At 40.8% G+C, this 56,733-nt stretch carries 54 protein-coding genes, 13 tRNA genes, 1 riboswitch and 1 other annotated feature; of the genes, 49 read left to right on the top strand and 18 right to left on the bottom strand.

The features are described 5' to 3' along the window. Positions 1-84 precede the first annotated feature (84 nt). From AA980_RS25555 to AA980_RS25470, 18 genes are all read left to right on the top strand, one after another. Positions 85-157: transfer RNA gene (locus AA980_RS25555), tRNA-Ala, on the top strand. Positions 158-180: 23 nt separating this feature from the next. Beyond that, positions 181-257: transfer RNA gene (locus AA980_RS25550), tRNA-Met, on the top strand. A gap of 25 nt (positions 258-282) precedes the next feature. After that, positions 283-359 (top strand) — tRNA-Ile (locus tag AA980_RS25545). A gap of 18 nt (positions 360-377) precedes the next feature. After that, positions 378-470, top strand: a tRNA-Ser gene (locus AA980_RS25540). Between the two features lie 24 nt (positions 471-494). Then, positions 495-568 (top strand) — tRNA-Met (locus AA980_RS25535). Positions 569-571: 3 nt separating this feature from the next. Continuing rightward, positions 572-648, top strand: a tRNA-Asp gene (locus AA980_RS25530). A gap of 6 nt (positions 649-654) precedes the next feature. Then, positions 655-730 (top strand) — tRNA-Phe (locus tag AA980_RS25525). A gap of 27 nt (positions 731-757) precedes the next feature. Further along, positions 758-833: transfer RNA gene (locus AA980_RS25520), tRNA-His, on the top strand. A 12-nt stretch (positions 834-845) separates the two neighbouring features. Continuing rightward, positions 846-919: transfer RNA gene (locus AA980_RS25515), tRNA-Gly, on the top strand. A gap of 6 nt (positions 920-925) precedes the next feature. After that, a tRNA-Ile gene (locus tag AA980_RS25510) sits at positions 926-999 on the top strand. Positions 1,000-1,025: 26 nt separating this feature from the next. Then, positions 1,026-1,100, top strand: a tRNA-Asn gene (locus tag AA980_RS25505). A gap of 5 nt (positions 1,101-1,105) precedes the next feature. After that, positions 1,106-1,196: transfer RNA gene (locus AA980_RS25500), tRNA-Ser, on the top strand. A gap of 10 nt (positions 1,197-1,206) precedes the next feature. Beyond that, positions 1,207-1,278, top strand: a tRNA-Glu gene (locus tag AA980_RS25495). A 451-nt stretch (positions 1,279-1,729) separates the two neighbouring features. Continuing rightward, entirely contained in the window at positions 1,730-3,679 is a 1,950-nt protein-coding gene (glgB, locus tag AA980_RS25490) for a 1,4-alpha-glucan branching protein GlgB (RefSeq protein ID WP_034725473.1), read from the top strand. Further along, positions 3,621-4,766 (top strand): glucose-1-phosphate adenylyltransferase, encoded by a 1,146-nt coding sequence (locus AA980_RS25485; protein WP_024031271.1) that lies wholly within the window; start codon positions 3,621-3,623, stop codon positions 4,764-4,766. Before glgB ends, AA980_RS25485 begins: the two co-directional genes overlap by 59 nt. 23 nt (positions 4,767-4,789) lie before the next feature. Then, positions 4,790-5,821, top strand: a complete 1,032-nt coding sequence (locus AA980_RS25480) for a GlgC family sugar phosphate nucleotidyltransferase (RefSeq protein ID WP_024031272.1) — start codon at positions 4,790-4,792, stop codon at positions 5,819-5,821. Continuing rightward, positions 5,818-7,269 carry a glycogen synthase GlgA gene (gene glgA / locus AA980_RS25475; protein WP_024031273.1) on the top strand — a complete coding sequence of 484 codons (1,452 nt, stop codon included), beginning with the start codon at positions 5,818-5,820 and terminating at the stop codon, positions 7,267-7,269. Before AA980_RS25480 ends, glgA begins: the two co-directional genes overlap by 4 nt. Next, positions 7,259-9,652, top strand: coding sequence for a glycogen/starch/alpha-glucan phosphorylase (locus AA980_RS25470; RefSeq protein ID WP_024031274.1), 2,394 nt, complete (start codon positions 7,259-7,261; stop codon positions 9,650-9,652). The genes glgA and AA980_RS25470 overlap by 11 nt, the downstream gene beginning before the upstream one ends. An 805-nt stretch (positions 9,653-10,457) precedes the next feature. On the opposite strand, the gene AA980_RS25465 is transcribed toward AA980_RS25470, so the two are convergent. Beyond that, the gene (locus tag AA980_RS25465) at positions 10,458-11,396 is read right to left on the bottom strand and encodes a 1,4-dihydroxy-2-naphthoate polyprenyltransferase (RefSeq protein ID WP_024027848.1); all 939 of its coding nucleotides are present in this window, start codon (positions 11,394-11,396) and stop codon (positions 10,458-10,460) included. 344 nt (positions 11,397-11,740) lie between these two features. On the opposite strand from AA980_RS25465, the gene AA980_RS25460 reads away from it, so the two are divergent. The 6 genes from AA980_RS25460 (at position 11,741) to menC (ending at position 19,186) form a co-directional block, all read left to right on the top strand. Then, a complete protein-coding gene (locus AA980_RS25460) occupies positions 11,741-13,141 on the top strand; it encodes an isochorismate synthase (protein ID WP_024027849.1) in 1,401 nt (466 codons plus the stop codon). A 1-nt stretch (position 13,142) separates the two neighbouring features. After that, positions 13,143-14,891 (top strand): 2-succinyl-5-enolpyruvyl-6-hydroxy-3-cyclohexene-1-carboxylic-acid synthase, encoded by a 1,749-nt coding sequence (menD, locus tag AA980_RS25455; protein WP_024027850.1) that lies wholly within the window; start codon positions 13,143-13,145, stop codon positions 14,889-14,891. After that, the gene (menH, locus tag AA980_RS25450) at positions 14,891-15,700 is read left to right on the top strand and encodes a 2-succinyl-6-hydroxy-2,4-cyclohexadiene-1-carboxylate synthase (protein WP_024027851.1); all 810 of its coding nucleotides are present in this window, start codon (positions 14,891-14,893) and stop codon (positions 15,698-15,700) included. Before menD ends, menH begins: the two co-directional genes overlap by 1 nt. Positions 15,701-15,714: 14 nt before the next feature. After that, entirely contained in the window at positions 15,715-16,533 is an 819-nt protein-coding gene (gene menB / locus AA980_RS25445) for a 1,4-dihydroxy-2-naphthoyl-CoA synthase (RefSeq protein WP_024027852.1), read from the top strand. Positions 16,534-16,601: 68 nt separating this feature from the next. Further along, entirely contained in the window at positions 16,602-18,083 is a 1,482-nt protein-coding gene (locus tag AA980_RS25440; RefSeq protein WP_024027853.1) for an o-succinylbenzoate--CoA ligase, read from the top strand. Next, a complete protein-coding gene (gene menC / locus AA980_RS25435; protein WP_024027854.1) occupies positions 18,080-19,186 on the top strand; it encodes an o-succinylbenzoate synthase in 1,107 nt (368 codons plus the stop codon). The genes AA980_RS25440 and menC overlap by 4 nt, the downstream gene beginning before the upstream one ends. Before the next feature lie 232 nt (positions 19,187-19,418). Here the strand turns inward: menC and AA980_RS26715 are convergent, their stop codons facing one another. Continuing rightward, positions 19,419-19,577 carry a DUF1540 domain-containing protein gene (locus AA980_RS26715; protein WP_024030132.1) on the bottom strand — a complete coding sequence of 53 codons (159 nt, stop codon included), beginning with the start codon at positions 19,575-19,577 and terminating at the stop codon, positions 19,419-19,421. 122 nt (positions 19,578-19,699) lie between these two features. Beyond that, positions 19,700-20,647, bottom strand: a complete 948-nt coding sequence (locus AA980_RS25430) for a metal ABC transporter solute-binding protein, Zn/Mn family (RefSeq protein WP_024030133.1) — start codon at positions 20,645-20,647, stop codon at positions 19,700-19,702. Positions 20,648-20,840: 193 nt separating this feature from the next. Here AA980_RS25430 and AA980_RS25425 point away from each other — a divergent pair, with 193 nt between their 5' ends. Further along, positions 20,841-21,413, top strand: a complete 573-nt coding sequence (locus tag AA980_RS25425; protein WP_024030134.1) for a beta-class carbonic anhydrase — start codon at positions 20,841-20,843, stop codon at positions 21,411-21,413. Here the strand turns inward: AA980_RS25425 and yidD are convergent. Beyond that, complete coding sequence (yidD, locus tag AA980_RS25420; RefSeq protein WP_034724778.1) at positions 21,388-21,633, bottom strand: membrane protein insertion efficiency factor YidD; 246 nt, start codon at positions 21,631-21,633, stop codon at positions 21,388-21,390. The genes AA980_RS25425 and yidD overlap by 26 nt on opposite strands. A gap of 141 nt (positions 21,634-21,774) precedes the next feature. On the opposite strand from yidD, the gene AA980_RS25415 reads away from it, so the two are divergent. Continuing rightward, positions 21,775-22,248 carry an S-ribosylhomocysteine lyase gene (locus AA980_RS25415; protein ID WP_024030136.1) on the top strand — a complete coding sequence of 158 codons (474 nt, stop codon included), beginning with the start codon at positions 21,775-21,777 and terminating at the stop codon, positions 22,246-22,248. Between the two features lie 40 nt (positions 22,249-22,288). Here the strand turns inward: AA980_RS25415 and ytzI are convergent, their stop codons facing one another. Together ytzI and AA980_RS25410 are read right to left on the bottom strand one after the other, a co-directional pair. After that, positions 22,289-22,462, bottom strand: coding sequence for a YtzI protein (gene ytzI / locus AA980_RS26710; RefSeq protein ID WP_024030137.1), 174 nt, complete (start codon positions 22,460-22,462; stop codon positions 22,289-22,291). Positions 22,463-22,573: 111 nt separating this feature from the next. Next, entirely contained in the window at positions 22,574-22,831 is a 258-nt protein-coding gene (locus AA980_RS25410; protein ID WP_024030138.1) for a DUF6154 family protein, read from the bottom strand. A gap of 213 nt (positions 22,832-23,044) precedes the next feature. Between AA980_RS25410 and AA980_RS25405 the strand changes: the two genes are divergently transcribed. Together AA980_RS25405 and ytkD are read left to right on the top strand one after the other, a co-directional pair. Further along, positions 23,045-23,368, top strand: coding sequence for a hypothetical protein (locus AA980_RS25405; RefSeq protein ID WP_024030139.1), 324 nt, complete (start codon positions 23,045-23,047; stop codon positions 23,366-23,368). 87 nt (positions 23,369-23,455) lie between these two features. Continuing rightward, positions 23,456-23,935 carry an RNA deprotection pyrophosphohydrolase gene (ytkD, locus tag AA980_RS25400; protein WP_024030140.1) on the top strand — a complete coding sequence of 160 codons (480 nt, stop codon included), beginning with the start codon at positions 23,456-23,458 and terminating at the stop codon, positions 23,933-23,935. A 21-nt stretch (positions 23,936-23,956) separates the two neighbouring features. Here ytkD and AA980_RS25395 read toward each other — a convergent pair whose 3' ends face one another. Genes AA980_RS25395 through AA980_RS25385 form a run of 3 tightly spaced genes read right to left on the bottom strand, consistent with a single transcriptional unit; the run spans position 23,957 to position 26,559 of the window. Then, on the bottom strand, positions 23,957-24,763 hold the full coding sequence (locus tag AA980_RS25395) for an ABC transporter permease (RefSeq protein ID WP_024030141.1): 807 nt from the start codon (positions 24,761-24,763) through the stop codon (positions 23,957-23,959). Then, positions 24,744-25,520, bottom strand: coding sequence for an ABC transporter ATP-binding protein (locus AA980_RS25390; RefSeq protein WP_024030142.1), 777 nt, complete (start codon positions 25,518-25,520; stop codon positions 24,744-24,746). The genes AA980_RS25395 and AA980_RS25390 overlap by 20 nt, the downstream gene beginning before the upstream one ends. Before the next feature lie 22 nt (positions 25,521-25,542). Next, on the bottom strand, positions 25,543-26,559 hold the full coding sequence (locus tag AA980_RS25385; RefSeq protein WP_024030143.1) for an ABC transporter substrate-binding protein: 1,017 nt from the start codon (positions 26,557-26,559) through the stop codon (positions 25,543-25,545). 113 nt (positions 26,560-26,672) lie between these two features. Here AA980_RS25385 and AA980_RS25380 point away from each other — a divergent pair, with 113 nt between their 5' ends. Together AA980_RS25380 and AA980_RS25375 are read left to right on the top strand one after the other, a co-directional pair. Continuing rightward, entirely contained in the window at positions 26,673-27,458 is a 786-nt protein-coding gene (locus AA980_RS25380) for an alpha/beta hydrolase family protein (protein ID WP_024030144.1), read from the top strand. Between the two features lie 38 nt (positions 27,459-27,496). Next, positions 27,497-27,739, top strand: a complete 243-nt coding sequence (locus AA980_RS25375) for a DUF2584 domain-containing protein (RefSeq protein ID WP_024030145.1) — start codon at positions 27,497-27,499, stop codon at positions 27,737-27,739. Positions 27,740-27,884: 145 nt separating this feature from the next. On the opposite strand, the gene pckA is transcribed toward AA980_RS25375, so the two are convergent. Then, positions 27,885-29,471: a phosphoenolpyruvate carboxykinase (ATP) gene (gene pckA / locus AA980_RS25370; protein ID WP_024030146.1), complete on the bottom strand. Its 1,587-nt coding sequence runs from the start codon at positions 29,469-29,471 to the stop codon at positions 27,885-27,887. Positions 29,472-29,732: 261 nt separating this feature from the next. Next, positions 29,733-29,869, top strand: a riboswitch (SAM riboswitch). A 203-nt stretch (positions 29,870-30,072) separates the two neighbouring features. On the opposite strand from pckA, the gene metK reads away from it, so the two are divergent. Together metK and asnB are read left to right on the top strand one after the other, a co-directional pair. Beyond that, on the top strand, positions 30,073-31,272 hold the full coding sequence (gene metK, locus AA980_RS25365) for a methionine adenosyltransferase (RefSeq protein WP_024030147.1): 1,200 nt from the start codon (positions 30,073-30,075) through the stop codon (positions 31,270-31,272). 413 nt (positions 31,273-31,685) lie between these two features. Beyond that, on the top strand, positions 31,686-33,590 hold the full coding sequence (asnB, locus tag AA980_RS25360; RefSeq protein ID WP_024030148.1) for an asparagine synthase (glutamine-hydrolyzing): 1,905 nt from the start codon (positions 31,686-31,688) through the stop codon (positions 33,588-33,590). A 263-nt stretch (positions 33,591-33,853) separates the two neighbouring features. On the opposite strand, the gene AA980_RS25355 is transcribed toward asnB, so the two are convergent. Beyond that, the gene (locus AA980_RS25355) at positions 33,854-34,366 is read right to left on the bottom strand and encodes a gamma carbonic anhydrase (protein WP_024030568.1); all 513 of its coding nucleotides are present in this window, start codon (positions 34,364-34,366) and stop codon (positions 33,854-33,856) included. A 177-nt stretch (positions 34,367-34,543) separates the two neighbouring features. Between AA980_RS25355 and AA980_RS25350 the strand changes: the two genes are divergently transcribed. Both AA980_RS25350 and AA980_RS25345 read left to right on the top strand, forming a co-directional pair. Next, the gene (locus AA980_RS25350) at positions 34,544-35,347 is read left to right on the top strand and encodes an alpha/beta hydrolase (protein WP_024030567.1); all 804 of its coding nucleotides are present in this window, start codon (positions 34,544-34,546) and stop codon (positions 35,345-35,347) included. Between the two features lie 200 nt (positions 35,348-35,547). Continuing rightward, complete coding sequence (locus AA980_RS25345; protein ID WP_024030566.1) at positions 35,548-36,630, top strand: tetraprenyl-beta-curcumene synthase family protein; 1,083 nt, start codon at positions 35,548-35,550, stop codon at positions 36,628-36,630. Between the two features lie 25 nt (positions 36,631-36,655). On the opposite strand, the gene AA980_RS25340 is transcribed toward AA980_RS25345, so the two are convergent. Next, on the bottom strand, positions 36,656-37,228 hold the full coding sequence (locus AA980_RS25340; RefSeq protein WP_024030565.1) for a tRNA (mnm(5)s(2)U34)-methyltransferase: 573 nt from the start codon (positions 37,226-37,228) through the stop codon (positions 36,656-36,658). After that, a complete protein-coding gene (locus AA980_RS25335) occupies positions 37,225-38,184 on the bottom strand; it encodes a TIGR01212 family radical SAM protein (protein WP_024030564.1) in 960 nt (319 codons plus the stop codon). The genes AA980_RS25340 and AA980_RS25335 overlap by 4 nt, the downstream gene beginning before the upstream one ends. A 190-nt stretch (positions 38,185-38,374) precedes the next feature. Here AA980_RS25335 and AA980_RS25330 point away from each other — a divergent pair, with 190 nt between their 5' ends. The 9 genes from AA980_RS25330 to AA980_RS25290 all read left to right on the top strand — a co-directional run bounded on the left by AA980_RS25330 (position 38,375) and on the right by AA980_RS25290 (position 47,435). Beyond that, on the top strand, positions 38,375-38,638 hold the full coding sequence (locus AA980_RS25330; protein WP_024030563.1) for a YtzC family protein: 264 nt from the start codon (positions 38,375-38,377) through the stop codon (positions 38,636-38,638). 16 nt (positions 38,639-38,654) lie between these two features. Beyond that, positions 38,655-38,819: a hypothetical protein gene (locus tag AA980_RS25325; protein WP_024030562.1), complete on the top strand. Its 165-nt coding sequence runs from the start codon at positions 38,655-38,657 to the stop codon at positions 38,817-38,819. Positions 38,820-39,157: 338 nt separating this feature from the next. Beyond that, positions 39,158-39,964: a hypothetical protein gene (locus tag AA980_RS25320; protein WP_024030561.1), complete on the top strand. Its 807-nt coding sequence runs from the start codon at positions 39,158-39,160 to the stop codon at positions 39,962-39,964. Positions 39,965-40,069: 105 nt separating this feature from the next. Further along, the gene (locus tag AA980_RS25315; protein WP_024030560.1) at positions 40,070-40,582 is read left to right on the top strand and encodes a NapC/NirT family cytochrome c; all 513 of its coding nucleotides are present in this window, start codon (positions 40,070-40,072) and stop codon (positions 40,580-40,582) included. 3 nt (positions 40,583-40,585) lie between these two features. Next, positions 40,586-42,037 (top strand): ammonia-forming cytochrome c nitrite reductase subunit c552, encoded by a 1,452-nt coding sequence (locus AA980_RS25310; protein ID WP_024030559.1) that lies wholly within the window; start codon positions 40,586-40,588, stop codon positions 42,035-42,037. Between the two features lie 436 nt (positions 42,038-42,473). Continuing rightward, complete coding sequence (locus tag AA980_RS25305) at positions 42,474-43,661, top strand: MDR family MFS transporter (RefSeq protein WP_024030558.1); 1,188 nt, start codon at positions 42,474-42,476, stop codon at positions 43,659-43,661. 208 nt (positions 43,662-43,869) lie between these two features. Continuing rightward, positions 43,870-44,094: a binding site (T-box leader), on the top strand. A 42-nt stretch (positions 44,095-44,136) separates the two neighbouring features. Beyond that, positions 44,137-46,554 (top strand): leucine--tRNA ligase, encoded by a 2,418-nt coding sequence (leuS, locus tag AA980_RS25300; RefSeq protein WP_024030557.1) that lies wholly within the window; start codon positions 44,137-44,139, stop codon positions 46,552-46,554. Between the two features lie 57 nt (positions 46,555-46,611). Further along, a complete protein-coding gene (locus AA980_RS25295; protein ID WP_024030556.1) occupies positions 46,612-46,917 on the top strand; it encodes a rhodanese-like domain-containing protein in 306 nt (101 codons plus the stop codon). Positions 46,918-47,249: 332 nt separating this feature from the next. Beyond that, a complete protein-coding gene (locus tag AA980_RS25290; RefSeq protein ID WP_024030555.1) occupies positions 47,250-47,435 on the top strand; it encodes a sporulation protein Cse60 in 186 nt (61 codons plus the stop codon). A 6-nt stretch (positions 47,436-47,441) separates the two neighbouring features. Here the strand turns inward: AA980_RS25290 and AA980_RS25285 are convergent, their stop codons facing one another. Then, positions 47,442-48,713: a BaiN/RdsA family NAD(P)/FAD-dependent oxidoreductase gene (locus AA980_RS25285; protein WP_024030554.1), complete on the bottom strand. Its 1,272-nt coding sequence runs from the start codon at positions 48,711-48,713 to the stop codon at positions 47,442-47,444. Positions 48,714-48,954: 241 nt separating this feature from the next. Here AA980_RS25285 and AA980_RS25280 point away from each other — a divergent pair, with 241 nt between their 5' ends. Further along, a complete protein-coding gene (locus AA980_RS25280) occupies positions 48,955-50,565 on the top strand; it encodes a putative polysaccharide biosynthesis protein (protein ID WP_024030553.1) in 1,611 nt (536 codons plus the stop codon). A 30-nt stretch (positions 50,566-50,595) separates the two neighbouring features. Continuing rightward, positions 50,596-51,315: a 16S rRNA pseudouridine(516) synthase gene (locus AA980_RS25275; protein ID WP_024030552.1), complete on the top strand. Its 720-nt coding sequence runs from the start codon at positions 50,596-50,598 to the stop codon at positions 51,313-51,315. A 217-nt stretch (positions 51,316-51,532) separates the two neighbouring features. On the opposite strand, the gene AA980_RS27105 is transcribed toward AA980_RS25275, so the two are convergent. The 3 genes from AA980_RS27105 to AA980_RS25260 form a co-directional block, all read right to left on the bottom strand. Further along, entirely contained in the window at positions 51,533-51,700 is a 168-nt protein-coding gene (locus tag AA980_RS27105) for a polysaccharide deacetylase family protein (protein ID WP_024030551.1), read from the bottom strand. A gap of 116 nt (positions 51,701-51,816) precedes the next feature. Next, on the bottom strand, positions 51,817-52,251 hold the full coding sequence (locus tag AA980_RS25270; protein ID WP_024030550.1) for a Dps family protein: 435 nt from the start codon (positions 52,249-52,251) through the stop codon (positions 51,817-51,819). A 407-nt stretch (positions 52,252-52,658) separates the two neighbouring features. Continuing rightward, positions 52,659-53,219, bottom strand: coding sequence for a Uma2 family endonuclease (locus AA980_RS25260; protein ID WP_024030548.1), 561 nt, complete (start codon positions 53,217-53,219; stop codon positions 52,659-52,661). 156 nt (positions 53,220-53,375) lie between these two features. Between AA980_RS25260 and speD the strand changes: the two genes are divergently transcribed. After that, positions 53,376-54,182 carry an adenosylmethionine decarboxylase gene (gene speD / locus AA980_RS25255; RefSeq protein WP_024030547.1) on the top strand — a complete coding sequence of 269 codons (807 nt, stop codon included), beginning with the start codon at positions 53,376-53,378 and terminating at the stop codon, positions 54,180-54,182. A 34-nt stretch (positions 54,183-54,216) separates the two neighbouring features. Here the strand turns inward: speD and AA980_RS25250 are convergent, their stop codons facing one another. Beyond that, complete coding sequence (locus tag AA980_RS25250; RefSeq protein WP_024030546.1) at positions 54,217-54,963, bottom strand: AAA family ATPase; 747 nt, start codon at positions 54,961-54,963, stop codon at positions 54,217-54,219. 154 nt (positions 54,964-55,117) lie between these two features. On the opposite strand from AA980_RS25250, the gene AA980_RS25245 reads away from it, so the two are divergent. From AA980_RS25245 to AA980_RS25235, 3 genes are all read left to right on the top strand, one after another. Continuing rightward, a complete protein-coding gene (locus AA980_RS25245) occupies positions 55,118-55,546 on the top strand; it encodes a DUF2935 domain-containing protein (RefSeq protein WP_024030545.1) in 429 nt (142 codons plus the stop codon). A 146-nt stretch (positions 55,547-55,692) separates the two neighbouring features. Beyond that, complete coding sequence (locus AA980_RS25240; protein WP_024030544.1) at positions 55,693-56,115, top strand: SRPBCC family protein; 423 nt, start codon at positions 55,693-55,695, stop codon at positions 56,113-56,115. Then, positions 56,116-56,454, top strand: a complete 339-nt coding sequence (locus tag AA980_RS25235; protein ID WP_024030543.1) for an ArsR/SmtB family transcription factor — start codon at positions 56,116-56,118, stop codon at positions 56,452-56,454. It abuts the gene before it with no gap. Positions 56,455-56,733: the final 279 nt, after the last annotated feature.

Genomic DNA, 56,733 nt, shown 5'->3' with positions numbered 1-56,733 from the left:
TCAGCTTGGTAGAGCACTTGGTTTGGGACCAAGGGGTCGCAGGTTCGAATCCTGTCTTCCCGACCATTCTTCTTACTTCTTTATGGGGCCTTAGCTCAGCTGGGAGAGCGCCTGCTTTGCACGCAGGAGGTCAGCGGTTCGATCCCGCTAGGCTCCACCTTGATTTAATTATATATATTTGGCGGTGTAGCTCAGCTGGCTAGAGCGTACGGTTCATACCCGTAAGGTCGGGGGTTCGATCCCCTCCGCCGCTACCAAATATCTTAAAGTTGTATTCTACTTGGACCTTTAGCTCAGCTGGTTAGAGCAGACGGCTCATAACCGTCCGGTCGTAGGTTCGAGTCCTACAAGGTCCACCATTAGCTTCATCTTATTACGGAGGAATACCCAAGTTTGGCTGAAGGGATCGGTCTTGAAAACCGACAGGCGGGTCATACCGCGCGGGGGTTCGAATCCCTCTTCCTCCTCCATATTATCTTTATTATTATTATTGTCGCGGGGTGGAGCAGTCTGGTAGCTCGTCGGGCTCATAACCCGAAGGTCGCAGGTTCAAATCCTGTCCCCGCAATTCGGTCTGGTAGTTCAGTTGGTTAGAATGCCTGCCTGTCACGCAGGAGGTCGCGGGTTCGAGTCCCGTCCAGACCGCCATATGTTGGCTCAGTAGCTCAGTCGGTAGAGCAAAGGACTGAAAATCCTTGTGTCGGCGGTTCGATTCCGTCCTGAGCCACCATTTTTATTTGAATAGATTGTTGTTATGGCGATTGTGGCGAAGTGGTTAACGCACCTGATTGTGGTTCAGGCATTCGTGGGTTCGATTCCCATCAGTCGCCCCATATTATTTTTTTGCGGGTGTAGTTTACTGGTAAAACCTCAGCCTTCCAAGCTGATGTAGTGGGTTCGATTCCCATCACCCGCTCCAAAATATGGGCCTATAGCTCAGCTGGTTAGAGCGCACGCCTGATAAGCGTGAGGTCGATGGTTCGAGTCCATTTAGGCCCATTATCATATAATCATATTTATATTATTCCGCAGTAGCTCAGTGGTAGAGCTATCGGCTGTTAACCGATCGGTCGTAGGTTCGAGTCCTACCTGCGGAGCCATTTATGGGGAAGTACTCAAGAGGCTGAAGAGGCGCCCCTGCTAAGGGTGTAGGTCGGGTAACCGGCGCGAGGGTTCAAATCCCTCCTTCTCCGCCATAAAATTTTTGGCCCCTTGGTCAAGCGGTTAAGACACCGCCCTTTCACGGCGGTAACACGGGTTCGAATCCCGTAGGGGTCATACAAAAAAACTGATGATAATTATCATCAGTTTTTTTGTGTTCTTTTTTAGATTGTCCAGATCAATCCTCACCAATTTTCCCTTATCTTTGGTTTGTTTTCACAAAAAACATTATATCTAGATAGCATTTTTCTTTAAACTATATTCTCGGATATATTGGTACCGCTTACATTCTCCTTCGATGAACTAATTTCAGACTATTCTTTTATTAAAAATCAAATAATTTTTTTGCTTCATTTTTAAAAAAATTTATAAAAAACTTTATAGAATTTTGTCGTTTACTGCAAAATAATATGTCGATCTGTGCTGAAATTTGATGAATAACCCCTCATTATAACAGCCTGTATCGGTTGTTGTCAGAAAAGATAAAAAAGTTTTTCGAGGCATATGCTTCATTTGCACTTATAATTGGTCTTTGAAATACATATTTTCATTGAGGATGAGGAGAGCCATGACAGTGAACACGATATTTCCGACTGATTATCAGCTGCACTTATTTCACGAGGGGAATTTTTTTCAAAGTCATCAGCTTTTTGGCGCTCATATCTTTAAGGATTCCGACAAGGTTTATACACGTTTTTGCGTATGGGCACCTAATGCCAGCCAGGTACGGCTTACGGGCGATTTTAATAACTGGAATGGTGATGGATATGAACTAAGAAAAGTTAATGATGAAGGCGTATGGATTCTAATTTTAAACCAGGAACTAGAAGGCAGGCTTTATAAGTATGAAATAATCTCACAAACAGGGGAAAGATTTTTAAAAGCAGATCCGTTTGCATTTTATTCGGAATTAAGGCCAAATACTGCTTCAGTTGTGTATTCGTTAAGCAGTTATGAGTGGGAAGACGACCATTGGATGAAGCGAAGAGAAAAACAGAACCTTTTATCAGAGCCTGTAGTCATTTATGAAATCCATCTAGGGTCCTGGCGAAAAAAACCAGACGGAAGCTTTCTGTCCTATAAAGAATTGGCCGCAGAAATTATTCCATATGTAGTGGAGCATGGCTTTACCCATATAGAATTATTGCCACTTGTCGAGCATCCGCTCGACGATTCGTGGGGATACCAAGGAACAGGTTACTTTTCTGCAACATCCAGATATGGTACACCTGATGACTTTAGATACTTTATTGATCAATGTCATCAGCATGGGATTGGTATCATTCTTGATTGGGTTCCCGGGCACTTTTGCAAGGATGCGCATGGCTTATACCGCTTTGATGGAACACATATTTATTCTTACAGCCATGCTGAAGATAGAGAAAATGTAGTATGGGGTACAGCGAACTTTGACCTTGGAAAGGGAGAGGTACAAAGCTTCCTCATCTCAAACGCACTTTTTTGGATAGATTATTTTCATATTGATGGGTTTCGGACGGATGCGGTTGCTAATATCATTTATTGGTCTAATTCCTTTGGAAATAAACGCGAAAATTCATTTGGAATTAACTTTTTGAAAAAGTTAAATAAGGAAGTCCATGAATATGATCCGCATTTTTTAATGATAGGAGAGGATTCCACCGATTTCCCTCAAGTAACAGGTCCCGTTCAGTACGGCGGGCTTGGGTTTGATTACAAATGGAATATGGGCTGGATGAATGACATGCTGGAATATGCAGAAACACCGCCATTTTCACGTTCAGAAGTTCATACAAAAGTCACTTTTTCACTTTTATATACCTATTTAGAAAACTTTATGCTGCCATTTTCGCACGATGAAGTGGTTCATGGGAAAAAGTCGCTCCTAGATAAAATGCCGGGGGATTATCGGGAGAAATTTGCCCAGCTAAGACTGTTACTAGGTTACATGTTTGCGCACCCAGGAAAGAAACTATTATTTATGGGCTTTGAATTTGGCCAGTTTTCCGAATGGAAGGATAAAGAACAACTTGATTGGAACTTAATGGAATATGGCATGCACGAGAATCTAAATGCATATGTAAAAGTATTGATTAAACTGTATAAGCGTTCAAAAGCACTATATGAATTGGATCATTTACAGGATGGATTTGAGTGGATTGACGCCAACAACAGCAATCAATCAATTTTCTCATTTATTCGTAAAGGGAAGAAAGAAGCAGATAGCCTCATCATTATTTGCAACTTTACAGCAATTAGCTATCCGGTTTATCGGATTGGGGTCCCTAAATTGGGTGAATATCGAGAAATATTTACTAGTGATCAAGAAGAATACGGTGGGACTGGATTGATAAATAAAAAAACAATTTTGGCAATGGAAGAGCCATTTCATGGGCAGCCATATTCAATTAATTTAACAATTCCCCCGTTTGGTTTTCAAATAATAAGACCAGTAAACAAACGAAAGGAGAGAAAAGGAAATGGCAAAGAAAAAGTGCGTAGCCATGCTGTTAGCAGGGGGGAAAGGAAGCAGGCTTAATTCGCTGACTAAGGAATTGGCGAAGCCGGCTGTACCCTTTGGCGGAAAATATAGAATTATCGATTTTACGTTGAGTAATTGTACCAATTCAGGTATCGATACGGTAGGGGTTCTTACTCAATACCAGCCGCTGCTGTTAAACTCTTATATTGGAATTGGGAGCGCCTGGGATCTTGATCGCAAAGATGGCGGTGTGACTGTTTTACCGCCGTATAGCGAGTCTTCGGAAGTAAAGTGGTATACCGGGACGGCAAGTGCAATCTATCAGAACATGAATTATTTAAAGCAATACCAGCCTGACTATGTATTAATCCTGTCAGGCGACCATATTTACAAAATGAATTACGAGAGCATGCTGGAATATCATATTGAAAAAAGGGCCGATGTCACGATTTCATTAATTGAGGTTCCCTGGGCGGAAGCGAGCCGATTTGGGATCATGAATACAAATGAGGATTTGAGAATAGTAGAGTTTGAGGAAAAGCCTAGCAGCCCGAAGAATAATCTAGCATCTATGGGTATTTATATTTTTAGCTGGAATATTCTGAAGGAATATTTAGAAATGGATGATCGTAATCCTGAGTCGAGTCATGATTTTGGGAAAGATGTGATTCCGATGCTGCTCGAGGAAAATAAGAAATTGTTCGCATATCCTTTTAAAGGATATTGGAAGGATGTCGGAACGGTTCAAAGCCTGTGGGAAGCGAATATGGATTTATTGAATGAAGAATGTGAGCTAGATTTGTTTGATCACGACTGGAGAATTTATTCTGTCAATCCGAATCAGCCGCCGCAATATATTTCTTCTGATGCGATTGTTAGAGAGTCGCTGATTAACGAGGGCTGTACGATTAACGGGGAAATTGAAAAATCTGTTTTATTTCAAGGTGTATCGGTTGGAAGCGGCTCGACGATTAAAGAATCCGTCATTATGCCTGATGCTGTTATTGGCAGCAATTGTTTGATTGAAAGGGCCATTGTTCCATTTGATGTTAAAATACCAGACGGGACCGTGATTCGTTCATTTGAAGATGAAATTATTCTTGTGACTGAAGAAATGTTAAGCGGGTTGTACTCTGCTTTTTAATTATATATTTGGGGGGACTTGGATTGAAAAGAAGGCTTTTGGGTGTAATTGATGCAACTACTTACCATGAAGATTTAGAGGATCTGCTCACACACCGTTCATTAGCGGCCCTGCCTTTTGCAGGACGGTACCGGATTATTGATTTTGTGCTATCGAATATGGTGAATTCAGGGATCCGCAGTGTGGCAATTTTTCCAAAGATGCAGTATCGTTCGTTAATGGATCATCTTGGTTCAGGGAAAAATTGGGATTTAAATCGAAAGCGTGATGGTTTATTCTTTTTTCCATCACCTATAGTTGATACCGATGGGAATAGAATTGGTTCATTTGAACATTTTGCAGCCAATTTAGACTTTTTCTACCGAAGTACTCAGGAGTATTCCATAATTTCTAATTGTTATACCATTTTTAATATGGACTTCCGACCAATACTTGACTGGCATAGTGATTCTGGTTGTGATATTACCGAAATCCGCCATCAAGATAGCGGTTCAATGGAAATGTACTTAATTAAAACCTCCCTGTTGATTAAATTGATCGAAACAAGACATGAAACAGGCTATTCATGTATGAAGGATGTCGTGAACAATCGCCACCCTCTTTATAACATTTGCCACTATGAATACGACGGTTATGCAGTGATGATAGATTCAATCGAAAACTATTATAATACCAGCATGAATTTGCTTAAAACTGATTACTGGAAGCAATTATTTATCAAAGAACAGCCAATCTTTACAAAGGTAAAGGATGAGCCGCCGACCAAATATATTAAAGGTTCATTTGTAAAAAATGCAATGATTGCCAATGGATGCCTGATTGGCGGGACGGTGGAAAATAGCATCGTTTCCCGTGGGGTGAAGATTGGCAAGGGAGCAGTTATAAAGAACTGCATAATTATGCAGAAGTGCCAAATTGAAGAAAATTGTTATTTAGATTCGGTAATTTTAGATAAAGATGTGAAAGTGGACGCTGGAACCCATATATCCGGAACAACTGCTTCACCTTATGTGATTCGTAAGGGGACAAAGCAAGGAGCGTTGATGAACACATGAAAGTATTATTTTCCGTTTCAGAATGCGGACCATTTGCAAAATCGGGGGGACTTGCTGATGTTGCCGGTTCGCTTCCCAAAGAATTGAGAAGTCTTGGAACAGATGTCAGGGTCATTCTCCCTAAATACGGAACCATTTCTGATGATTATAAGAATGAAATGAAGAAGCTCAAGGAATTCTCCGTTCCTGTCGGTTGGAGAAATCAATATTGCGGTATCGAGGAGCTTACGCATCAGGGAGTTACCTATTATTTTGTCGATAATGAATACTACTTTAAACGTGAACAGCTATACGGTTTTTTTGATGATGGAGAAAGATTTGCCTATTTTAATCGGGCGGTTTTAGAAACACTGGCAGAGCTGGACTTTTTCCCGGATGTGCTCCACTGCCACGACTGGCATACTGCTATGATTCCCTATCTATTAAGGACGGAGTATTACAAGAGAAAAGGCTATGGTTTAATGCGGACGGTATTTACGATTCATAACCTACAATTCCAAGGGGTTTTTCCAAAAGAGGTTCTTGGAGATTTGTTAGGGATGGATCATCACTCCTTTCACCCAGGCCATTTAGAGTTTTTCGGGAATATCAATTTTATGAAGGGAGCGCTTGTCGCCGCTGATAAAATTACGACGGTGAGCCCAACCTATAAAGATGAAATTCAAACGGAAGTTTACGGGGAAAAACTAGAGGGTTTATTACGAGAAAGAAATGATGATATTGTAGGAATATTAAATGGAATAGACGATGACTTCTATAATCCGGCAGAAGACCCATTGATTTATCAACCCTTTACAGCCGATAATCAGCGAAATAAGCAAATTAATAAACGAGAAATCCAAAAGCAGTTTGGGTTGCGGCAAAGCTCTAGAACTCCTTTATTAGTGATGATTTCCAGGCTCACAAAGCAAAAAGGGCTTGATTTAGTGAAATGCGTCCTTCGGGAAATATTGCAAGAGGATTTACAGGTGATCATTCTAGGTACCGGCGATTTTGAATATGAAGAGCATTTAAGGCAGGCTGCCCGCATTTACCCGGAGAAGTTAAAGGTTCATACTGGTTTTAATGAGGAACTTGCTCATAAGCTATATGCAGCGGCAGATATGTTCTTAATGCCATCCTTATTTGAGCCATGCGGTCTCAGCCAGTTGATTGCGATGAAATACGGGGCGATCCCAATTGTTCGTGAGACAGGAGGCTTAAATGATACGGTAAAGGCCTGGAACGAATTTACTGGCGAAGGAAACGGCTTTTCCTTCCGAAACTTCAATGCCCATGAAATGCTCGCGACCATTCAAAGAGCAATAGGTTTTTATCATGATACCGATACCTGGGAATCAATTGTAAAACAAGCAATGGACATGGATTATAGCTGGGTACAGTCCGCGTTTCGTTATAACCAGCTATATGCTGAGCTCATCTCAAGGAGTGAAACCCATGTTTTCTAGTACCGCCGAATTTAAGGGGAATTTTCTAAAAAGACTTGAGATGGTATCTGGGAGGAGTTTTTCGGAAAGTACGCCTAGAGACTACTATCAAACTCTTGGCCAGATGATTCGTGAATTTGTCAGCCATGATTGGATTACAACCAATGAAAAATATCTAGCGGCAAAGGGAAAGCAGGTTTACTACCTTTCAATTGAATATTTATTAGGGAAACTATTAAGACAAAATTTAATCAACCTTGGTGTCGAAGAAATTGTGCAGGCCGGTCTTCAGGAACTCGGGATTGATTTGGGGGAGCTTGAGGAATTAGAAGCAGATGCAGGCTTAGGAAACGGCGGCTTAGGAAGACTGGCCGCCTGTTTCTTAGATTCACTTGCTTCACTGAATTTACCGGGACATGGACATGGCATTCGATATAAGCATGGCTTATTTGAGCAGAAAATTGTCGATGGCTATCAAGTCGAACTGCCTGAACAATGGCTGCGGAGCGGCAATGTTTGGGAGATCCGCAAGGCGGATTGTGCGGTGAAAATTCCGTTTTGGGGCAAGGTGGAAGCAAAGCAGGAAAAGGGCCGGCTCGTCTTTTATCATCTGAACGCAGAGACGGTTACCGCTGTCCCACACGACATGCCAGTACTTGGATTTCAAGCAAAAACCGTTAATACGTTAAGACTTTGGAATGCGGAGCCATCCCAGTTTCCATTTCATGAAGATATCTTAAAATATAAGCGGGAAACAGAAGCGATTTCTGAGTTTTTATATCCGGATGATACCCATGATGAAGGAAAGATTTTAAGGCTAAAGCAGCAATATTTTTTAGTGTCGTCAAGTATTCAATCCATCTTAAAAAACTACCGTAAAAAGCACAGCAGCCTGAACTCACTCCATGAACATGTTTGTATTCACATCAATGATACCCACCCTGTCCTTGCGATTCCAGAGCTGATGAGGCTCCTTATCGATGAGGAGGGATTTGATTGGGAACAGGCCTGGCAGATTACCACACATACGATTTCGTATACGAATCATACAACCTTATCAGAGGCATTAGAAAAATGGCCGATTCGCATTTTCCGGCCGTTATTGCCGCGAATATATATGATTGTAGAAGAAATTAATGAGCGCTTCTGTCAACAGCTATGGGAACAGACTCCAGGCGATTGGGAGCGGATTGCAAGACTAGCAATTCTTGCTGATGATTATGTCAAAATGGCTCATTTGGCTATTGTTGGCAGCTTTAGTGTCAATGGAGTTGCAAAGCTGCATACAGATATTTTAAAGAAACGGGAGATGAAACCTTTTTATCAGCTCTATCCCGAGAAATTTAATAATAAAACAAATGGGATTGCTTACCGGCGCTGGCTGTTAAAAGCAAATCCAATCTTATCATCCCTTATTACGGAAACGATTGGACCTGACTGGACTTATTCAGCAACTGACTTGAAACAGCTCCTGAATTATCAAAATGACGCCGTGTTTTTGGAAAAGCTGTTAAAAGTAAAAAAGGAAAATAAGCAAACCCTGGCTAAGATCATATTTGATAAGACTGGTACAGCCGTGGACAATGGTGCGATTTTTGATGTACAGGTGAAACGGCTCCATGCTTATAAACGCCAGCTGCTAAATGTTTTGCACATTATGCACCTATATAACCGGATAAAGGAAGATTCAAGTTTTTCGCTCGTCCCAAGGGTGTTTATTTTTGGAGCTAAAGCTTCACCAGGATATTATTACGCCAAAAAAATAATCAAATTAATCAATACCGTAGCTGAAAAAATAAATAATGATCCAGTAGTGGCCGACAAACTAAAAGTAATTTTCCTTGAGAATTATCGTGTCTCACTTGCTGAAAAAATCTTTCCGGCAGCCGATGTGAGCGAGCAGATTTCCACGGCAAGTAAGGAAGCATCGGGAACAGGAAACATGAAATTTATGATCAACGGTGCCCTTACGGCAGGAACATTAGATGGCGCAAATATTGAGATTCGTGAATTGGTTGGGGATGATAATATTTTTACCTTTGGGTTAACCGCAGAGGAGGTTCTTCACTATTATCAACATGGAGGGTACCAATCCGTTGAATACTATCATCATGATTATCGGATCCTCCAGGCTGTTGACCAGCTAGTGAACGAATTTTTCCCAGGGGTGAATAATGAATTTGAACCAATTTTTGATTCGCTTTTGGAGGAGAATGATCAATATTTTGTCCTGAAGGATTTTGCCTCCTATGCCGAGATTCAGGGGAAAATTGGGGAAACATATAAGAATCAGCGCATATGGCAGCAAAAGTCGTTAGTGAATATTGCTAACGCCGGTTATTTCTCAAGTGACCGCACAATTCAGGAATATGCTGATGATATATGGAGAATAAAACCATTATAATAAAAGGCTCCTGCCGCGTGGCAGAAGCCTTTTATTTCAATCATCTCCTTTAATAACTTACCGCGTTAATTCGTTATAATATTATAAGTATACATTCTTTTCAACAGGTCTGTTGATTTCCACTCCAGGCGGCTTCGCTTTCCGCGGGCGTGCCGGTGAGCCTCCTCGGCGAAGACTCCTGCGGGGTCTCACCTGCCCCGTACTCCCGCAGGAGTCTTCGCCGCCTTCCGCTCCAATCAACAGTGTGGTATTAATAAAGACTTTCGATTCCAATAAATTATAAAAATAAGTGATGAAATCAATGCTTAAGCTAAAAGAATCTATCCAAAGTGAATAGAAGTTTGTGACTATTGATAAATTAGTTCCAGTCGACCACCTTCTTCGTCTTGTTAACAAATATATAGATTTTTCATTTTTTTAGATAAAGTTCATGCATTTGATAGTGAGGATAATGGCCACCCATCTGATCTCCTTTTCCTTTGTATACAATTCACTTACCCAGATTAGAAAAAGTGTGTTGCCATTCTTTAGTTTGATTTTACACCCCTGTTGATTGGAGCGGAGGGCACTCGACTCCTGCGGGATAAAGAGGTCACTGGAGACCCAGCAGGCGCCAAAGGCGCCGAGGAGGCTTCAGGACCTCCCCGCGGAAAGCGAGTGCCTGGAGCGGAAATCAACAGGCCCAATTGCAGGGACAATCAATAAAATTGATATTTAGATTCTGACAAAAATAAAAAATTGTCGAGAAAAATACCCTTTCTCGACAATCTGAAAAGGCTCCTGCCACGTGGCAGAAGCCTTTTCTTTATGATACAAAGTGTCCGATGAAAATTCCAATTGCGAGTAAAAATCCAAAAATCGTATTGGTTTGTGCTGTTGCTTTCATCGCTGGTGCCATTTGAATCGGTAAGCTGTTTTCAATAAAACCTTTTGTCGCTTTAATTGCTTTGGGTGCACTTAGGATCACGATGGCTGTCCAAACGGGTATCACACCGCTGATAATAAGGGCAAGAACCCATAAATAAGAGATAATGAACATCACGGCTAGTAAGTTAATTGCTTTCTTTTTTCCTAATAAAATGGCTACTGTTTTCCGGCCATTTTCTTTGTCACCATCGAGGTCACGGATATTATTGGACAACATAATCATGCCAACCAAAATCATACTCGGAACCGATACAAGAATACTTGTGCGCTCCACTGTCCCTGTTTGTATGAAAAATGAAATTAAGATAATCAGCATTCCCATAAAGAAGCCGGAAAAAATTTCCCCAAATGGTGTATAAGCTATCGGAAACGGTCCGCCGGTATAAAAATAGCCAACTGCCATACAAACAAGACCAACAATGGCTAGCCACCAGCTGCTGTTTGCACAAATATAAACCCCTAATAATAAGGCGATACCGTAAAAACCAAAAGCAAGTTTGATGACTGTCTTTGGCTTGATTCCATCACGGACAATGGTCCCGCCAATCCCGACTGAGTGTTCAGTGTCAAGGCCGCGTTTGAAATCGAAATATTCATTAAACATATTGGTTGCTGCTTGAATTAATAAACTGGCGATCAGCATCGCAAGAAAAAGCCCGATATGAATGTTGCCGTTCCGAAGGGCTAATGCGGTACCAAGTAATACTGGTACGAAGGCAGCGGTTAACGTGTGGGGCCGCGTCATTTGCCACCAAACTTGAACACCACGATTTGACTCAACAGCAGGTTTCGGATTTTGCTGTAAATTTGGCTGCATATTGTTCTCTCCCTTTTATAAAATTTCTATATAATATTTCATTTTAATAGGTTAAAGGTCATTGCCCAACCCTTAGTGTATGGAATTCCCGTAATAGTGTCAATTGATTTTTGCTATCAAAATTAGAAGATAATCCCTTTCTGTTTATAATTGAATGGTTCGTGAGAAATAATAATAGTGAAAATACTGTTAAATTCATTTCCCGCCACAATGTGAAGATTTGATATATAATAAGGATAGATAGTGACAACTATTATTGACTTCATTACAATGAAGGTAGTAACTTAAAATAAGTAATAAAATGAATGGATAACAGTCATTTCGGCTGTTTTGGAGGGATTTGTTTGGTTACCATTCAAGAAACAGAAATAAAGGAAAGAGGTCTTTTGGCTGTTAAGCGTGCGAAAGAATTAAGCAAGCCTATTTTGGTAAGTGAAGTTCATAAAATTGACACGGTTAATCCTTTGGCCTTTTTTAAGGCAGGAAAAGAACGCTTTTGCGGGGAACGTTTTTTTTGGAAAGACCCAACAGATGAAATTGTCCTTGTTGGACTTGGAATTTCTAAACAAATTCAGTCGGATCAGGTTACTGACCGCTTTTTTCATGTTGAAAAAGAGTGGGATAAATTTTTAAAGGATAGCCTCATTTATAATACATATACTGAAATCGCCGTTGGTCCTCTGATGTTCGGTGGATTTTCCTTTGATCCATTAAAAGAAAAAACAGAGCTCTGGTCCAAATTTGCTGATTCGTTGTTCCATATACCAAAATATTTATTGAGTATCATTAAAGGGCAGGCTTATATAACAACCAATACCATTTGTACCCCTCATGATGATCTATCCTTATTTAGTAAGATAATCGAAGAGAGAAATCTGATTCTGCATTCTTTAACCACAAATTATCGAGCAAAGCCGACGTCTCTTTTAAGGACAAATGAAATTATGCCGAAAAAATGGAAAGAGTCTGTTGATGGGGTTGTGAAAGAATTAACAAATGGCCCCTTAAAGAAGGTAGTCCTTGCCAGGGAGCTCCGGCTCATTTTTGACGGCCAAATTGAGGCGGAGAATGTACTAGATCGTTTATTCTCGCAGCAGCAAGAAAGCTTTATCTTTGCCTTTGAATCAAATGGCGATTGTTTTATTGGGGCTTCTCCAGAGAGACTTGTTAAAAAGCAGGGGAATGAAATTTTTTCTACTTGTCTTGCCGGTTCTATTTCCCGTGGGGAAACGGAACAGGAGGATAGGCTATTAGGGGAGAAATTATTAACAGACCAGAAGAACCTTATTGAACATCAGTACGTGGTAGAAATGATTAAGGAAGCATTAGAAGAATCGTGCCATGAAATGATCCTGCCTGATAAACCGCAGCTTATGAAAATTAGGGATATTCAGCATCTTTATACACCAGTCATCGGTAAGTGCCATAAAGATACTTCACTAATGTTATTGGTGGAAAGACTTCATCCGACACCAGCTCTCGGTGGGCTTCCAAAAGATGCAGCCGTGGAAAAAATCCGCCAGGTTGAAGTGCTTGATCGTGGTTTTTATGCAGCACCATTAGGATGGGCAGATTATCGTCGCAATGGTGAATTTGCTGTATCTATCCGTTCCGGGCTCTTGCAGGGTGAGGAGGCATCATTGTTTGCCGGCTGTGGTGTCGTTGCCGATTCGGAAGCAGAAAGCGAATATTTAGAGACAAGTTTGAAGTTTACACCAATGCTTCGAGCTCTTGGAGGAAAATAATATGGGTCATCAAGAATCATTAACAGCTTATATTGCTGCCTTTGTGGCAGAGCTTTATTCTTCAGGAATAACCGATGTTGTCGTCAGCCCTGGTTCGAGGTCTACTCCGATGGCAATGGTAATGGCCGAACATCCTGAATTAAAAGTCCATATTCATGTGGACGAACGTTCGGCTGCTTTTTTTGCCTTAGGAATTGCCAAGGCAACAAACAGGCCAGCTGCCATTCTTTGTACATCAGGTACAGCTGCAGCGAACTATTTTCCGGCGATTGTCGAGGCACATTCCTCCCGGGTACCGCTTGTGGTTTTGACGGCAGACCGGCCCCATGAACTAAGAGAAGTTGGCGCACCCCAGGCGATTAATCAAATCCATTTATATGGGCAGCATGTGAAATGGTTTGCCGAAATGGCTTTACCTGAGGAAAATAGGGAGATAATCCGCTATGCCCGGACCGTTTGTGCGCGGGCAGCAGCCATTGCAGCCCAGGCTCCCGCCGGACCTGTCCATTTGAATTTTCCATTCCGCGAACCGCTCATTCCGAAACTGGATGAGGAGCTATTCCAGCTGGAGGAACGGCCAAAAGGATATGTAAAGGTTCAAAGCGGGGAGTTAACGTTAGAGAATAACCATTTTCAAGACATTGCTGAAAAGCTAAAAGGGAAAGAAAGAGGCATTATCGTTTGTGGCAACACGAGCGATAATCGTTTTGCTATGGCCGTAACACGGCTTTCCGAGGCGTTAAACTTTCCGATTTTAGCGGATCCGTTATCACAACTTCGAAGCGGCAGCCACAATCAGGATAATATAATTGAAACCTATGATACTTTTTTAAGAAATGAAGACGCGAAAACCTTTCTAAAGCCGGAGGTTGTTTTACGTTTCGGGGCGATGCCTATTTCTAAAGCATTATCGAATTTCTTAAAAGAAAATCACGGGGCAGAGCAATTTGTTATTGATGGCGGCGGCGGCTGGCGTGACCCGGCAGCATTATCCACAGAAATGATTTTTTGCAATGAAGCAATCTTTTGCGAACAGCTGTTATGCTTTCTCGATACCAATTCTTCGTCTGGATTTTTGCAGGATTGGCAAAGCCTCAACGTTCTTACAAAAGAAAATATGTCTCTTGTTAAAGACTTAACTGAATTAAGTGAAGGTAAATTGTTCTATCAGTTGGTGGATATGCTGCCAGAGGGAGCAACCCTGTTTGTGGGAAATAGTATGCCAATCCGCGATTTGGATAGTTTTTTCCTCAATAATGATAAATCAATTAAGGTCATGGCAAACAGGGGGGCTAATGGGATAGATGGGACGGTTTCAACCGCCTTGGGAGCTGCTTTATATTCGAAATCCTTATATCTGGTTCTCGGTGACCTAACCTTCTTCCATGATTTAAATGGTCTCATTGCAGCTAAGCTGTACAATATCGATATTCATATCATTCTTGTTAACAATAATGGCGGCGGAATATTCTCTTTTCTGCCACAATCTGAACACCCTAAAAACTTTGAGCTTTTGTTTGGTACACCGCTAAATCTTGAATTTGAACACGCTGTTCGGATGTTTAACGGAAAGTTTACAAAAATTAAAGACTGGAACCACTTAGACATGGAAATGAAAAACACAATTGAAAATAGTGGAATCCATGTTTTCGAGGTTGTGACAAATAGAGATAGTAATCGAGACGAGCACCGCGAATTTTGGCGCACCGTTTCCCAGGAAATATCAAATTTTGTCAATGGTGCGCAGTAGTGGATGTGGTTATTGATGAGATCTGCTATCATGTCGAAGTTTGCGGAGGAGGTTTTCCGCTTTTACTGCTGCATGGATTTACCGGTGACGCATCCACATGGACATCGTTTTGCCATGACTGGGGTCAGCACTCGAAATTAATTGTCCCTGATATTATCGGACATGGAAAAACGGAGTCGCCCGAAGAGCTTGACCGTTATCAAATCGAATCCGCTGCAAATGACTTAAATAAGATCCTCGATGTGTTGGGTGTGAATCAAGTGGATTTGCTAGGTTACTCGATGGGAGGCAGGCTTGCCCTAACCTTTGCCATTCTGTTTCCCGACAGGGTGCGGAAATTAGTGTTAGAAAGTGCTTCTCCCGGCCTCTTGATAGAGGACGAGAGAGTATCTCGCCGTATGAATGATGCCGAATTAGCAAAATGTATTAGAGAAAAGGGCATTAAGCCGTTTGTAGATTATTGGGAAGAGATTCCCCTCTTTTCAACAATGAAGCGGCTTTCAAAGGACATTAATGAATCAATAAGAGCCCAGCGGTTAAATAACTCTCCTGAGGGACTTGCCAATAGTCTACTTGGTATGGGAACTGGCTCGCAGCCTTCTTGGTGGGGACCACCTTTAAAGCGCCTGGAATGTGAGGTATTATTGGTGACAGGCGCAGAAGATGAAAAGTTCTGCAGGATTGCTGAAGGAATGCTGAAGGATCTAAAGAACGGCACTTGGATTGCTGTTGAAAACAGCGGTCATGCAATTCATGTGGAAGAACGGGAAAAGTTTGGTACAATAGTAAGTGGATTTTTACATAAATAAAGGAGGTTTTTATTTTGACAGTTGAATGGGTTGCAGGACGCAAGTATGATGAAATTTTATATGAAACGTATAATGGAATCGCAAAAATCACAATTAACCGCCCACATGTACATAATGCTTTTACACCGAAAACGGTTATGGAATTGATTGATGCTTTTGCTTATGCACGCGATGATTCCAATGTTGGAGTTATTGTGTTAACTGGTGCTGGAGAAAAGGCATTTTGCTCTGGCGGCGACCAAAAGGTAAGAGGACATGGCGGTTATGTTGGCGAGGATCAGATTCCGCGTCTTAATGTTCTTGATCTCCAGCGCTTAATTCGTGTTATTCCAAAGCCGGTTATTGCCATGGTTAAGGGGTATGCGATTGGCGGCGGCCATGTTCTTCATATCGTTTGTGACTTAACGATTGCTGCAGATAATGCTGTTTTTGGACAAACTGGACCGAAAGTGGGCAGCTTCGATGCTGGTTACGGCTCAGGTTACCTGGCAAGAATTGTCGGCCATAAAAAGGCACGTGAAATTTGGTTCTTATGCCGCCAATACAATGCGCAGGAAGCACTTGATATGGGCTTAGTTAATACAGTTGTTCCTTTAGAGAAAGTAGAAGAGGAAACAATCCAATGGTGTGAAGAAATCCTTGAGAAAAGTCCAACAGCGCTTCGTTTCTTGAAAGCAGCGATGAATGCTGATACAGACGGCTTAGCAGGGCTGCAACAATTTGCAGGTGACGCGACATTACTTTATTATACAACGGATGAAGCCAAAGAAGGCCGTGATTCCTTTAAGGAAAAGCGCAAGCCAGATTTCGGTCAATTCCCGCGTTTTCCTTGATTTTAAGCTTTTACAACAGCTTGATGGTATCCATCAGGCTGTTTTTCTATAAAAGGGAAGGTGCCAAAATGCAAAACGAAACAATGCCGAATTTTTTAAAGAATAGAGCTTTTCTTACCCCTGAAAGAACAGCTGTTTACTTTAAGGAACAAACATTAACATTTAAGGAACTTTATGATCGCACTCATGAAACAGCAGGCCAGATCCAGGCCTTTGGTGTACAACAAGACCAGTTTGTTGGCGTATTATTGAAAAACCATCTTGATACCGTGGTAATTTTGTTTGCCCTCCAGCTATTAGGGGTCAAAGCGGTCATCTTGAACAATCGTTTATCCCCAGCAGAATTAGTTTGGCAATTGAATGATTCGAAAGTAGCATCCCTGATCCTTGAAGATTCTTTTGCTGAAATCGAACAAGAAATTAACCAACAAACCGCCAGCTTGAAAACCATAACGAAAGAGCGACTCTTTCAAATGGAAGCAGCAATGCCTGCTATTAAAGACGAGATTTGCCTTTCGCAAATCTGTACCATCATGTATACATCAGGCACGACCGGAAATCCAAAAGGTGTCATGCAAACATATGGCAACCACTGGTGGAGCTCGGTCGGCTCAGCGCTAAATTTAGGCTATACCAAAAGCGATTGCTGGCTTTGTTCCGTTCCGCTTTTCCACATTAGCGGGTTCTCGATTCTCATGCGCAGTGTTATCTATGGCATGCCATTTGTCCTCCATGAACGCTTTGATGTGGAACGGACGATTGCGGATATTTCCAGGAAAAAGGTTACAATCATGTCAGTGGTTGGAACAATGCTTTCACGGATAGTTGAAAAGCTTGAAGACAGGCGGCTTCCAGAGCATTTCCGCTGTATGCTATTAGGAGGTGGCCCCGCACCATTACCATTATTACAAGCATGTGTGAAGAAAGATATTCCTGTCTTTCAATCGTATGGAATGACGGAATCCTCCTCACAAATCGTAACACTATCTCCCGAATACAGCCTAACAAAGCTGGGGTCAGCTGGAAAACCTTTGTTCCCGGCACAGCTTAAAATTGTCGATGAAAACGGCTTACCGGCAAAAGCCAGTGAAGCTGGTGAAATCATCGTAAAAGGACCAAATGTTACACCAGGTTATTTAAATCGTCAGGAAGCAACGGAAGAAAAGTTCCATGCTGGCTGGTTTTCTACTGGAGATATTGGCTATGTAGATGAGGAAGGGTTCTTGTATGTCCTCGACCGCCGTTCTGATTTAATCATTTCCGGTGGAGAAAACATCTACCCAGCAGAAATCGAAGCAACGCTGTTAGCCCATCCTGCAGTTGCCGATGCAGGGGTGACGGGTATTGCTGATGCGAAGTGGGGGCAAGTGCCGATTGCCTTTATCGTAAAAAACAATACGGTTTCCGAGGATGAGCTTCAACAATTTTGTCTAGAAAAGCTTGCAAAGTACAAGGTGCCGAAAGCATTTTACTTTATTGAAATGCTTCCTAGAAATGCGGCAAAAAAACTGCTGCGAAGACAACTCCGGGAGTGGGTGGCTGATAAATGAAGATAGCCTCAGTTGAAATTTCTGTCATTCAAATGCCCTTAAAGTCCCCATTTCTAACGCATTTAGGCGCTGTGAAAGACCGTGTGGGCATTATTGTAAAGGTAACCAACAATGATGGCATTTCAGGATTTGGCGAAGGTGTGGCCTTTTCTACGCCATGGTATACCGAAGAAACGGTGGAAACTAGTTTACATATGTTAAAGGATATTTTGATTCCCTTGTTGCAAAAACATCCAATAAATCGTCCAGAGGAGGCTTCCAATCTTTTCAGTTCGATTAGGAGAAACAATATGGCAAAGGCTGCATTAGAAACGGCCCTTTGGGATTTGGATGCGAAGAGCCACTCAGAGCCTCTTTCTAAAATGATTGGCGGCACACGCGAAATCATTGCTTCCGGCGTAGTTGTTGCAACCGATTCAACAGCAAAGGCACTAGGGCAAATTGAACAATATCTCGATGAGGGGTATCAGCGGATCAAAGTGAAAATGAATCCAAATCAGGATTACTCTTTTCTTGCAGAAATTCGACGCCATTATCCGGACTTGCCGCTTATGGCAGATGCCAATTCAGCCTATACATTAAAAGATATTGACCGATTAAAGGCTCTTGATGAATTTAACTTGATGATGATTGAGCAGCCGCTGGCACATGACGATATTATCGAACACGCTGTGCTGCAAAAGGAAATCCGCACTCCAATTTGCTTGGATGAAAGCATCGTCAGCTTTGATGATGCTAGAAAAGCAATTGAATTCGGGAGCTGTAAGATGATTAATATTAAAGTAGGTCGGGTAGGCGGGCTGTATGAAGCCAAACGAATACATGATTATTGCTTTGAAAGGGGAATTCCGGTCTGGTGCGGCGGGATGATTGAATTTGGCATTTCCCGTGCACATAATATTGCTCTCGCTACACTACCTGGATTCACCATTCCAGGTGATATATCCGCATCCAGCCGGTTTTGGGAAGAAGACATCATCTCCCCAGAAGTAACCATTGAAAATGGCTATATTACCGTACCAAAGGCTCCTGGTATCGGGTTTGAAATAAATGAAAAAAAACTTCAAGAAATCCTATTATCCAAGAAAACATTTGTTTTTTAAAAAAAGCTGTGTTAAAGCATATTGTTGATTTTGAGCACAATGTTGATTGGAGTGGAAGGCGCGAGACTCCTGCGGGAGCAGCGGGACAGGTGAGACCCCGCAGGCGCTTTAGCGCCGAGGAGGCTCACCGCCCGCCCCGCGGAAAGCGAAGCGCCTGGAACGGATATCAACATTCACTTTTAACACAGCCTAAAAAAGAACCAGGCGAAAAAGATGCCTGGTTCTTCAATCATTATAGATCACTTGCTTCAAACGTTTTACAGTCAGTTTCTTTAGTCGAATCAGCCGTTTCACCGGTATGGCTGACAACGTAGATTTTATCGGCACTGCATTTATTGCCTTTTGCCCAAAACGTACAGTTATTCACTTCACATAAAACATCTTGTGCCATTCGTATCACTCCTTAAATTTTCTGCAATACAGTGATAGCATTTGCTGATGTCGATAACAGCATGCTAGAAAACGTAAGGAAGTAGATGTGAGAATTGGCAAAGAGACCAAAATCTTTCTAGTTTAATTATTTAATGCTGTATTTAAGGTCTCAAGATTTTTACTCATTAAGGAAAAATACGTTTCTTTATTTTTAATGTCATCTCTGGATAAAACAGCGAGATTATGAATCGGCAATGCTTTTGCACCAATTTCTTTTTGAACAACCTTGCCAAGTTTAGATTGCACATTTTGTTCGAAAAGAATATAATGTAAGCCCTCATGATCGGCGACAGAAATAATTTTTTCTAGTTCCTTTTGTGTCGGTTCATTTGTCGTCGAAAGTCCTGAAATACTGATTTGTTCAATTCCATAACGATGTTCCCAATAGCCAAACGCTGCATGGGTGACAATAATTTTTTTATGCTTTGCATTCGTTATGGTTTGCTCATACTGCTTGTTTAAATCATCTAATTCTAAGGCAAGCTTTTGATAATTTTCAGTGAAAATTTCTTTGTTTTGCGGCATTTTTTTAACTAATTGATCACGAATAACTGCAGCCATTTCCTTTGAATAAAGTGGATCAAGCCATACATGCGGGTTTACATCCCCGTGGTGGTGGTCATCATGCCCATCTTCATCTTCTTCATCGGCATGAACATCTTTTGGTAACTGAAGCTTATCGGCAGCAGGTACTAAGGTAACATTTTCGTTTTTCAACGTTCCTTTTGCTTTTTCCACAAAGCCTTCAAGTCCAAGCCCAATGTAGAAAAATAAGTCTGAATCTGCCAAGTTCATCATATCTTTTTGGGATGGTTCAAAGGTATGTTCATCGGCACCTGGAGGGTAGATTGTTTTTACGTCGACATATTTACCGCCAATCCGTTCTGTAAAGTACTGAAGAGGGAAGACTGTGGTATAGATCGTTAACTGGTCCTTCTTTGTTTGTGTCTGGTCTTTTTTATTTGAACAGGCGGATAATATCAGACTCAATGGTAAAAAAATAGAAAGAATAAGAATAATTTTTTTCATAAAGGCTCCTTCATGTTGTTAAATCGATATTATTACGATTTAATGCCGAAAAATTTTAAAAAAATATAAAATATAATACGGAACGATTCCGATTTCCTTATGTATCTTACAAAAAATATCGCCAAAATGCAAGTATAAAATTTGAAATAAACATGGTCTTTTATGTATGCTGAAAAAGAAAGGTGGAATTTAAATGAACAACTCAACTATTTTGAATGAAATTCTCGAGCATAATAAAAATTTCGTAGAAAATCGTGAATATGAGAAGTATGAAACAACGAAATTTCCTAATAAGCGGATGGTTATCCTTACTTGTATGGATACACGATTATTGGAATTATTGCCGAAGGCCTTAAACCTGGGAAATGGTGATGCCAAGCTGATTAAAAATGCTGGAGCGCTTGTCTCACACCCTTTTGGAAGTATCATGCGGAGTATTTTGATTGCAATTTATCAATTGAAGGCAGAGGAAGTTTTAGTTATTGCTCATTATGATTGTGGAATGAGCGGCTTAAAAGCAGAACCCGTGATTGAGAGTATGAAAGAACGAGGAATTTCCGAAGAAACGATTGATACACTAGATTATTCAGGTATCGACATTAAACAGTGGCTTCATGGATTTGATAATGTGACAGAGAGTGTAGAGCATAGCGTTAATATTATTAAACATCATCCGTTAATGCCGAATGGTGTTCCAGTACATGGATTGGTCATTGACCCTAAAACAGGAAAGCTTGATCTCATTGTTGATGGTTATCAGGCGTAGGTTTTTTCTCTGGAACCGGGTCTAAGCCGCCTGGATGAAAAGGATGGCATTTTGCTATCCTTTTAATGGTAAGCCAGCCGCCCTTTAAAGCACCAAAGCGCTGAACTGCTTCTAAACCATAATGCGAACAAGTTGGATAAAATCGGCATGTTGGTGGTTTTAAGGGTGAAATGACGACCTGATAAAAACGAATAATGGAAAGAAAGACTTTTTTCAACATTGAATGATCTCCTTCATACTGATTACTTACACGATAACACAAAAAAAATTTTTCGGCTAAATTTTTAAATTTGATTATGTGGATGAAAAAACTCGGAATTTATAGTATGATAGGGAATAGATGATAAAAGGAGTGATATTCATGCCTTCAGTTGAAAGCTTTGATTTAGATCATAATGCTGTGAAAGCCCCTTATGTAAGACATTGCGGTGTCCATAAGGTAGGAAGTGACGGCGTTGTTAATAAATATGATATCCGTTTTTGCCAGCCAAATAAACAGGCAATGAAGCCTGATGTGATTCATACTTTAGAGCACCTGCTTGCCTTTAATCTGCGCAACCATTCCGAGAAGTATGACCACTTCGACATTATTGATATCTCGCCGATGGGCTGCCAGACTGGGTATTACCTAGTAGTCAGCGGTGAGCCGACTGTGGAGGAAATTATTGATCTTCTTGAGGATACAATGAAGGATGCAGTTGAAATTACCGAAATTCCAGCGGCAAATGAGCGCCAATGCGGCCAAGCAAAGCTCCATGATTTAGAAGGTGCGAAACGATTAATGCGTTTCTGGCTTGAGCAAAGCAAAGACGATTTAAAACAAGTATTCGCCTAATAATATAAAAAATTCCTATTCGCTAAGAATAGGAATTTTTTTACGCCTTCTTTTGTTCTTGTTCTTGTTCTGTCAACTCTAGGTCGACATATGGGTTATTTTCTAATGGATCAACAGTATGTTTATACGTATAGGCTTTTGAAGTGGTAATAACCGCGAGAAGCAAAACGACAATGACAATAATAATACTAACTACTAATATCGTATAGAACATTTTCTAGTGCCCCCTTTACACTACATTGTAACATGAAAAACTCATATATTAAGTACAAAAGGCATAAAAAAGGAAGCTGTTTTCAGCCTCCTCTTATTTTGGTATGTAAAATCAATGAATGTTTCTAGGATAGTAAGTATTCGTGCGTTGTTGTCCGTACTCTTCTTTGGCGAATTTCCCCTTTAAGCTTTCAATTAGGTATAAACCCATTAAGTCATAAAGTTCCTGTTTATCCATTTCTTGAATTAAGGCAATCAGGTCTGCTTGCGACATCTCTTCTAAGAAGGCAAAGGCAAGCATATCAATATCCTCTTCATCGCCGGTAAGCTTGTTCCGGTACATTTCATATAATTCATCGACTAATTTCAATTTCAGCACCTCCTCAATTTTCACTCATACTTATTCCATTCCCATAAAAAGATAAATTAATCCCTCCATTTTATAATTATAATTGACTGAAAAATCTGTTTTCTTGATCGTATGTTTATTATAGCGTATTCATTTCTAAAAAATGAGTCGAATTTTGAAAAAGAATAAATTTTATCTGTTTGTGGATTAATAAAAAGAAAAGGGGATGACATAATGACAGAGCAGAAGAAAACCTATTATATAGATGTTGGAACGGGGGGAATATTCCAAAGTGCCACAGGTTCGACTTGGAGCTATAAAATACAAGCAACTGATGAAGAAATTATCGAGCTTCGTAATTTGTTTAATCAAAACTATTCGACTGAGTGGAAAAACTTTTTCAGAGCACACATACCTTATCTTGAATATCACCATGACCGTTCAAACGATGCATACGACAGTACGATTCAGCAGGTGTATGGCATGCTCCATAAGCTTGGTGATGATGAAGCAAAAAGCCATATTGAAAGTATGAATATATTGCCTTATGGAGATTAACGACTAGAAGGAAAATCTAAATTATTTATGGGTTTTCCTTTTTTTCGTTTATAATTAGAGCATTAAAAATATGAGGCAGGTTTTGAAATGTTACAGTTTTTTGATGATAACGGAAACAAGGTGGAACTGTCATTTGCGCAAGTCACATTCCAAGAGGAAGCAAAACATGTTTTGGTTATTTGCCAATTTGGAGAAGGATGGCTTTTAACCAATCATAAACAAAGGGGACTTGAATTTCCCGGCGGCAAAAGGGAAGCTGGCGAGACCCTTGAGGAGGCCGCAAGACGAGAGGCCTATGAAGAGACCGGAGCTATTCTTGCTGATTTGAACTTTTTGGCGCAGTACAGAGTTCAAGACGAAAAGTGCCCCTTTGTAAAGTCTGTTTTTTGGGGAAAGGTACAAAGGGTAGAAGAAACAAGCAATTACTACGAAACAAATGGCCCAGTTACCATCAACGGCGATATTTTACAATTGCGGTTCGGGGAAGAATACAGCTTTATCATGAAGGATCAGGTCGTTGAGGAATGTATTGCCCGCATTCAAATGCTGCAAAAGGAAAAAGAATAGCAGGAAGCTCGCGCTATACCGCTATTCTTTGATTAGTTTTTTTTCAAGAAGTTCCACGAGCTGGTACATAATCGTAGCGATAACAGCAATTACTAAAAGTGATAAGAACACGAGGGTAAAGTTAAAAACTTGAAAGCCATAAATAATCATGTACCCAAGACCGCGGGATGATACAAGGAATTCTCCAACGATGACACCTACCCATGACAAACCGACATTCACCTTTAAGGTTGAGATAATTGTTGGAAAACTTGCTGGTAAAATCGCTTCCTTAAAGCATTGAAAGCGCGAGGCCCCAAACGTTCGGAGCACTTTTACATAATTGGGATCAACCTCTTTAAATGAGGTATAAACAACGATGGTGGTAATGATAATCGAGATAATTGCCCCCATGGCTATGATTGAAGGGTACCCGGGAGAAAGCGCGACAATTAATATCGGACCAAGCGCTACCTTGGGCATGGCATTAAGGATAACCAGGTAAGGGTCAAGGATTTTTTGAAGCAGGGGCGACCACCAGAGAACAGCTGCTAAAATGGTGCCAAGTAAGGTACCAAGAATAAAACCAACAATTGTTTCGGTCATTGTTACACCGGTATGTGTCAGTAACGACCCGTCTTGTATTTTATTCAAAAATAAATGCCAGATTTTAGACGGCGAACTGAAAATTAGCGGGTCAATCCATTGCTTTTGACTTGATAGTTCCCAACTGGAGAAAAAGACGATAAAAATGACGGCTTGATAAAATCGCACCCGCCATCGCTCAATTTTTAACGAATGGATGTAATTTTTATGGAGGAGTTCTACTCTATTCTTCTGCTGATTCAAGGGACTCCAACTCCTTCCATATTGTTTGAAAGATGCTTGGGTATGCTTCGTGATTCCTTGCTTTAAACGGAGAAATCTTCCTCAATTCTTCCGGGATGGTAAAGGTTTTATAAATTCTCCCCGGACTAGGTGAAAGCAAAAAGACACGATCGCTCATGGCAATGGCTTCCCCGATATCATGGGTAACGAGAATTGCGGTTTTGCCGAATTCAGTTAATATATTTGACACTAGATCCTCTAGCTTTAGCTTTGTTTGATAATCGAGCGCGGAAAAGGGCTCATCGAGCATCAGCAATTTTGGCTCTGTAGCTAGTGTCCGTACCAACGCGACACGTTGCCTCATCCCGCCTGATAACTGCTTTGGCAGCTGTCTCTCCACACCGGTCAAGCCAATTTGCTTTAATAGCCCGAGTGCCGCTGATTTTGTTTTTTCATTTAATTGCTTTGACAGCTTCAGACCTAATAAAATGTTTTCCTCAATCGTTTTCCAAGGGAACAAATAATCCTGCTGCAGCATATAGCCTATGTCATTTTTGGCAGTGGAAATCGGTTTGTTTTCCAATAGAACAGTTCCAGTGGTCGGTTTTAGCAGACTTGAGATGATGGAAAGCAGGGTCGTCTTTCCACAGCCACTTGGGCCGAGGATGGAGACAAATTCCCCTTCCTCAACCTTAAGTGATATATTGGAGAGGGCCGTGGCGGCGGTGTCTTTCGTAAAGTAAGTATGGTGAATATCTTGAACTGTTAAGAAGCTCATGCTAAACGGCCTCCCTTTCGGTTTATTTTTTCATGACTTTTTCGGCAAACTCGGTATTGACGAGCGTTTTATAATCGACATCCTTCGGCAGCTCGCCCGCTTCATTCATAATATTTTTCAAGTTGGTCCATTCTTCTTCATCTAAAATGGGGTCCGTTGCAAACGAGCCTTGACTCTTATAGCGCTCAACAACGGTTTTCATAATTTGAGGGTCTGTATCCGGGAAATAGGATTCAACTGCTTTGGCAATTTCTTCTGCGCTGTGAGATTCGACCCACTGTTGCGCCTTGTAAACAGCTCTAGTGAATTTTTCAATCGTTGCATTGTTTTTCTTTATAAAGCTTTCTTTTGCCATAAAGCAAGTATAAGGAACATGGCCGGACTCTTTACCAAAGGAAGCGACAATGTGTCCTTTTCCTTCTTTTTCAAAAATGCTTGCAGTTGGTTCGAATAATTGTACGAACTCACCTGTGCCCGAGGCAAAAGCATTGGCGATGTTGGCAAAGTCAATATTTTGGATTAGAGTTAAATCTTGATGCGGGTCAATACCATGCTTCTTTAATACGAATTCACCTACCATTTGCGGCATCCCGCCTTTGCGCTGGCCAAGGAAGGTTTTGCCCTTTAATAAATCCCAGGAAAAATTGTCGATTTTATCCCGGGCAACGAGAAAAGTGCCGTCTGTTTGCGTCAGTTGAGCAAAATTGATAACAGGATCGTTCGCGCCCTGAGCGTATACATAAATTGAAGTTTCTGAACCAACGAGGGCAACATCTGCCCCTCCTGAAATCAATGCGGTCATTGTTTTGTCGCCGCCGGGAGTTGTTGTCAGTGTAACGTCTAAACCTTCCTCTTTAAAAAATCCTTTTGAAAGAGCAACATATTGCGGGGCATAAAAAATCGAGCGGGTGACTTCAGCAATCCGAACTTTTTCCAATTTCTTTGTTTTTGCATCGTCATTACTGTTGCAAGCAGCTAAAGAAAACATCAGAATAGCAATTAGAAGGAAGGAAAAACTGAACTTTACTGATTTTTTCATAAAAATATGAACCTCCTTAAATCTGGGCTGATTAACTAAGATTATCGTATGAAGCAAAAATAAATGTGTGAATGCCCAGTTCCACAAAATTTTTAACAAAGGATCGATACAAGATGAACGATGGAAAAATTGTGGCTATTAACCGGTTTCCTTCCCCTAATCCCAAGGTGGAATTGATGGAAATCACCTATATTTCTAATGGATTGAAAGTGAAGGGACTGCTCGCAGAACCTAAAGATGAAGAAGTATCCGACGGCTTTCTTTATTTAAGAGGAGGGATTAAAAATGTCGGAAAAGTACGGCCGGCACGGATTGCTCAGTTTGCCTCAGAAGGGTTTATTGTATTTGCTCCGTATTATCGCGGCAATCAAGGCGGCGAAGGGAATGAGGATTTTGCCGGAGAGGACAGAGAAGATGCGTTTGCTGCCTTTATACTATTAAAGTCATTACCAAAAGTTCGCGATATTCATGTCTTTGGATTTTCACGCGGTGGTGTGATGGCACTCTTAACAGGGATTCAATTTCCCGAAGCAGCATCGATTGTCACCTGGGGCGGTGTTAGCGACATGAGTCTAACCTATAGGGAACGGAAAGATTTACGAAGAATGATGAAAAGGGTAATCGGTGGAACGCCTGACAAGTATCCGGAGAGATATCACGACAGAACTCCACTATATGAGCTGGAAAAACTAGCAGCTCCAGTATTAATTATTCATGGCGCTCACGACGGAAATGTATCCGTCGAGCATGCCTATCGGCTGGAAAGAAGACTAAGGGCATTGGACAAATCGGTCGAATGTTGGTATTTTGCAGAGTTTACGCATTATTTTCCACCTGCTGTAAATCGAAAAGTCGTTGAAGATTTAGCAAAGTGGATGAAAAGTCAACACAAAAGATGATAATATAGAGTTAATATAAGCAGAGGAGCGGATTTTTTATGGGTATGCCTCTTGAACTCAATACGATGATTGTCACTAAGGGAAGAGAGAAAAGAGTAGAGGAAAACCTCTTTGTCTTGGAAAAAGCAGGATACAGGCTTTATCCAATTGAAATTCCGATTGAGGTTAGAAAAACGATGGATAGTGATTCTAGTGGTACGGCACTAATTAAAAAAGTCGAGTGGCAGAATAGCAGCACGACACTAACCTATCAACTAATTTCATTAAATTCAACGAATTAAGCAGGGGCTTTGAACCTGCTTTTTTTGAAAATAAAGGGGATTTTCACTTTAAGAAGTGTGACAAATATCGGTTTGGCTTGTTAATTCAATCGAAATCTTTTGAATTAAGAAAGCCCATATCCAATTGATATGGGCTTTTTCGGCATTAAGCAATCGGTCCGCCTTTTACTTCAATTTCAGCAGACACAGCGGTAAATTTCTTAAAGTTTTCACGGAATTTCGCAGCTAATTCTTTCGCCTTCTTTTCATAGGCTCTTGGGTCTGTCCATGTTTTATTTGGCTGGAGGACCTCATCAGGAACACCGGCAATATGAAGCGGAATATTTAAGCCGAAGAATTCATCTTTAACTGTTTCAACATGGTTTAGTTCGCCTTCAAGGGCTGCTTGAACCATCGCTCTTGTGTAGGAAAGCTTCATCCGGTTGCCGACGCCATATTGGCCGCCCGTCCAGCCTGTATTCACCAAAAACACATTCGCATTATGCTCAAGGATTTTTTCACCAAGCATTTCTGCATAACGAGTCGCAGGAAGCGGTAGGAACGGTGCTCCGAAGCAAGTTGAGAAGGTGGCTTCAGGTGATGTCACACCACGTTCAGTCCCTGCTAGCTTGGATGTATAGCCGCTAAGGAAATGATACATAGCCTGTTCTTTTGTTAACTTGGCGATTGGCGGCAACACGCCAAAGGCATCGGCAGTTAAAAAGACGATTGTATTTGGATGGCCAGCAATACTCGGCAGAATAATATTATCAATCGCATCAATTGGATAGGCTGCCCTTGTGTTCTCGGTTAATGTTCCATCGTCATAATCAGGGATTCGCGATTCTTGATTCATGACTACATTTTCAAGGACGGTACCAAAGCGAATCGCATCGAAAATCTGCGGTTCTTTTTCACGGGTAAGATTGATGCATTTTGCATAACAGCCGCCCTCAATGTTGAACACGCCATTTGATGACCAGCCATGTTCATCATCTCCAATCAAACGGCGGTTAGGGTCAGCTGATAGGGTGGTTTTTCCTGTTCCGGATAAACCAAAGAATAGAGCTACATCTCCTTCAAGCCCGACATTCGCCGAACAGTGCATGGAAAAAACATTGTTCTCTGGCAGCAAATAATTCATCACGGAAAAAATCGATTTCTTCATTTCACCGGCATATTCAGTCCCACCGATTAACACAATCCTGCGCTCAAACGAGATGATAATAAACGTTTCTGAGTTTGTGCCATCTACAGCGGGATCTGCTTTGAAATTTGGAGCCGAAATAACAGTAAATCCGGCATCGTGGGTCAGCAATTCATCCTCGGATGGGCGTATGAACAATTGATGAACGAATAAATTATGCCAAGCATATTCATTTACGACTTGAATGGGCAGGCGGGATTTTTTATCGGCGCCTGCAAAGCCTTTAAAAACAAAAAGTTCAGGTTGTTGTTTTAAGTAATCAAGAACCTTTTGATAAAGACCAGTGAAAGCGTCTTCGGTAATCGGCTGGTTGGAAGGACCCCAGTCAATTTTATCCTTCGAAGACTCATCCATCACAATAAATTTATCGTGAGGCGAACGGCCTGTATATTTGCCGGTAGAAACACGAACTGCACCTGTGGCGGTTAATGTCCCTTCATTACGGCATAAAATTTTCTCGACTAATTGGGGAACGGATAATTGTACCTGGACATGATTTTCCTTTAGCAGCTGCGTTAACTCATTAGGAATTTTTACAGAATTCATTTAATGGAACCTACCTTTATTCAGGGTTTTTGTATTTAATAGTATAACATATTCGCGTTAATAGTCTATACTATTAAACGAAATCAATTGTATTTTATACATTATTCGATTTATTTTAAATTAGTTATAACAATCTGTTAATTATTGCATATGATTGAAAAAATAACGGTGTCTTTACTAAAGTTTTTGCCGGAAGTTTCTTTAAAAATTCATTGACATTGCTCGATATTTTAGCGTATTATTCTAATTTGAACGGATACTCTCTTATCCCGAGCTGGTGGAGGGACAGGCCCAATGAAACCCAGCAACCTGCAATATGAAAAGTTGGCCGCTGACAGGTCGTTTTCAAGTGCAAAGGTGCTAATCTGACGCAAGGCTGCTGCCTTGAACGATAAGAGTGAAAGGCCCGGAACAACCTTTCCTCAGGTAGTGGTAAGGTTTTTTGTTTTGTATAAGTCCTTTTATGAAAAGAGTCCCTAATAAAAACCCTTTGTTTATTTAATACTAAGGCTGGGAGTACCGTATCAATTCACGAGGTCCAAGAAGTATTCCTGTAACCTTCATAAAACCTCGATGATCTTATAATATAGGAGGAATTCAGATGTCAACAAAACGTCGTTTGTTCACTTCTGAATCAGTAACTGAAGGTCATCCAGATAAGATCTGTGACCAAATTTCTGATTCCATTTTGGATGCTATTTTAGCAAAGGATGCTAATGCTCGTGTTGCAGCTGAAACTTCAGTGACAACTGGATTGGTTCTTGTTGCTGGTGAAATCACTACGTCTACTTATGTAGATATTCCAAAGATTGTTCGCGAAACCATTAAAGGTATTGGTTACGATCGTGCGAAATATGGCTTTGACTCTGAGACTTGTGCTGTATTAACCTCAATCGGTGAACAGAGTCCTGACATTGCCATGGGTGTTGACCAGGCCCTTGAAGCACGTGAAGGCCTAATGTCAGATGAAGAAATCGAAGCAATCGGAGCAGGTGACCAAGGGTTAATGTTTGGTTTTGCTTGTAATGAAACGAAAGAGCTTATGCCACTTCCGATTTCGCTAGCACACAAGCTTGCTCGTAAATTAACAGAGGTGCGTAAAGATAAAGTTCTTGAATACCTTCGTCCGGATGGAAAAACACAAGTAACCGTTGAGTATGATGAAAATGACCAACCGGTGCGCATTGACACGATTGTTATCTCAACTCAACATAATCCGGAAGTCACATTAGAGCAAATTCAGCGCAACCTGAAAGAATACGTTATCAACCCGGTTGTTCCAAAAGAACTAATCGATGAAAATACAAAATATTTCATTAACCCGACAGGCCGTTTTGTTATCGGCGGACCACAAGGGGATGCTGGCTTAACTGGCCGTAAAATCATTGTTGATACGTATGGCGGCTATGCTCGCCATGGCGGCGGTGCCTTCTCTGGTAAAGATCCAACAAAGGTTGACCGTTCTGCAGCTTATGCAGCTCGTTACGTAGCGAAAAACATCGTTGCTGCAGGCCTTGCTGACAAAGTAGAAGTTCAACTTGCATATGCCATTGGTGTCGCACGACCAGTTTCGATTTCAATTGATACGTTTGGTACTGGAAAAGTAAGCGAAGAGGTTTTAGTTGATTTAGTAAGCAAAAACTTTGACCTTCGCCCAGCAGGAATCATTAAAATGCTCGACCTTCGCCGTCCAATTTATCAACAAACAGCAGCATACGGTCATTTTGGCCGTACCGATGTTGAGCTTCCATGGGAGCTTACTGATAAAGCGGATACGTTACGTCAAGAAGCGAATCTATAATAAATTAGGGAGTTACATTTCATATGTAACTCCTCAGATTGTCGAGAAAGGGTATTTTTCTCGACAATTTTTTATTTTGTTAGAATTCAAATACTAATTTTATTGATTGTCCCTGCAATTGGGCCTGTTGAAGATCGTATACTGAAAATATTAAACAAAATAACGCGGTGAATTATTAATGAAAATAAGTTATACGTTTAGATGTAACTCCCTTTCCTATTTTTCGTCTAACAAATAGTGTAGTTGTCTTTAAAAATGAATAAAATGTTTAAGTAGGACTATAGAAGTAAAAAATGAAGGTACAGTAAATTTCCTAATGTTTTCAGTGCATTTTTCTAAAAAATAATGGTAGTATTAGATAGATGTTTTTTTAGGTAATGTTTTATTTTGAAATGGAGTAGGTGAGGTACATAATGTGTGGTTTTATCGGTTGTGTACACGACAAAACACAGAATTATAGTGATCAACAAAGACAACAGTTTAAACATATGAACGATATTATTACACATCGCGGACCGGATGATGATGGCTTCTTTTATGATGACCATATTCAATTTGGATTCCGCCGGTTAAGTATTATCGACATTGAGAGCGGACATCAGCCGCTTACGTACGAAAATGAGCGTTATTGGATTATTTTCAATGGTGAAGTGTATAACTACGTGGAGCTTCGCGAGGAATTACTTAAAGAAGGTTTATCGTTTGCGACTAGCTCAGATACGGAGGTTATTATCGCCTTATATAGCCACTTGAAGGAAAAAGCAGTTGAAAAGCTGCGCGGGATGTTTGCCTTTGTTATTTGGGATAAAGAGGAGCAAACCCTTTACGGTGCGCGTGATCCGTTTGGAATCAAACCATTTTTCTATATGCAGGACGGGGAAAGAACGTTGTTTGCATCAGAGAAGAAAAGTATCTTGCTCGCCCTTGAAAATGACGTTTTGGACTATGATTCGCTGCAGCACTATTTAACCTATCAATTTGTTCCTGAACCAAACACTTTGTCTGAGGGAATAAAAAAATTAGAGCCAGGTCACTATTTTACAAAAAAAATTGGCGGACCTATGGAAATTAAACGATATTGGAAAGCGCAATTTAAGCCGATTCAAAAATCAGAATCTGATTTTATCAAAGAAATTAAAGATGTTCTATTCGACTCGGTTAAAATGCACATGCGCAGTGATGTTCCAGTTGGTTCCTTTCTTTCAGGCGGAATTGACTCTTCGATCATCGCGTCGATTGCGAAAGAGTTTCATCCGGCAATCAAAACGTTCTCGGTCGGCTTTGAACATAATGGCTTCAGTGAAATTGATGTGGCCAAAGAGACGGCAGAAAAGCTGGGTGTGGAAAACATCAGCTATGTGATTACACCGCAAGAATATATGAATGAAATTCCAAAAATCATGTGGCATATGGATGACCCGCTTGCCGACCCGGCGTGTGTGCCGCTTTACTTTGTTGCACGTGAAGCGCGTAAACATGTAACCGTGGTGCTGTCTGGTGAAGGTGCCGATGAATTATTCGGCGGCTACAATATTTACCGTGAGCCCCAAGATTTAGAAGTGTTCAATAAAATCCCAAGGGTAGGAAAAGTTCTATTAAAAGGGATTGCGAACATGATGCCAGAAGGAACAAAGGGCAAAAGTTTCATAGAACGCGGTGTAACACCGATGGAAGAGCGATATATCGGAAATGCGAAGATGTTTACGGAAGAAGAAAAACGTGATCTTTTGAGCGTCTACCGTGAAGGTTTAAACTATTTAGATATTACTAAGCCGCTTTACCAGGAATCAAAAGGGTATGATCCTGTTGATCGTATGCAATATATTGATATTCATACATGGATGCGCGGCGACATTTTACTTAAGGCAGATAGAGTTACAATGGCACATTCATTGGAGCTTCGAGTTCCATTCCTTGATAAAGCCATGTTTGAGGTGGCATCGAAAATACCGACCAGCTTGAAAACAGCAAATGGCACGACCAAATATATTTTACGAAAAGCGGCTGAAGGGATTGTGCCGGCACATGTGCTTGACCGTAAAAAGCTTGGCTTCCCCGTGCCGATTCGCCACTGGCTAAAGGCGGAAATGAACGAATGGGCGAAAAAAATAATCCGTGAAAGTAACACGGATCATTTAATTAATAAATCCTACGTTTTAAGACTGCTTGAAGACCATTGCCAAGGCAAAGCTGATAACAGCCGGAAAATTTGGACGGTATTAATGTTTATGGTTTGGCATCAAGTATATGTGGAAAATGTTTATTCTTTTCAACGTGATTTTGCGTTGCAAAAAGAATTACAAACAATGAAACACTAATATGAAAGCACCCATATGATGAGATGGGTGCTTTTGTTTTGAGATGGGGACGCGGAACCTGTCCCCATTTATTTAAAGATAAGAATGTATAAATTTTTGACTTTGAGAATTGTCTAGCTCCAACGCCCTAGCGGCTAGTGTCCTTCGCACTCCGCCCTACGATAAGTCAATATCGGTAAACGAAGTTCACCGTGTTTCCTTTATCTCAGTTGGAGTGCTCCAGGCCATACGCCGCTGAACAGGGCGCTTGCGCTTTTCTTATTTTATGATTGCAATGACTTATAATATTGTGCCTTCTCGGCATATTCTGTATAGATGCGTTTCATGTCTTTTTTGTCTTCCGCTGTTAATTCTCTAATAACTTTTGCTGGTCTGCCGAATGCTAAGCAATTAGGAGGGATTTTTTTCCCTTGGGGAACCAGACTGCCGGCACCAATAAACGCACCTTCGCCAATTTCTGCTTGGTCAAGGATAATTGACCCCATTCCGATTAATGCTCCTTTTCGAATGATACAGCTATGGAGAATGACCTGATGGCCAATGGTAACCTCATCCTCTAAAATTAGCGGGTTATTGGGACTTTGGTGTAAGATAGAGTTGTCTTGAATATTGACTTTGTTACCTATCTTAGTAGGTGCGACGTCACCTCTAATTGAGGTGTTAAACCAAACACTGGATTCTTCACCGATTTCAACATCACCGGTAATCGTTACATAATCGGCAATAAAAGCAGTCTCGGCAATTAAAGGATATTTATCTTTAAACGGATAAATCATTCGTTTCGCTCCTTTATGAGTGATAGTTCTATTGTAGCGAAAACGATAGGTACTTTTCAAAAGGTTTAACTTTTTAAATGAAGCCAATTTGTCCATTATGATCGGTGTGTCTGATTTTGCAGGTCCATCGTTCATCTATGGTAAAATGAAATATAACTTTTCTAGGGGGAAATAAAAATGTGGAAGTGGGAAGCTGAAGGGGAAGCGAAGGGAGTAATCGTCATTGTTCATGGCGCAATGGAACACCATGGCCGATATGGCTGGCTGATTGAAATGTGGCGTTTATCAGGCTTTCATGTCATTATGGCTGACCTTCCAGGGCAAGGGATGACAACCAGAGCCAACCGCGGCCATATCGATTCCTTCGATGAATATATCTATGAGGTAAAGGATTGGGTCCAAGCTGCCTACCGTTATGACTTGCCTGTCTTTTTACTTGGACACAGTATGGGCGGATTAATCTCGATTCGCTTACTTCAGGAAGAGAGGTTAAATGTCGCAGGGGTGATTCTATCTTCCCCGTGTTTAGGACTGGTCCATTCCCCTTCTAAATTCTTAGATGCGCTATCCCATGTGTTGAATTTGGTTTTTCCTTCACTTCGAATGAATTCAGGATTGACTGTCCAAATGGCGACTAGAAATGAAGACGTAAGAGAAGCGGATTCGAATGATACGCTTTACGTGACAAAGATATCTGTTAGATGGTATCGTGAACTTGCTGCAGCGATGAAGCAAGCGTTCCTTGAACTCGGAAAAACACAAGATATCCCCATGCTGGTCATGCAGGGCGGAGATGACAAAATCGTCAATAAAACGACCGTTAGGGAATGGTTTAATCATGTGCCATTATCTGAAAAGAGATTTAAGGAATGGCCGAAATGCTACCATGAAATTTTTAATGAACCGGAGCGCGAAGAGGTCTTTGAATACGCAAAAGATTTTGTTTTGAGTCAATTAAAAGCAATTGGATATATCGTTTAGGAAAAGCGTAAGCGACTGTTTAGCGGCGTATGGACTGGAGCGCTTCGACTGAGATAAAGGAAACAAGGTGAGCGGAGCGAACCGATGTTGACTTATCGTAGGGAGAAGAGCGAAGTCCACTAGCCGCTGGTCGCTGAAGCTGGACAGTTTTCAAAGTTCAATATGGAAATTTTTAATAAAAGGAAAGGTTGTTGTTTTCCATGATGCCAATCACCCTTATGTCCAGGGTATACCGCAAAATTCTTCCAGCAGTCCATCAAGAATTGGCTTATTGGAAAAGCCGGGCTGAAAAAATTCCGAATTCTGAGTTACGAACTCAGGCGCTTGCCAGTATTGAGCAAAAAACATTTCACTGTGAAGGTGGAGCAATCTTAGCGCTTACTGCTGGCGCGGATTATAAGAAAGCAGTCAAGTTTATCGTCGCTTATCAAACGATTAGTGATTATTTAGATAATCTTTGTGACCGAAGCACATCGCTTGATCCTGAGGACTTTGCCGCCCTTCATGAGTCGATGGCAGATGCACTTATACTTAGGGCTGATAGGAAAAACTATTACCGGCTTCGTGAGGATCAAGATGATGGGAATTATCTGCATGATTTATCGGAGACATGTCGTTCTGTTCTTAAAGAGATAGAGCATTATGATTTAATCAAAGATTATCTTCAGGAGCTCTGCCAGTACTATTGTGATTTACAGATCCATAAGCATGTCGTACAAGAAGAGCGGGTACCACGTCTGGAAAATTGGTTTCATCAACACCAAAATCGCCTCCCTGAAATGGAATGGTATGAGTTCTCGGCTTGCTCGGGCTCAACACTAGGGATTTTTTGTTTAATATCGTATGCAATAAGGGAAGATTTTCAGGCAAGTGATGCCGAAAATATTCGTAACGGCTATTTCCCTTATATTCAAGGTCTCCATATTCTCTTGGATTATTTTATTGATCAAGAGGAGGATATGGCCGGAGGAGACTTAAATTTTTGTTCGTATTATGACAATCAGGAAACACTTTTTCAACGGCTAAAGCATTTTGTTGTGGAAGCGGACAGGCATACAGAGTACCTTCCGCATCAGAAATTCCATCAGCTAATTAATCGAGGGTTGTTAGGAATTTATTTGTCGGATTCCAAGGTTCGAAAACAGAAAAATGTCCGCAAACTGGCAAAGGGAATCATAAAATCAGGCGGATGGGTCAGTTATTTCTTTTATTTCAACGGACGCGCCTACCGCTCAGTGCAAAAATTTGTTCCAGCGTTTGTGACAAGACTTATGATGAAATAAAAAACCAGGCGAATGAAGCCTGGTTTTAACGTTTTTCAAGCGCCACAATAAACGGCGGGTTATTTTGCTGATTGATAAATTGGTATTGCAGCACATGTGCTTTTTTTTGGTCTAAATGTTGGCAGAATTGAAGAAGGATGTCCCGCTCCACAGCACCTTGTTCGTGCCCGTGGTAAATAACAAGGACAATAATTCCCTCTGGTGCCATCATTTCCAATAACTGCTCGATTGCGGCAATTGTTGTATCTGGTTGAGTAACAATGGATTTATCGCTGCCAGGCAAATAACCTAGATTAAAAATCGCTCCGGTAATGTTTTGCTGATCAGCAGTTGGGATTTTTGCCGAAAGCTGTTCGTGTCCTTCGTGAAAAATGGTCACCCGCTCTGACAAGCCATGAGTCGCCAAGCGCTCCTTTGTTGCTAGGATTGCCTCTTTTTGCACGTCAAATCCGTAAACTTTCCCGTTGTCTCCAACAAGCCCCGCCAAAAACACGGTATCATGGCCATTTCCAACTGTCGCATCGACGACAACATCACCGGGTTGAACAGCTTTTTCGAGTAAATTTTTCGCAAACGGAAGAATACGCTCCATTTTCATTGGTTCAATTCCCCTTGATAAAATTTACCCTGCCAGCTGTTTCTACGCTTTAGTTCTGCATCAATGGAATTTAATACTTCCCACTTATTCACACTCCACATTGGTCCGATCATCAAGTCAATCGGTCCGTCCCCTGTAATTCGGTGAACAATCATTTCCGGTGGTAAAATCTCCAATTGGTCACATACTAAGTTGACATAGTCCTGTAGTGTTAGAAATTCAAGCATGCCTTTTTCATATTGCTTGACCATCGGTGTGCCTTTTAAAAGATGGAGCAAATGAATCTTAATTCCCTGCACGTCTAATTTAGCAACTTCACGAGCCGTTTCCATCATCATTTCATCCGACTCAAGCGGCAGTCCATTAATTATATGAGTGCAAATCCGAATTCCATGCTTTCTTAGTTTATTAACACCGTCAATATAACTCTGGAAATCATGGGCGCGATTGATAAGAAGCGCGGTGCGTTCATGCACAGTCTGAAGCCCGAGCTCAACCCATAAATACGTCCGTTTGTTTAATTCCGCTAAATATTCGACGACATCATCGGGCAAGCAATCTGGACGAGTGGCAATCGACAAACCGACGACGCCTTCCTGCTTAAGAACGGTTTCGTATTTTTCACGAAGAACTTCAACGGGTGCATGAGTATTCGTGAAAGCCTGGAAGTAGGCCATGTACTTGCCATCTTTCCATTTTGTGTGCATTTTTTCTTTAATCTCATTAAATTGTGTTTCCAGTGTCTCGACACGATTACCAGCAAAATCACCTGAACCGGCTGCACTGCAGAAGGTACAGCCCCCATGAGCAACTGTACCATCACGATTCGGACAATCAAAGCCGCCATCAAGTGCTATTTTAAACACCTTATGACCGAAATGCCCGCGCAGATGGTAATTCCAGGTATGGTACCGTTTATCATCGGCTGCATATCGAAAAGGTTTTGTCTGAAGCATGTCAGAAAACCTCCTTTTAATTTTACATAAAAACAATTTTAACATGAAGCCAAGCCTTATCCAATTGTAATTGTTTCAAAGAAAGTTGGTAAAAAATTATCCTTCGGTTTCTGTAATAGGAAAAAGAATGGAGAACACAATAAGAAATGAAGCAGTATGCTTCATAGCAGGGATTGAAGGGGGTTCTTAAATGGCTACTCGAGATTCAATGGATAACCTGATGCAGCAGTGTGAGGATGCTATTCGATTTGCTGAGGAACAATACAAACAAAGCAGCCTCCAAGAACAATATAACGATGATAATTATACACAAGCCTTACAGGTGCTCGAAGACACTTACGGTGATATCGCCAAAATGGCCCATTTTGCAAATTCGCAGCAGCGGGAGCAGCTCCATAGGAAGAGACTTCAGCTGCAGCAACTGCAAAACTCAATGATATTAAAAGACCATTAAGAGGAGGAGAAACTTCTTGAAAAAAAGGTCCAAACAACAAAATCCAGAACAAAAAACTCGAAATGGAATCAATAATCAAGATCTCGAACTCGGCCAGGATTTTGACCTTGTCAAAAAAGCAAAAAAGAAATATGAACAATCAGGCGGTCAGCCAGTAAAATCCAAAATGCATCAAGAATAAACCTATTAAATCTCTCAACAATTTGTTGGGAGATTTTTTTGTGAGTATTTTTAAAAAGATTTTCTTAAATCACTTGGAACATCAATTTCTAAATAAAAACAACATGAAAATAGAAGAAAACCCATGTTCACATTTTAGCAACAACTACAATTTATTGTGTGAAGTAGGTCACAGATGGGGAGTAGTTTAACATGGTTTAAATGAGATATGGATTTAAAAATCCCATTCCATGAATACCACTTTTTGCTAAGTGAACACACTTGGCACTTTTTCTAGAACGTTATGTGAATGCGTTCACATTTTATCCACAAATTTTGCTTAGAAAAGGGAGTATTGAAATGAAAAAATACCTTTTTATCGGTAGCATCATTCTGGCCTTTATGTTTCCTTCGGTTAGCTTCGCTGAGAGTAAAATTTTAAGCATGGAAGAGCTGACGATTCAACTCATGCCGGAGTATGCTTATCATTCAAATGATCAACAAAAAGATTATCCACCGCTGTTAATTGGTTATCAGGGGTCAATGGTAAATACGTCCGATCGGCCGCAAAAAGGGCTAATTGAAATACCGCTGCCAATGGGGGAGAAAAACTTCCGAATTGGCTATGTGGCAGATTACTCAAGCGATTTACGAACGACCTATGAAATCGAATATGCCATCGACCGTGAAAAAGAAACGATTTCCTGGACAACAAGTGAAGAGATCGGTCCGAATGAACGCTATAAATTTGTTATTGAATTTTATACAGACAGCCTAAAGGTGAATAAGGTTAAAAAGACCTTAGCGTATCAGTTTAAAAGCTTTGCTGACATTGGCATCGTCAATGTCACCTTTACAAAGCCGTCTAAGGCAAAAAAATTCAAGCTCACACCGACTCCTAATGAAAACCAGAATCATGGTGAAGCAGCTAATATTTCCTCCTACCTTTTCCAGGAGGTAAAAGCGGGCGCAGAAAAAAACTTCACTTTAACATATGAACGCACCGAAACGAAGCCGACCACAGAACTTTTAAATGATTCAACTGAAGTAAAAGTAAACGAGAATAAGAAATCCACAATTATTGCCGTTAGCGCATTTAGCGGAATTAGTGTTCTATCTGTGGCTGCCTTGACCCTTCTGATAAGAAATCGAAGGGAAAGACAGTAAAAAAACAAAGCGTCATATGGCGTGATTCCATTGGGATTAAGGTGCCTTCAAGGTACTTTAATAAATAAATAGATAGTATCCAGATTATTCATGGGAGGTGAAATAATGTTTAAAAAGCTTCTAAAGATGGACAAAAAGTTTTTAATTGTCTTAGCGCTACTTATCGGCGTGTTTTTATCATTTTCGACAGTCAAAACAATGGCTTACTTGGATTCACCTGGATTTTGTCAAAACTGTCATACGATGAAATCCGTTTATTCGTCATTCGTGGATTCAACTCATTCCGATTTGCAGTGTAATGATTGTCATTTACCGCACAAGAGCGAGATCGGAAAGTTATTTTTTAAAGGCCGCGCCGGGATGACACATATTTATTTCAACACACTCGGAACAGACGATATTCCGGATGTAATCCAGGCGACGGACCGCACAAAGGATATCATGAATGATAACTGTATCTCGTGCCACAAGAGTACGCTCAGCAATGTCTCACATGACGCAAAGGATATGTGTATTTCCTGTCACAAAACAGTTCCACATGGGAAAGGCTTTAAAGATGACCATTATAATAAGCCACCTAAATCAGGAGAATTATTAGAAAATAAGGGAGGATTTTAAAAAATGGGAAGGATCCGATATGGGGCATATCTTCTTCTGCTGGCATTTGTGTTGATGATCACCGGCTGCAGCAATGATTCCGGTGAAAAAACAGCTGCGGCAGCAGATAAGAAGACGACAGGCCTTTCAGCAGAAGAAATTAGCAATGAAGCGTTCAAGGACTTATTTCCGCTTCAATATAACAGCTACAAGAAAAATGAAAAGATGGAAGATACAAAATACGGCGGCTCAGTAAAAAGGAGTAAATTTGACCCGGACAAGGAGCCATTGTTACCAATTCTTTTTAATGGCTATGGTTTTGCAACTGAATACAATGAAGATCGCGGTCACACATACGCCTTAGAGGATATCCGCAGCGTAAAGAGGATTACTGACAAGTCTGTTGGCTCTTGCTATACCTGTAAATCAACAGCTGTTCCGAAAATGATTGAAGAAATGGGCGACAGCTATTGGGGCGCTAATTTTAACAAAGATATTTGGCCTAAAGGCGAAGCGATGGGTCACTCGCCAATCGGCTGTTCTGACTGCCATGACCCGAAAACAATGGATTTACGTGTTACACGTCCTAGTCTTTTTAAAGCCTTGAAAGCAAAAGGTGTCGATGTGTCGAATCCAACCAAAAACGAAATGCGCAGCTATGTGTGCGGCCAGTGCCATGATGAATATTACTTTGCTGCCAATAATAGTGAGGTTACCTATCCGTGGACAAAAGGCTTTAAGCCTGAAGATATGTATGAATACTATAGCACAATCGCAAAAGAAAACGGTTTTGAGAAAGACTGGATCAGTAATATTTCCGGCACACCGATGTTAAAAGCACAGCATCCTGAATTTGAAACACACTTATCAGGCACACACGGAAAAGCAAATGTATCCTGTGCCGACTGCCATATGCCATACGAACGTGTGGATGGAAAAAGAAAAATCACCTCACACTGGTGGACTTCACCGCTTAAAACGATGCAAACATCTTGTGGACAATGTCACGGTGACCGTGATTTAGACAAACTAAAGGATCGAGTAATTGAAATTCAAGATGCAAATGTGAAGGGATTACATGATGCCCAAGATATTTCCACTTCAGCCCATTACTATGTAAACAAAATGATTACATCAGGCGTGAGCCAGGAAAAAATTAAACAAGCCCAAGAATTTGTGCGTAAAGGACAATGGTTCTGGGATATCATTGCCGCTGAAAACTCCGCCGGCTTCCATAACCCGCAAGGATCAATGGATTCACTGCGAATTTCAATTGAGGAATCCAACAAGGCCATTCGCCTAGCAACAGAAGAGCTCGTGAAAAAAGGCGTCAACATGGATGAGCTTGATAAGGAAATTGAAAAGGTTAAACAAGCTGTTGCCGATGAGCAAGTAAATGAGAAGAAAAAAGATCACGCAGTTAACAGCTATTTCCCAGCCCAAGCGCCAGTAGTGCCAGCAGTTCCAAAAAAATAGACTCTTTCCAATAGCGGTTCTTATTCGTCCGACCAAGAAGGAATAAGAATTTAGGAAAGAGCCTTACAATAATTTCTGGAAAACACTGTTTCTCTTTGGGGAACAGTGTTTTCTTGTTTTTTATTGTGACAAAATATTACCGAGGAGTCAATTCGTGGGGGGCAAATGTAGGGTTTGGCGAAATAAAGTGTGAAGTTGGCGAAATACTCTCTCGATTTGGCAAATGAGCGCTGAATTTGGCGAGATAAATCCCAAGTTTGGCGAGATAAAGCAGAAAATCGGCGAAATCCGATTCAAATTCAGCAAGGAAATAAACCTGAAAATTGCGAGATTAATAACCGCACTTACTGGTAATGAAAAATGATTGCATCCAAACTAAAAAAAGACTAAAATAGCCTAGGGATTTGAAATAGTTAATGATAAAGGAGCGTTTTTCATGCCGCGTGCCTTATGGCTTTTAATCATCGGGATGGCAGTGAATGTAATAGGCTCTTCTTTTTTATGGCCTTTAAATGCAATCTATATTCACAATCATTTAGGAAAGTCCCTCTCAGTTGCAGGGATTGTCCTCATGCTCAACTCGGGAGCAAACGTAATTGGAAATCTTTATGGCGGCTTTTTATTTGATAAAATTGGCGGCTATAAATCTATTATATTGGGAATTGGTATTTCCCTCCTAGCCCTAGTCGGCCTATCGATCTGGCATGACTGGCCACAATACGTAGTTTTTCTTACCATCATCGGCTTTGGAACAGGAATTATTTTTCCATCGATGTATGCAATGGCAGGTTCAGTTTGGAAAGAAGGCGGGCGTAAATCGTTTAATGCCCTTTATGTTGCTCAAAACCTTGGGGTTGCAATAGGTGCGTCACTTGGCGGATTCGTAGCAGCTTACTCCTTCCAATTAATCTTTTTAGCGAATACCATCATGTATGTAATCTTTTTACTAATTGCCATTTTTGGATATAAGGGAATTGTGGTAGAGCCTTCGAGACACAGCCATCATGAAAAAGCAGTGAACATTGTAACAAGCAAAGCAAATCTTCAGGCTTTACTGATTGTTTGCGCGGGTTATTTACTCTGTTGGGTTGCTTATAGTCAGTGGACAACAACCATTTCTACTTACACACAGGAAATCAATATTTCATTGAAACAATATAGCTTCCTATGGACGATTAACGGTGCCATCATCGTTCTTGGACAGCCGCTATTAAACGGCGTGCTTAAGAAGCTTTCCTCATCACTCAAGGTGCAAATCCTTATTGGAATTGGAATTTTTATCGTTTCATTTTTAGTTGCTGGAAAAGCGAGTGCTTTTTCAGGCTTTCTCGTTGCTATGATTATCTTAACCATCGGTGAAATGTTCATCTGGCCTGCCGTCCCTACCATTGCTTTCGATTTAGCTCCTAAGGGTAGAGAAGGCTTTTATCAAGGAATCGTCAACAGCACCGCAACTGGCGGCAGAATGGTCGGTCCATTACTTGGTGGTATACTTGTAGATTTATATAGTATGTCTATGTTATTTACCTTATTAATTGGTTTATTTCTTGTCGCCATCGTCACGACATTAGTCTATGACCGTCGCTTGAAAGCTGAAAACAAAGTCGTTGTAAAAGTAGTTTAGATTTTTTTGGCCAGGAAAATGGTGTCAGGCACCCTTCGTGGACAAATGTAGCATTTGTCCACCTGGGAAGGACAGTGGGGAATGAATCTCCATTGTCTTTTCTTTTGGTTGTTTATAAAGAAGATTTCCTGTCCATCCTGAATTTAGACACAAGTTTACTTGCAACCGATCGAAAAATTTAATACAATAACCGTAATACTTTTATATTAGAAAAACAGTGATCAGGAGTAGTAATGGTCAACACCCGAACCTTAAGAGAGTTGACGGCTGGTGGAAGTCAACCGGGTACATCATGAACTCGCCTTTGAGTTGCAAGCATGAAGGAACAGTAATGTTTGCCGTATTCCGCGTTAAGGATGAATGAAGCGAGTGCATGCATGCACTAATGTGGGTGGTACCGCGGGAAGATACATACAATCCTCTCGTCCCTTTTTGGGATGAGGGGTTTTTTATTTTTTTATAGGAGGAACAGACAATGAGTTTCGACCATCAGCAAATTGAAAAAAAGTGGCAAAAGAAATGGGAAGCAGAAAAGACATTCAAAACGAGTGAAGAATATGATAAACGCAAATTCTACGCGTTAGATATGTTTCCATATCCATCAGGGGCTGGGCTCCACGTTGGACACCCGGAAGGCTATACGGCAACGGACATTCTTTCCCGCTTAAAGCGGATGCAGGGATATAATGTTCTTCACCCAATGGGCTGGGACGCATTTGGATTACCGGCAGAACAATACGCATTAGATACAGGAAATGATCCAGCAGAATTCACAGCGAAAAATATTGATACTTTCCGCAGACAAATTAAAGCGTTAGGTTTCTCATATGATTGGGACCGTGAAGTCAATACGACTGACCCAGAATATTATAAATGGACACAGTGGATTTTCTTAAAACTTTTTGAAAAAGGCCTTGCCTATATCGATGAGGTCGCAGTGAACTGGTGTCCTGCACTTGGAACCGTTTTGGCCAACGAAGAAGTTATTGATGGCAAGAGTGAACGCGGCGGACATCCGGTTGAACGCCGTCCGATGAAGCAATGGATGTTAAAAATCACAGCTTATGGTGACCGCTTACTTGAAGATTTAGAGGAGCTTGATTGGCCGGAAAGCTTGAAAGACATGCAGCGCAACTGGATTGGCCGTTCTGAAGGCGCGGAAGTAACTTTCGCCATTGAAGGTCATGATGAATCCTTCACAGTTTTTACAACTCGTCCGGATACATTATTTGGTGCGACGTATGCGGTACTGGCTCCAGAACACGCATTTGTTGATAAAATTACATCAGCTGAACAGCGTGCTGCTGTTGATGCTTATTTAGATAAGGTTAAAACGAAGAGCGACCTTGAGCGTACGGACCTTGCGAAAGAAAAAACGGGTGTTTTCACAGGGGCTTATGCCATCAATCCTACCAATGGCGAAAAAATGCCAATCTGGATTGCCGATTATGTATTAGTAAGCTACGGAACTGGCGCCATCATGGCAGTTCCTGCACACGATGAACGCGATTATGAATTTGCTAAAGAATTCGCGCTGCCAATCAAGCCAGTTGTTGCCGGCGGTGATGTCGAGAAAGAAGCCTATACAGGTGACGGAGAACACATCAATTCCGATTTTTTAAATGGATTAAATAAAGAAGATGCAATCACCAATATGATTTCTTGGCTAGAGGAAAAAGGCATCGGTACGAAAAAGGTAACTTTCCGCTTACGCGATTGGTTATTCAGCCGTCAGCGTTACTGGGGTGAGCCAATTCCAATTATTCATTGGGAAGACGGCACGATGACAGCTGTGCCAGAGGATCAGCTTCCATTGATGCTGCCAAAAACGAAGGATATTAAACCGTCTGGAACAGGTGAATCACCACTTGCTAATATTGGTGATTGGGTAAATGTTGTTGATCCGGAGACAGGCAAAAAGGGACGACGCGAAACGAATACGATGCCGCAATGGGCTGGAAGCTGCTGGTATTATTTACGTTATATTGATCCAAAAAACAGCGAAGCACTGGCTTCTGCCGAAAAATTAAATCACTGGCTGCCTGTTGATATTTACATTGGCGGTGCTGAACATGCCGTTCTTCACTTGTTATATGCCCGTTTCTGGCATAAATTTTTATATGATATTGGTGTGGTTCCTACAAAAGAACCATTCCAAAAGCTATTCAACCAAGGGATGATTTTAGGCGAAGGCAATGAAAAAATGAGTAAATCAAAAGGAAATGTGGTTAATCCTGATGATATCCTCGAGAGTCACGGTGCCGATACGCTGCGCTTGTATGAAATGTTTATGGGACCGCTTGACGCCTCAATTGCTTGGTCGACAAACGGTTTGGACGGTTCCCGCCGCTTCCTTGACAGGATCTGGCGCTTATTTGTGGAAGAAGACGGTGAATTAAATCCGAAAATCCAGCCAAATGAAGAAGCATCCAATTTGGAAAAAGTTTACCATCAAACTGTGAAAAAGGTTACCGAGGATTACGAAGGCTTAAGATTTAATACCGCAATTTCACAAATGATGGTCTTCATTAACGAAGCATATAAAGCAACAGTACTACCTAAGGATTATGTAGAAGGGTTCGTCAAAATGCTAGCACCTGTTAGTCCGCATATTGCAGAAGAACTTTGGAATAAACTAGGACATAGAGAAACAATCTCTTATGAGGCTTGGCCTGCATACGATGAAGCAAAGCTAGTTGATGACGAAGTTGAAATTGTTATTCAAGTAAATGGTAAGGTTAAGACGAAGCTGATGGTGCCAACGGATGCGAGCAAGGAGGCATTGGAAGGCATCGCAATGGACGATGACCGAGTGAAGGAACAAATCGAAGGGAAAACGATTCGCAAAGTCATCACGGTTCCTGGTAAACTAGTCAATATCGTAGCCAATTAATAAAATAGAACATCCTCCTTCAAAAATGGGGGATGTTTTTCTGAAGGGATGAATGGAATGGAAGCAATTCAAACGATTACACCAGAGGAGTTACAAAAGAAGCTCGCGGCAGGAGAAAAGCTTGAGCTTGTGGATGTTAGAGAAGATGAAGAAGTAGTAATGGGGATGATTCCAGGGGCAAAGCATATTCGCTTGGGGGACATTCCTGCGAACTTGGACTATTTTGATAAGGATAAAGAATATATTTTTATCTGCCGCTCAAGCGCACGCAGCGGTAATGTTTGCTATTACCTGCAGGATCAGGGCTACAAAGTCCGTAACATGATTGGCGGCATGATGAATTGGACTGGAGAAACGAAATAACCGATTCCATTTTTGGAATCGGTTTTTCTATTTTGTGAAACTCGTTTATGACATCATTTTGGGCGTTTATGACGTATTATTAAGTACTTACGACATAATTTTGAGCACTTACGGCACATTTACAGTCACTTACCACATTTACTGGATAATAATAGGAAAATTAAGTGGATTTCATATCCTTACGACATATTTACAATCACTTACGACACATTTACAGAAACCTACGACATTACCTGGATAATATTTGGAAAAACACAACATTTCCAGCCTCTCTTTTTTAAAATTCAGAAAAGTTGTCAATAATGATTATAAAAAAAGAGAGGGAGAGTACATTGATACAGGTGAAATTGTTTGACCGCGAGCATGAGAAGGATTTGGAAAAGGAAATGAATCGTTTTCTGAGAGGGATAGATGAAAAGAGTCTGCTAGATATTAAGTATAACGTTGCAGCGATGCCAGAAGAGGAAGAAGAAGAACAGATTTATTGCTTTACAGCGATGATTATTTACAAGGCCTGACAAAAGTCAGGCCCGATTTTTTGCCGCATATGCGGCATTGGTTCCCGCAAGCCTGCCGGTCACAAGTGCGGAGGTAATATTATACCCCCCTGTATACCCATGAACATCAAGAATTTCACCGCAAAAAAATAAACCAGCCATTAATTTCGAGCCCATCGTTTGCGGTTCGATTTCTTTAACAGACACGCCGCCGCCCGTGACAAATGCCTTTTCCAGTGGAAGTGTGCCGTTAACATTAATCAAGAATTGCTTGCAGCTTTTTGCAAAACTACGAATTTTATCATTAGAAATCGTGCCGCCTTGCTCGGAAGGGTCGATACCATTTTGTTCTAAAAGAAATAGTAAATAACGTTCAGGCAGCAAACCCTTTAACGTATTTTTAATACTTTTCTTAGGCTCACTTTTTACAAGGTCAATAATTTCCTGAAAAATTTCCTCTTCTTTTTTATCCGGAAGTGCGTCGAGGCTCATGGTAACCTCTTTCAATTTCCACTTCTTCATCGCCTTCACAACAAACTGGCTGCAGCGCAGTACTGCAGGACCGCTAATGCCAAAATGAGTAAACAGCATGTCCATCCGATGTGAGATAATTGGCTTGCCTTTTGGATTCAACACACTTACGTCAATATCGCGCAATGCTAACCCTTGCAGCGTCTTATTTCTGATAAAAGGTTCACTAGACGTGACAGGGACTTCCGTTGGGAACAGCTCAGTAATGGTATGTCCTGCCTTCTCCGCCCACGCGTAGCCGTCCCCGGTTGATCCCGTATGGGGGACCGATTTTCCACCAACGGCAATGACAATGGATTTTGCGGCAATTTTTTGGCCATCCTTTAATAAAACAGCAGCCGTTTGTCCATTTTCATAGATGACTTCCGCTACCGGGGAATTTTTGAACACACGAACATGAAGCTTCTCTAATTGCTCCAAAAGAGCATCGACAACGGATTGAGCTTTATTAGAAACAGGGAACATCCGCCCGTGATCCTCTTCCTTTAAGGATATTCCTAATTTTTCAAAAAAGGCAATAATGTCCTCATTACTAAAAATGGAAAAAGCACTGTATAAAAATTTCCCGTTTCCAGGCAAATGTTTAATGATTTCTTCTACAGGCAGACGGTTTGTGACGTTACAGCGTCCGCCTCCGGATATCGCCAGTTTTCTGCCAAGCTTTTCTCCTTTATCGATCAACAGCACCTTTGCCCCTTTTTCACCAGCGGCGATGGCAGCCATTAACCCAGAGGGGCCGCCGCCAATGACGATTACATCGTATTCCATCTTTGCACCAACTTTATCTTCATTCATTTTTATCGGTAACCTAATGGTATTTATACCAATTACTCCATTATAACCATTTCAGCCCTTACTGAAAACAAAACAATTAGTCACCAATTTTTAATAAATTTTTGGGGTTGTTAGTGGCGTCATAGGGAAAAGAGTTGTAAACTACAATAGTGTGCAAAAATAGTCGAATTTACTTGATGAGGCGCTTGCGCTTTATGAATTAGGAAGGGATTTTATGCAGTCTAAGCTTTTAAGAGGAACATTTATCTTAACCTTTGGAACAATCCTATCAAAGGTTATCGGCCTAATTTACGTTATTCCATTTTATCAAATTGTCGGAAAACATGGGACACAGCTTTACTCCTACTCGTATGTCCCATATACAATCTTCATTAGTGTGGCCACGGCTGGTGTACCGCTCGCAGTGTCAAAGTTTATTTCTAAATATAATGCCCTTGAAGAATATGCCGTTGGCCGAAAACTATTTAAATCGGGAATAGTTGTCATGCTATTTACGGGGATTGCAGCCTTTCTTGTCATGTATTCAGCGGCACCGATGTTGGCAGAGATGAGTCATCCTGGTAAAAAAGATATGGCTAGTGTTATTACCGTCATCAGAGCTGTTAGTTTTGCACTGATTGTTGTGCCATTTATGAGTTTAATCAGGGGATATTTCCAAGGACATCAATCAATGGGACCTTCTGCTGTTTCACAGGTTGTGGAACAAATCGTCCGGATTATTTTCACGCTTGCCGGTGCCTATGTTGTCCTGAAATTTTTAAATGGAACGATTGTTTCAGCGGTTAGTGTTGCAACTTTTGCTGCCTTTATTGGTGCAATCGGCGGCTTGCTCGTTTTATTTTGGTATTGGTATAAAAGAAAACCATATCTTGATGAGCTTTTGACACATGATAAAGGAACCATCGATATCTCGTTAAAAGAAATCTATAAAGAAATATTTATTTATGCAGCACCCTTTGTGTTTGTCGGGATTGCCAATCCACTCTTTCAATTCATTGACCAAATTACCCTTACGAGAGCTTTGACGGATATGGGTTTGAATAAGAAGTTAGCAGATGTTGCTTTTGGTATCTTGAATTTCGAATCACATAAAATTGTCATTATTCCTGTGTCACTCGCTACGGCCTTCTCCTTAACATTGGTGCCAAGCATTACAAAAGCATTTGTTGAGAATGATCGCCAAAGTATGAATCGACAGTTAAACCAGACATTTCAAGTCTTATTGTATCTAACATTACCGGCAGCGATTGGATTGTCTTTATTGGCCGAACCAGTTTACACTGCATTTTATGAGCACGATGTCCTCGGAACGCAGGTATTAGGCGCCTATGCTCCGGTTGCGATTTTGTTTTCTCTTTATGCGGTCACAGCTGCTATTCTGCAGGGAATCAATGAACAGCGTTTTACCATCTTAAGCTTACTTGTTGGTTTATTAGTAAAACTAGCTTTAAATATTCCACTAATAAAAATGTTTGAAACAAGAGGGGCTGTTTTAGCAACAGCACTGGGCTACTCTGTAGCGATTATTATTAATTTGATTGTTATTAAAACCTTCTCACGTTACCAATTCCGTCTTGTTTGGCGAAGGAGCCTATTAATCGTGATTTTTGCAGCTTTGATGTGGGTGGGGACGGAAATTGTCTATAAATTCCTTTTACTATTTCTTTCACCAGCATCAAAGGGTCAATCTGTCTTAATTATCCTAGTAAGTGCTGGTGTAGGTGCTGGTATCTATTTTTACCTAGGATTGAAATCAGGGCTCGTCGATCGATTATTTGGAGATCGGGTTGTTCGCTTAAAGCAAAAATTAAGACTTCGTACCTGAAAATCTTCTAGAAAATAAGGGGGATTATCATTGAGAATTGATAAAATGCTCGCCAATATCGGCTACGGCAGCCGCAAGGAAGTGAAGCAGCTGCTGAAAAGCGGGGCCGTTAAAGTAGATGATGTTGTGGTTAAGGATGCCAAGCAGCACGTCGATACGGCAAAACAAACTGTCACCTTAAATGGAGAAGTTGTTGAATACAAAGAATTCATCTACCTGATGATGAACAAGCCGCAAGGGGTATTATCCGCGACAGAAGATAACTCCTGTGAAACGGTCATTGACTTATTGGAGATGGAAGATCAGGTGTATGAGCCGTTTCCAGTCGGGCGGTTGGACAAGGACACAGAAGGCTTGCTGCTGATTACGAATGATGGTCAATTAGCGCATCGTTTGCTTTCACCGAAAAAGCATGTACCGAAGACTTACTTTGCAGTGATTGATAGGGAAGTTACAGAAGCAGATGTCGCTGCATTCAGTCGAGGAGTAACCTTGGATGACGGTTATGAAACTAAGCCCGGCGATCTGAAAATCTTGAAATCCGGTGTGCGTTCTGATATTGAGCTAACCATCACCGAAGGTAAATTTCATCAGGTGAAAAGAATGTTCGAAGCGGTTGGAAAAAGTGTTGTCTACCTACAGCGGATTTCAATGGGACCTCTGCCGTTGGACGAAACACTTGAGCTAGGTGAATACCGGGAATTAACCGATGAAGAAGTAGAATTATTGAGAAATTATCAAGTAAAATAGAGAATATTTATGAAAAAGCAGCTAAAATGTAGGCTGCTTTTTCATTTTTTTATACCTTGATGTTCAATTGGTGAATTTTGGAGTTCAATGAGCGTATTTCCAGCTTCAACGAGCGAATTTTGGAGTTCAATGAGCGGATTTCCAGCTTCAACGAGCGAATTTTGGAGTTCAACGAGCGAATTTTTGCCAAAAGAAGAGGCAGTAGTCTCTGCCTTTTCTACAATCTGATTATTGATATGCTAAGGAATATGGAATACCCTTCTTGTTTGGAAATCGCCGCTACATCTGCATTCGTATCGCCATAGGGAGTCCGAATGATGGCCGGTTCTTTTCCGGTAACAGATTTTATCGCCTGACCGGTATCGGCAATTTCCCCACAATTCACTTCCTCCTTAAATTTCTTGCCTTTATCATATCAAAAACATCATAAACAGCTAAATATTTTTAAATAAAATAAAAAAGGACAAGGCATCAAGCCTTGTCCATTAAATAGCTATTTTATTATGCATTCAGGAAGGATTTCAGCATCCAGTTATGTTTAGTAAGTTTGCCAATTAGGCCGAGGAACATATCGCTGGTCACTTCGTCGTTATTTTGTTCCGCGACTTCCATCCCCGTTTTTAATTCATCAATGATTAATGAAAAGTCATTAACGACGGACTGAACCATTTCTTCTGCCGTTAATTTTTCATTCCTTTCTTCAATCGTTGCCAATTGAAGAGACTCTTTTAAAGTGGAAATAGGGCTGCCGCCATTAGCTAGTAATTGTTCCGCAAATTCATCGATTGTGGCCGCTGCTTGATCATAAAGTTCTTCAAATTTTGCATGTAAGGTAAAGAAATGAGGTCCTTTCACATACCAGTGAAACTGATGTAATTTCGTGTATAAAACGGTCCAGTTGGCGATTTGTTGATTAAGTACTTGTTCGAGTGTCATTTAGCATTCCTCCTAATTTCTATCTATAATTATTATAACATATACTATTTAAAAATCAATATTAAATTATAATTATTATAAATAAGTAAGTATTATTGTTTAGCTTCAAAAAATTCATACCTCCGACATTTTTAATCCAAACCTTGGCATTGTCTCCTTTTTGATTCTTTTTCGTAATTTTTTCTTCTTTGCCGTTTATTTTCGTCCAGAGGAAACGATCTCTGACAAACGCCACTTTAACATTACTTTCATTAACGGGTTCCGCATTTGCCCCGCTGCTTGTCATCAATAAAAGAAATATGAAAAACAAAAAAACTGCTTTTTCATCACTTCACCTCATTATTATTTCCTCAATATAAGGTGAAATATCATGAAAAAAAGCAAAGTATCTGAATTGGATACTTTGCTTAGAAAATCTCTTCCAATGATATTTCAAATCCTTCTAAAACCGCTGACTTCAATATTCCTGTTTGCTTTAAGACATCCAGTTGCTGATATTGGCCTTCTGAGTCTAAAACATAAACTTGGAAGGTATTTAGCATCGGGTTGATAATCCAATATTCTTTAACACCGTATTGCATATAAAGGTTCAACTTAAAGACTAAATCATGAGACTGATTAGATGGACTTAAAATTTCCATGATGATTGATGGAACTCCAACATACCGATTTTCCGTCAACCCGCTTTTATCACCTATTACAGATAAGTCAGGGATAATGATTTTGTTTCCTTCCATATTTTCGCGATGAAGCTCAATATCAAATGGTGCATGAAAGACCTCACAGGTCTTGCCCTCTAAAAAATTAAATAATTTTGCAAAAATCCTGCCCGAAACGCGCTGATGTTTTGTAGAAGGTGAAGGAGTCATAAACACGGTTCCATCAATGAACTCCATTAGTTTGTCAGTTTTTTCTCTCATTTTATAAAATTCTTCAAGTTTTATTAGATGATCTTGAGGTAAGCTCACATGTACACCTACTTTCAAGGAGATACTATTAGTATTACACCAATTTTTGGTTAATCAGTCCAATAAAGAGTTCTTTTTGAAAAAATAAGTAACCGGGTATAACAATGGGTACTATATATCTTAATTAGGTTTTAGGTTATAAAGGGGGAATGAAACATGAAGCTTACACACGAGCAGGCGATTGAGTTACACGGCTTTAATAACTTAACGAAGTCGTTAAGCTTTAATATGTATGATATTTGTTTCACAAGGACGAGGGAAGAACGGGAAGCTTATTTAAACTATATTGATGAAGAATATAGCGGGGAGAGATTGGAAAAAATCTTACGGCATGTCTCAGATATCATTGGCGCTCATGTCTTAAATGTTGCCAGCCAGGATTTTGAGCCTGCGGGTGCAAGTGTGACATTGCTGGTATCGGAAGGACCAGTGGCAAATGCTCCATCAGAATCATTCGAGGAATCACCTGGTCCGCTTCCAGAATCAGTGGTGATGCAGCTCGATAAGAGCCATATCACTGTTCATACATACCCGGAATTCCACCCCGATGAAGGAATTAGTACATTTCGGGCAGATATTGATGTTTCCACATGCGGCGAAATTTCGCCGCTTAAGGCACTCCATTATTTAATCCGTACATTTGAAACCGACGTAATGACGATTGATTACCGTGTTCGCGGTTTTACGAGGGATAAAACAGGTCACAAGCTTTTTATCGACCACGAAATTAACTCAATTCAAAATTATATCCCTGAAGATGTCGGTGAATTATTTGATATGATTGATGTTAATGTCTATCAGGAGCATATTTTCCACACAAAATGTAAGCTGCGTAAATTCGATTTAAATAACTATTTGTTTGGCTATACGAAAGATAAACTGACTCCAGATGAACATATTGAGATAACAGAGAGATTAAAGTTAGAGATGGATGAAATTTTTTATGGAAAAAATATTGTTTAATAAAAGAGCGCGGGTGTCAATGCGCTCTTTTGGTTCATCCATTTAACAAATGATGCAGGATTCTATTTTTATCATCGAAAAATTGTTTCATGATTTGATAATGATTGGTTTCCTCAAGACGGCGCTCGTTGATTCCTTCCTCGGAGAACTCAAAAATCCTCGCCTCTGGATATGCCATGATGATTGGCGAATGGGTCGCAATGATAAATTGCGAATTCTCCTGAACTAGATCATGGATCCTCGTCAACATCGACATTTGCCGAAGCGGCGACAGAGCGGCTTCCGGTTCATCCAAAATATAGATTCCATTGCCGCCAAAACGGTGAAGAAATGTGGCAAAAAATGCCTCGCCATGTGACTGCTCATGAAGGGAAACTCCCCCAAAGGAATCAATTATCCGTCGCCCCCTGCCTTCACGATCCAATTCCTCAATGTTTGAAGCAACATTATAAAAACTTTCCGCCCGCAAGAAAAACCCATCCCGCGGTTTTTCAATCCCTTTGATTACTTTAAGATAGTCTCCAAGCGGTGAATGTGAATCATAAGTTGAAAAATTAAAATTGAAGGATCCTCCTTCTGGATTGAACCCTAATGCGGTTGCTATCGCTTCTAATAAGGTTGATTTGCCCATTCCGTTTTCCCCGATGAGAAAGGTAACATTGGGATGAAAAGAAAGCTCGTCTAATGTCTTTAAACTAGGAAGGTTAAAGGGATATTTTTTAAAAGAGGGGATATCCTCTCTTTTTAATTTAATCGTTCTGACATATTGAGTATTTAACATAAATACGACTCCTAAATTTTTACTGATTTTATATAATAGTAACATGTACACCATCAAATAGCGCTATAGGGAGTAGTTGTGGTATTGTCTTATTCATGAATATTTTCATAGCCCATCCCATACATTGATATGAAAAGAAGATGGGGGGATGTCTATGCAATTTTACTATGGACCGCAAATGCCACTGCGAATTTTAGATGAAGCGGAATTTTGGAAGCATCAAGAAGAGGAGCATACAGTAGTAATTAGGGAGCTGGTCTCGGGACTGGAGCCGGAATTTGTTGCTGCCCTGAAAAAGTGGGAACAAGCTCTTGGGGAAACGCATCAGCAGGTTGTAAGATTTATTGAATCTGTGATTCGCTCAGGTTCTCAAGTATCGGACCAATTGCTTCAGCAGGTGCTTCAGCTTGTGACTTATTGCTTGCAGGAAAGCGAGTCTTTTATTCAATTATGTGAGCAGATTAAAACACATAGTCAAGCAGTAAGCGGTAATCATACTGCTAAAGTGGTTTTAAATCATATTATTCGCGAATCCGAATACTTTGTCGGAATTGCTCAAGCGTTGCTATCTAGCGGCCAATAAATTTCCTCTTGAATGAAATGCTATGTTTACGGTGACTCTACTAAATATGGAGTCACCTTTTTAACGGTTGACATGAAACCAAAAGGTGCTATATTATTATGTGAAACTAAATGGTTTCGCATTTTATTTAAAGAGGAGCAATCATAATGGAAAATCAAACCCAAACATTACCTGATATTAGACACACACTAGTGTATAATGCACCAATTACGAAAGTATGGAACGCTGTAGCAACTTCAGAAGGATTAGCCGCCTGGTTTATGCCAAATGATATGGAACCAGTTGAAGGTCATGAATTTCACCTAAACGCCGGCCAATTTGGAATGTCTCCATGTAAGGTAACGAAAGTCGACCCGCCAAATAGCCTTTCGTTCAATTGGGGAAAAGATTGGACACTAACATTTGAATTAAAAGAGCTCGATGGAAAAACTGAATTTACGGTAATTCATAGCGGTTGGGATGCTGCCAAAGTCACAGAATTTGGTGCTCCACATACTCCAATTCGCGAAAACATGAATCAAGGCTGGGCGGGTCTTGTAAAAAAATTGCAAGGATATGTTGAGGCATAAATGGCTGCAATACCAGCAAAGCATGATGTCTTTCAAGCCATTGCTGATCCAACAAGGCGAAAGCTGTTGAAACTTCTAAGCAACGAAGAAATGCCTGTCACAGCTATCAGTGGGCACTTCTCGATGAGTAGAACGGCCGTGTCCAAGCATCTGGGTGTATTAGCGGATGCAGGTCTAGTTAAGAAGCAGAAAGTCGGCAGGGAAACAAGGTACAAGCTTGCGCCAGAACCACTACATGAATTAAAAGATTGGCTCCAATATTTTGAATTATATTGGGAAAATAAACTTGGTGCGCTGAAACGTTTAGTGGAGTCGGATGAGCTCGATAAAGATACCTGAGCCAGGCTAATCGCCTGGCTTTTAGTCTGCCAAGAGGGCGGTCTGAAAAGGGTAGACGGGTAAGAGGAGAAAAGTGACGGGTAAATCAGCAAGATAGACGGGTAAAAGGGAAAAACAGACGGGTAAATCGATCAAAGCGATGGGTAAGGGGCAATTTCCTAAAAAAGGTAGCACAAAAAGGGAGCTATGGAGGAAATCTGCACAAAAAATGATTAAGTCCGTATAATTGTGTAAAAAGAAAAGAGTCATTTTTATCCTACTTGGCTACAATGTTTAACA

It is taken from the genome of Neobacillus vireti (genome assembly GCF_001026695.1).
Classification (GTDB): domain Bacteria; phylum Bacillota; class Bacilli; order Bacillales; family Cytobacillaceae; genus Neobacillus; species Neobacillus vireti.
This window is presented reverse-complemented; position numbering and strand designations above follow the sequence as displayed.

Bases quoted from the DNA above. Each gene is read 5' to 3' on its own strand.
- AA980_RS25345 (WP_024030566.1), top strand. From the start codon at position 35,548: ATGATGCCAATCACCCTTATGTCCAGGGTATACCGCAAAATTCTTCCA.
- asnB (WP_024030148.1), top strand. From the start codon at position 31,686: ATGTGTGGTTTTATCGGTTGTGTACACGACAAAACACAGAATTATAGT.
- ytkD (WP_024030140.1), top strand. From the start codon at position 23,456: ATGTTACAGTTTTTTGATGATAACGGAAACAAGGTGGAACTGTCATTT.
- AA980_RS25405 (WP_024030139.1), top strand. From the start codon at position 23,045: ATGACAGAGCAGAAGAAAACCTATTATATAGATGTTGGAACGGGGGGA.
- pckA (WP_024030146.1), bottom strand. From the start codon at position 29,471: ATGAATTCTGTAAAAATTCCTAATGAGTTAACGCAGCTGCTAAAGGAA.
- AA980_RS25310 (WP_024030559.1), top strand. From the start codon at position 40,586: ATGGGAAGGATCCGATATGGGGCATATCTTCTTCTGCTGGCATTTGTG.
- AA980_RS25285 (WP_024030554.1), bottom strand. From the start codon at position 48,713: ATGGAATACGATGTAATCGTCATTGGCGGCGGCCCCTCTGGGTTAATG.
- glgA (WP_024031273.1), top strand. From the start codon at position 5,818: ATGAAAGTATTATTTTCCGTTTCAGAATGCGGACCATTTGCAAAATCG.
- leuS (WP_024030557.1), top strand. From the start codon at position 44,137: ATGAGTTTCGACCATCAGCAAATTGAAAAAAAGTGGCAAAAGAAATGG.
- AA980_RS25425 (WP_024030134.1), top strand. From the start codon at position 20,841: ATGAACAACTCAACTATTTTGAATGAAATTCTCGAGCATAATAAAAAT.
- menC (WP_024027854.1), top strand. From the start codon at position 18,080: ATGAAGATAGCCTCAGTTGAAATTTCTGTCATTCAAATGCCCTTAAAG.
- AA980_RS25295 (WP_024030556.1), top strand. From the start codon at position 46,612: ATGGAAGCAATTCAAACGATTACACCAGAGGAGTTACAAAAGAAGCTC.
- speD (WP_024030547.1), top strand. From the start codon at position 53,376: ATGAAGCTTACACACGAGCAGGCGATTGAGTTACACGGCTTTAATAAC.
- menD (WP_024027850.1), top strand. From the start codon at position 13,143: ATGGGTCATCAAGAATCATTAACAGCTTATATTGCTGCCTTTGTGGCA.
- AA980_RS25465 (WP_024027848.1), bottom strand. From the start codon at position 11,396: ATGCAGCCAAATTTACAGCAAAATCCGAAACCTGCTGTTGAGTCAAAT.
- AA980_RS25280 (WP_024030553.1), top strand. From the start codon at position 48,955: ATGCAGTCTAAGCTTTTAAGAGGAACATTTATCTTAACCTTTGGAACA.
- AA980_RS25380 (WP_024030144.1), top strand. From the start codon at position 26,673: ATGAACGATGGAAAAATTGTGGCTATTAACCGGTTTCCTTCCCCTAAT.
- ytzI (WP_024030137.1), bottom strand. From the start codon at position 22,462: ATGTTCTATACGATATTAGTAGTTAGTATTATTATTGTCATTGTCGTT.
- AA980_RS25320 (WP_024030561.1), top strand. From the start codon at position 39,158: ATGAAAAAATACCTTTTTATCGGTAGCATCATTCTGGCCTTTATGTTT.
- AA980_RS25385 (WP_024030143.1), bottom strand. From the start codon at position 26,559: ATGAAAAAATCAGTAAAGTTCAGTTTTTCCTTCCTTCTAATTGCTATT.
- AA980_RS25470 (WP_024031274.1), top strand. From the start codon at position 7,259: ATGTTTTCTAGTACCGCCGAATTTAAGGGGAATTTTCTAAAAAGACTT.
- yidD (WP_034724778.1), bottom strand. From the start codon at position 21,633: ATGTTGAAAAAAGTCTTTCTTTCCATTATTCGTTTTTATCAGGTCGTC.
- AA980_RS25240 (WP_024030544.1), top strand. From the start codon at position 55,693: ATGGAAAATCAAACCCAAACATTACCTGATATTAGACACACACTAGTG.
- glgB (WP_034725473.1), top strand. From the start codon at position 1,730: ATGACAGTGAACACGATATTTCCGACTGATTATCAGCTGCACTTATTT.
- AA980_RS25245 (WP_024030545.1), top strand. From the start codon at position 55,118: ATGCAATTTTACTATGGACCGCAAATGCCACTGCGAATTTTAGATGAA.
- AA980_RS25315 (WP_024030560.1), top strand. From the start codon at position 40,070: ATGTTTAAAAAGCTTCTAAAGATGGACAAAAAGTTTTTAATTGTCTTA.
- AA980_RS25305 (WP_024030558.1), top strand. From the start codon at position 42,474: ATGCCGCGTGCCTTATGGCTTTTAATCATCGGGATGGCAGTGAATGTA.
- AA980_RS25350 (WP_024030567.1), top strand. From the start codon at position 34,544: ATGTGGAAGTGGGAAGCTGAAGGGGAAGCGAAGGGAGTAATCGTCATT.
- AA980_RS25340 (WP_024030565.1), bottom strand. From the start codon at position 37,228: ATGAAAATGGAGCGTATTCTTCCGTTTGCGAAAAATTTACTCGAAAAA.
- AA980_RS25250 (WP_024030546.1), bottom strand. From the start codon at position 54,963: ATGTTAAATACTCAATATGTCAGAACGATTAAATTAAAAAGAGAGGAT.
- AA980_RS25415 (WP_024030136.1), top strand. From the start codon at position 21,775: ATGCCTTCAGTTGAAAGCTTTGATTTAGATCATAATGCTGTGAAAGCC.
- AA980_RS25355 (WP_024030568.1), bottom strand. From the start codon at position 34,366: ATGATTTATCCGTTTAAAGATAAATATCCTTTAATTGCCGAGACTGCT.
- AA980_RS25235 (WP_024030543.1), top strand. From the start codon at position 56,116: ATGGCTGCAATACCAGCAAAGCATGATGTCTTTCAAGCCATTGCTGAT.
- AA980_RS25270 (WP_024030550.1), bottom strand. From the start codon at position 52,251: ATGACACTCGAACAAGTACTTAATCAACAAATCGCCAACTGGACCGTT.
- AA980_RS25440 (WP_024027853.1), top strand. From the start codon at position 16,602: ATGCAAAACGAAACAATGCCGAATTTTTTAAAGAATAGAGCTTTTCTT.
- AA980_RS25430 (WP_024030133.1), bottom strand. From the start codon at position 20,647: ATGAAAAAAATTATTCTTATTCTTTCTATTTTTTTACCATTGAGTCTG.
- AA980_RS25390 (WP_024030142.1), bottom strand. From the start codon at position 25,520: ATGAGCTTCTTAACAGTTCAAGATATTCACCATACTTACTTTACGAAA.
- AA980_RS25375 (WP_024030145.1), top strand. From the start codon at position 27,497: ATGGGTATGCCTCTTGAACTCAATACGATGATTGTCACTAAGGGAAGA.
- AA980_RS25485 (WP_024031271.1), top strand. From the start codon at position 3,621: ATGGCAAAGAAAAAGTGCGTAGCCATGCTGTTAGCAGGGGGGAAAGGA.
- AA980_RS25330 (WP_024030563.1), top strand. From the start codon at position 38,375: ATGGCTACTCGAGATTCAATGGATAACCTGATGCAGCAGTGTGAGGAT.
- AA980_RS25335 (WP_024030564.1), bottom strand. From the start codon at position 38,184: ATGCTTCAGACAAAACCTTTTCGATATGCAGCCGATGATAAACGGTAC.
- AA980_RS26715 (WP_024030132.1), bottom strand. From the start codon at position 19,577: ATGGCACAAGATGTTTTATGTGAAGTGAATAACTGTACGTTTTGGGCA.
- metK (WP_024030147.1), top strand. From the start codon at position 30,073: ATGTCAACAAAACGTCGTTTGTTCACTTCTGAATCAGTAACTGAAGGT.